Here is a 57671-nt window from a genome sequence, read left to right on the forward strand (position 1 = left end):
TTTTCTGAGATGCACAATTTTGCAATCCTGGCGTGTTGATGAATATTGTTAATTTAAAATCAGTTCTTTGACGATGCGAGCACCAAAATAGGCTAATGACAATAAAGTGGCTCCTGACAAAGTATAAATAACAGCTGTCCTTATCTTACAACCGACCCAATATTGTTGAGCTAACATGGATATATAGGTAAACCAAGCAAGAATAGACAGTATTGCTTTATGGCCTTTTCCATCTTCAAACATATCATCGAGAAAAATGAAACCTGTAGCCAGTGATAAACTGAGTAAGATAACGCCAACAATCACTAAATGATAAAGCTGCTTTTCAACGGTCATTAAAGGTGGCATTACAGTGCTCATGATTAACTTTTTACTTTTCAACTTGTTTTGAATAATCGCAAGTTGGATGGCATATAGAGCAGCAATCATGAGCGCACTGTAGGCCATCAGTGATAAAACCACATGAACCAAAATATCAGGGTGAATGTCAAAGTGAGTAATGTATTCAGGTGGTACTAACCAAAGTAATGCGACGGATATGATAGAGCATGCATACACAACAGGGATGACGACAATCATTTTGAGTCTAAATAATAATACCGTAAAGCTAAAGGCGATGATCCAGTTAACTAAAGAGATCACATTGGTAAGACTGAAATTTTGTCCATTATCGGTGAACATGGCTTGCGATAGGGCACCAGCATGTAATATGACAGCAATTGCTGCCAAACTTGCGACGATACGGCGATTTGGACCGTTCACATGAAACAGGCGACTTACCACTAGCACTAAGGCGATGCAGTAAAAAAACATGGCTGAAGCGGAAAATATAACCATTAAGTATTAACCTATCGTTTTTGTTTACAATGCTAGCACTTTGTTTGTCAACAGAGCTCAATGGGCTTGTTATGTTATTGACAAGCAAAGACAGTATAAAAAGCTACAGATAGAATAACACGAGCAGCGGCTAATTGTGCACTAGCTTTAAGTACAAAAATAGGCTTTGTTAGCGTGAGTCATAATTCTTGAATGTTTGTCATCCAATTTAACGTTACTCAGAGGCAAAAGAGTCAGTTTGTAAGGGGGTGTTCTTTACTTATTTACCTAAAGGATCCTGAACTAGCTTCTTGGCTTGGCTTGGGTATATAATGTCGATTAATTAATATAAATTCTAAATGATAAGAACTCGATAATGTTTGAGAACCTAACGGACAGACTGTCACGTTCACTAAAAAATATTAGTGGTCGTGGCCGCTTAACAGAAGATAATGTTAAGGAAACCTTACGAGAAGTGCGCATGGCATTACTCGAAGCTGATGTGGCCTTACCTGTTGTACGTGATTTCGTTAACAGCGTAAAAGAGCGTGCTGTAGGGCAGGAAGTTTCTAAGAGTCTAAGTCCAGGCCAAGCATTTATTAAAATTGTCCAAAGCGAATTAGAAAACGCGATGGGTGAAGCCAATGAAGCGTTAGACCTTTCAGCTCAACCTCCAGCTGTGATTATGATGGCAGGTCTTCAAGGTGCGGGTAAAACGACCAGTGTTGCCAAGCTTGCTAAGTTTTTACGTGAGCGTGAGAAGAAATCTGTTTTGGTTGTGAGTGCTGACGTATATCGTCCAGCCGCCATTAAACAGTTAGAAACATTGGCAACAGAGGTTGAAGTTGAATTCTTCCCATCTGATGTTAGCCAAAAGCCTATCGATATCGTTAATGCGGCGATGGCGCATGCCAAGCTCAAATTTATTGATGTTGTGATTGTTGATACCGCTGGCCGTTTGCATGTCGATGAGGGCATGATGGATGAGATCAAAGCACTTCATGCTGCGGTCAATCCTGTTGAAACATTGTTTGTTGTTGATGCGATGACTGGTCAAGATGCGGCTAATATCGCCAAAGCATTCAATGAAGCTTTACCTTTAACGGGTGTGGTACTGACGAAGGTTGATGGTGATGCGCGCGGTGGTGCTGCTTTATCTATTCGTCATATTACCGGTAAACCAATAAAATTCTTAGGTGTTGGCGAGAAGACCGATGCACTTGAGGCATTTTATCCAGATCGTGTTGCATCACGTATTTTAGGCATGGGCGATGTACTGTCACTTATCGAAGAAGTTGAACGCGGTGTCGATAAAGACAAAGCGATGAAGCTTGCTGCTAAAGTGAAGAAAGGAGGCCGTTTTGACCTTGAGGATTTTCGCGAACAACTTCAACAGATGAAGAATATGGGCGGAATGATGAATATGATTGAAAAATTACCCGGTGTGGGGCAACTGCCACCAGAAGCTCTGGCTCAAGTTCAAAATGGTAAGATGACCAATCAGATGGAAGCGATTATTAATTCCATGACTAAAGGTGAGCGTTCGAACCCAGATATGATTAAAGGTTCACGTAAGCGCCGTATTGCTCAAGGCTCAGGTACTCAAATTCAAGATGTAAACCGCTTATTAAAGCAGTTTAGTCAGATGCAGAAAATGATGAAAAAAATGTCGGCTAAGGGCGGCATGAAAAAAATGATGCGTGGCATGAGCGGTATGTTGCCACCAGGCATGAAGATGCCAGGACGTTAATATTATTTTAAATTTGAGATTCGATTGGGGCTAGCCCTAACTTGGACCTGTAAACCACAATTCCACTCAATATCGCGATACTAGGGATGAGTGGTAGTGGTCAAAAAACATTGCATTTGCCGGTAAGTAAGGTACACTCGTCCGGCTTTCTACACTGGGACACTTCGCGAACACGGAGTCCCAGTTTTTATTTTGCTTCGAAGAAGCAAACCATTAGAGGATTGAAGACGCATGGTTACCATTCGTTTAGCTCGTGGCGGCGCAAAAAAGCGTCCATTTTATAACATCGTTGTTGCTGATAGCCGTAATGCCCGTGATGGTCGTTTCATTGAGCGTGTTGGTTTTTTTAACCCAATGGCTCGTGGTCAGGAAGAAACGTTACGTTTAGACCTAGATCGTGTTGAGCACTGGGTGACTAACGGTGCTGGAACATCAGATCGTGTAGCAAAGTTGATCAAAGACGCACGTAAAGCTGTTGCTTAATAGCGTTAAGGTATAGTTTGATGAGTAGTAAACAAGAACCTGTCGTACTGGGAAAAATAGGCTCCAGTCATGGCATTAAGGGTTGGTTGAAGATCACTACCTATACCGATTCTGTTGAAGGCATTTTTGACTATTCACCTTGGTTGATTAAAGAACAAGGTGAGTGGCGCGAAGTAAAAGTGACCCAGTGGCGTTTTCAGGGGAAAGCTGTAGTGGCTTCTCTTGAAGGTGTAGAAACACGGGATCAAGCTCAGATGCTCACAAATTGTGAGATTGCTGTGCTTGCAGAACAGATAGAAGCACTGCCTGAAGATGAATTCTACTGGCGTGATCTTATCGGTTGTGAAGTGACAAATACTAAAGGCTATAACATGGGTAAGGTTCAGGAGATCGTGGAAACAGGATCGAATGACGTACTTCTTGTTAAAGCTAACGCAAAAGATGGCTTTGGCAAAGTGGAACGTATGATCCCCTTTGTCACCGAGCAGTTCGTCCTAGAGGTGAACTTAACGGACAAACAGATCTTAGTGGATTGGGATCCGGACTTTTAAGTCGAGGTAGGACATATGTGGTTAGGGGTAGTAACCCTGTTTCCAGAGATGTTTCGTGCCGTAACAGACTTTGGAGTAACGGGTCGGGCCGTTAACAAAGGCCTGCTTAAGTTGCACACGTGGAATCCAAGAGATTTCACCCATGATAAACATAATACTGTGGACGATCGCCCTTATGGTGGTGGGCCTGGTATGTTAATGATGGTGCAGCCTTTACGCGACGCTATTCATGCTGCAAAAACTGCAGCTGGCGACAGTACGAAGGTGATTTATCTGTCTCCTCAAGGACGTAAGCTTACACAGCAAGGCGTTGAAGAGTTAGCTAAATCAGACAGTTTGATTTTAGTATGCGGTCGATACGAAGGTGTTGATGAACGTATTATTCAAACTGAAGTGGATGAAGAGTGGTCAATTGGTGATTACGTGCTTTCGGGCGGTGAACTTCCTGCGATGACTTTGATTGATTCAGTATCTAGGCTGGTTCCGGGTGTTCTCGGAAAACAAGCGTCGGCAGAGCAAGATTCTTTCTCTGACGGTTTACTGGATTGCCCCCACTACACTCGTCCTGAAACTTTGGATGGTTTAGATGTTCCGGCAGTTTTGTTAAGTGGTAACCACGAACATATTAGACGCTGGCGTCTACAGCAGAGTCTCGGTAGAACTTTGTTAAGACGACCAGAATTATTAGAAAATCTAGCTCTGACTGACGAACAAACGAAGCTTTTAAATCAGTTTGTTGATTCAACAAATGAGTGTGGATAGTGACGATCAGTTATTACTAGTATGGAGTTTATTTCATGAATAATATCATTAAAATGCTCAACGAAGAGCAAATGAAAACAGATGTACCAGAATTTGGTGCAGGCGACACAGTCGTTGTTAAAGTACGTGTTGTAGAAGGTGGTAAAGAACGTTTACAGGCGTTCGAAGGTATTGTTATCGCTAAGCGTAACCGCGGTGTACATTCTGCATTCACAGTACGTAAAATCTCTAATGGTGAAGGTGTTGAGCGTGCATTCCAAACGCATAGCCCAATCATCTCTGGTATCGAAGTTAAGCGTCGTGGCCGTGTTCGTCGTGCTAAGCTTTACTATCTACGTGAACGTTCAGGTAAATCTGCACGTATTCGTGAGAAGTTAGCGACTAAATAATAATAGTTGTTGCTTTAAAGTAAGAAAAAGACGCAGTGTTCGCACAATAGCCCGCTTATAGCGGGTTTTTGTGATCTTGGAACTGAGAAAAATATTATAATCAGAATAAATGGACTAATTTTTAAAAATCTTCTTTTGTGTGCATAACTCGCTTGATCTTAAGGGCAAGTAAAGGCATTATTAACATATTAATGTAATGGTGTAGCAATACACTATTACGGGGGGTTAGTGAAATAATAGATGTATAGTGTTAATTTAACGCAATGTAGACAATTTAAGAAAACTATCAGGTGGTTAGTATGCAGCAAGATACGATAAATAATGTTCATATCAGTTCAGAAACCGTATTAGTGACTCCTCAAGAGTTAAAGTTTGAGTTACCTTTATCTGAGCATGCATACCGTTACGTGCTTAATGCGCGTAAAACTGTCGCCGATATTGTACATAAACGAGATAACAGAGTGCTTATCATAACAGGGCCTTGCTCTATTCATGATATTGATTCAGCAAAGGAGTACGCATTAAAACTTAAGAAATTGCATGATGAATTGAATGATGATTTTTTCATATTGATGCGAGTTTATTTTGAGAAGCCAAGAACGACGGTTGGTTGGAAGGGGATGATTAATGATCCTGATATGGACGAGTCGTTCGATGTGGAGAAAGGACTTCGCAAAGCCAGAGAATTAATGATTTGGTTGGCAGAGTTGGGATTACCCGTTGCAACTGAAGCTCTCGATCCCATCAGCCCACAGTATATGTCTGAGTTGATCACATGGTCTGCTATTGGAGCACGAACCACAGAGTCACAAACTCATAGGGAAATGGCATCAGGTTTATCTATGCCTGTTGGGTTTAAAAATGGCACAGATGGTAAGCTTGGGGTGGCGATAAATGCACTTGAATCAGCAGCCAGTAGTCATCGATTTATGGGGATAAATCAAAAGGGGCAGGTTGCACTGCTTCAAACAGCGGGTAATCCTGATGGGCATGTCATTTTACGTGGTGGAAAAACGCCAAATTATGATGCTGAAAGCGTTGAGGATTGTGAACAACAACTCCATAGTGCTAATTTGAATGCACGCTTAATCGTCGATTGTAGCCATGGAAACTCTGCGAAAGATCACCGCAAGCAAAAAGGGGTTTGTGAAGACGTTTTTAAGCAGATTTTATCGGGTAATCAATCTATTATTGGTGTGATGCTTGAAAGTCACCTTAATGAGGGCAAACAAAGTAGTAATAAACCAATGTGTGAACTCGCCTACGGTGTGTCAGTGACTGATGCTTGTATCGATTGGGCAACCACAGAACATTTATTACGCGAAGGTGCGGCATCGCTTTCAGCTGTGTTGCCTAATCGTTTTGCTCAGCTTAAAGTTTCTAATGGTTAATATTGAACGTTTTGTGAGTAATACAATTTTTATATGCCTCTGGCGGGAAGACAACGAATGAATGAGAGAACAACAGCTGAACTTGAGAACTTAAGAGGCTTGATAGATGGTGTTGATCAACAACTGATCCACCTTCTTAGAAAACGTTTGGATTTGGTTGCTCAGGTTGGTGCGGTAAAACATGGGGCAGGTTTACCTATATATGCACCTCAGCGCGAAGCTGCTATGTTGTCGAAGCGTCGTGATGAAGCTCAAAAGATGAACGTGTCACCGCAACTTATTGAGGATATTTTAAGACGCTTGATGCGTGAGTCTTACCTTAATGAGAAGGATATCGGTTTTAAGCAGGTAAACCCTAATTTAGGTCGTGTTGTTATTGTAGGGGGAAGCGGGAAATTAGGAGGGTTGTTTTCCCAGATGCTGACTTTATCAGGTTATCAGGTTAACATTATCGACAAGGATGATTGGGCTAAAGCGGATGATATTTTTGATGAAGCCGGTTTAGTGCTTGTGACAGTCCCTATTGGTATCACGTGTGACTTAATAAAAGATAAACTGACTACTTTGCCTGCTCGTTGTATTTTGGCGGATTTAACATCGATTAAAGGTAAGCCACTAGCAGCGATGTTAGCAGCCCATAAAGGGCCTGTAGTAGGTTTTCACCCAATGTTTGGTCCTGATGTTGGTAGTTTAGCGAAACAAGTCGTGGTTGTTTGTCATGGACGTCAAAGTGAGGAGTACCAATGGTTGTTGGAGCAAATCCAAATATGGGGTGCCAGAATTGTAGAAGCAGAAGCTGAGAGACATGATAAAGCGATGCAGCTAGTGCAAGCAATGCGACATTTTTCTTCTTTTGTTTATGGTTTAAACCTCTATAAAGAAGGGGCTGATATCGAAAGTTTACTGCAATTTAGTTCACCTATTTATCGCCTCGAACTCGCAATGGTTGGTCGTTTGTTTGCCCAAAGCCCTGATCTCTATGCTGATATCATTTTTGCCCAAAAAGAGAGCATGCAGGCTATTGGTGATTACTTAGATAATTACTCACAGGCATTATCCTTGTTACAAACAGGTGATAGAGAAGCATTTGTGCTTCAGTTTAAAGAAGTGGCACAGTGGTTTGGTGATTTTGCTCCTCAGTTTCAGCGTGAAAGCCGTGTTATGCTGCAGTCTGTCAATGATATGAGAACTGATTAATCGATCATTCAATGGGCTTATTTCCGTAAGACAGGGTGAAATTTGAACCTTCTTACTTTGTAAATTTGAGCGCTGATATGGATTATTGACGGCGAGTTTGGTGGTAAGCTAAAGAAAGTTGGATTTGCGTAATAGCGATTGAGAAAGTATTGTTAAGGGATGTGTTATCTCTATTTGTCATTATTGGAGCTTATCTATGATATCAATGACCTCAGAGAAAGTATCCATAAACGATCCCAGTTTAGTGCATTTTTTGTATGGTTTGATGATCGCTTTCCCTCTATTTTTTCTTCCGACCTTATTAGGGTTAGTGATTAATCTTTATCATAAACCTGTGTGTGTCAGTTTACTTATTAAGTCACATCTACGCTGGCAACGTCATTCAATTATTGGCTTTGCTATTTTAAGTGGGGTTGGATTTTTACTCTCACCCCTTTGGCTTAGTGTGAGTGTTTATTTACTTGCAACCCTTTGGTTTTGTCACCGCATCCTTAAAGGCTGGTTAAATTTGACCGAAGGTCTTACTGTCTAATATCTTATCTATCTTGAATAAAAAAAGAGGACTAAAGTCCTCATTTTTTTATCGTTTATCTAATGGTATAGGCTTCTAAGCAATTCACTGTGATGAGCTAGCTCAGCGTCAAATTCATTTTGCTGTGATGAAAAGCAGAGTATTAAGCCGTCGGCATTGAGTTTTTTCCCAGCCTTAGCATGAGGTGAAAGTGTGTGTTGATTAGATGCATAGCTGGGATTAATTAAAATAGGAAGGTGACTCATTGCCTTAATATCGACGAGTGCAGCCAAATCGAGTGAAGGCATAATAGAATTATTGAATGTCCTTACTCCTGACTCGCAAAGTATCAATTGTTGATTACCCTGAGTTAATATGGTCTCTGCGGCATTGAGTAACTCTTCAATACTTGCCATGGTATTACGTTCTAATATCACAGGCATATGCAGCGAACCTACATGCCTTAGCAGGGTTTTATTGTACATTTGTTTACCAGCGATAAGCAGCATATTGGCATGCTCAGTAGCAAATTTCAATTCAGATTCATGTTCGACAGAAATAATGCATTCTAGGTTAAATTGGTGCAGTGATTTTTTTAATTTAATGATATCAGCGTTCATATCTAACTGTCGGGATAGTCCTTCTAAAACCACTGCCTGAAAACCTGCTTCTTTTAGTGATTTTGCCTTGTGACTATAGAGATCGCTGTCTTGTGGCAAAGAGATAAGCGCCATCGCACCGAAATGTCCATCACCGACTTGTAGCTGTCCTATAGTGACTTCAGTAGCATCTTCTTTGCTGGTTTTACTGTATCTGAGCTTGTCAGTGCTGATAAGCTCACTTGGTGTTAATGTCTTTGTTGAACGTTCAGCACGGCTGGTATCGGGTTCTATCATTAACTGGCTGTTAGACAGTTGAGTTGGGTTAACTGTCTCACATGGATAGCAGCCTAATACTTTAATAAACCGGGTAATACGCTCAAGTTCCTTGAGTGCCGACTGCATCGCCTCGCTGTTCAGATTAGCATCGAGGTCAAGATAAAACATTTCTTCCCAAGGAGTACCCGGTATCGGGCGGGATTCAAGTTTACTCATATTTAAATTGTGGGCTTTTAACACTAAAAGTGCTTCAACTAGCGCTCCAGGCTTTTGCCCTGTCGCCATAATTAACGTTGATTTAGCTGGGATTTGTTCAGGTACAGCAATGGCTTTTCTAGCGACAACGATAAAGCGACTCTGGTTAATTTTCTGATTAGCCAGATCTTGATCGATCGCTTCTAATTGATAAAGTGCGCCACCTTCAGTGCTGCCAATGGCTGCTACGGTAGGATCGTCACTATTAATCACTTTCTCCATTGCTTCAGCACTGCTAGAACAATACTCCAATTTATAGTCGGAATGAAGGGTTAAATATCGACTGCATTGACTGATAGGCTGAGGGTGAGCATAAACGGTTTTAATTTGGGTTAATTTACTGCCATTTTTAGCGAGTAGGCAGTGATCGACTTCGATAGTTGTTTCACCAACAATAGCTAGACTTGTATGTTGAAGGACATCATAGACTTCATTAATCGAACCTGATGAGGTGTTTTCTATGGGGAGGAACCCATAATCTGCATGTCCTGACTCTACAGCTTGAACTATGTCATCGAAACTTTTGCAACCTAAGTCCAGCATATCAACCTGTCGTCGCTCGCAGTAACGATTAGCCGCCAAGTAGGAGTATGAACCTCGTGCACCAAGGTAGGCTACATTATATTGCTGTTGTTGAGTTTCGGGATTGGCACGGTTTTGCAGATAGGCTTGTTGGTTAAGTACCGAATCTTCTATGATATTTTGATAAAGGGAGATAACATAATGAGCATCTAGACCTTGTTCACGACCTTGTTTAACTAATCGAGAAAGCAATTCTTTTTCTCTTTGAGTATCACGTATTGGGCGTATGTCGACTTCTTTACTGCGGGCTACGTTCAAACTGAGCTCACGTCTCTTAGCCAACAACGCCAGTAGATCTTTATCTAGTGCAGTGATCTGTTCACGGGTATGATTTAATGGCTGTGGTTTGCTCATGCTGTCCTCTATATTTTAATCAAATGCAGATATAAAAAAACCTCCCACTAGGGAGGCTTTGGAATTTTCACTTTCGTTTTCACACCGAAATTCCGCCTCCCTACTTGGGGGGAATAAAAAAGAAAGTAAAAAAGTTAGCATTAGGTCGTTTCATTCTTACAAAAGTAAAGCGCGAAGCCATGCGTGTCAATTAAAACTTTTTTATATTTCAGTGTACATCGACAGTACACTGTTTTTTTAATGAGATACAACATTTATGTTGTGACATAAAAAAGCACACCTTATAGGTACGCTTTTGATAAATTGTTTGTGAAAATCAAACCAATAATACTCTTTTTTAACAGAGTAATAAGTCATGTACCCATGTTACTTTTAAGCGGCAACATTATGGTTTTCTTCATTTTCAATATCGGTGTCTACCACCTCTCCTTGCCTCTTTAAAGTGTCATATCGTTGGGCTTCAGATTTATGAGTTAGGCGATTGAGTTGCTTTTCAAGTTTTTGCCCCATCGCATTCATCGCGGAGTAAAAGTCTTCATGTTTTGCTTGAGCAAAAAGCGTGTGGTTGGGGATCCCGACAGTGGCTTCAATTTTAAATAATAGTTTCTCTTGGGTAATGATGACATGTGGGTTGAGCAGTTGAATATCATGCCTAGCAAGCTTATTTAAGCGAGTTTGAACACGTTCACGAATAAGAGGGGTTACTTCAAGATTTTTGCTAGTGATCTTTATCATATAGTTAGCCTTTTATTGTTACATTAAGTGCAGACTACCAATGTTGACAGTTAAAGTTGTGATCAATGTCACGTTTTAGTGGCTGCTATGTATCGGTAGGCTTTTATTTGATCGCTTAAACAATTTTTGAAAATATTTGTTAAAAATCGCTTGTAAAAAAGAGAGGAGAAAGTCATATTTGAATGGATAAGTTGTAGTGTTTTTTTTATAATACTCGCCTAATTCGCAGCACATTCTTTCGCATACTCCATTCAACACTTTATGTATCTGGTAAAAAATGAACAATAAAATTAAAGTTTGGGATCTTCCTACTCGGTTTTTTCACTGGGGCATGATCTTGTTATTAGGGTCTCTGTGGTGGACAGCTGATATTGGAGAGATGGATTGGCATCAGATATTGGCATACTCCTTGATGATTCTGATTATCTTTAGGCTTATTTGGGGGGTAATAGGGAGTGATACTGCACGTTTCAGTCATTTTATTAAGCATCCTAAAACCGTATTAGGTTATATGAAGTTGACTAAGGAGCAAGGCGTGTCTTCTAGTGTAGGGCATAATCCTTTGGGGGGATATATGGTGATTGCCTTAATTACATTCATCTCTGCACAATTAATAAGTGGCTTATTTGCTTCAGATGAGATTTTTACAGAAGGGCCATTATATTCACTTGTTTCTAATGAAGTGGGCTCTTTGATGACTTGGCTGCATAAAAAAGTGTTTTATGTCATGTTAGGCTTGGCAGGTATTCATGTGTTAGCTGTGATTTATCATGGAATAAAGGGTGATAAGTTAATTATTCCCATGATCACAGGTTATAAACAAGTACCCGAAAAAACAGAGTTGAAACTAAGGTTTCGTTCGGTATTAATAGCCTTGCTACTTTTGGCTATGATTGCGGGAATGGTTGGATACTATTTGATTTTTCCTGTGTTAGAGATGATGTAGATAACATGGTGCAGAGTCAATTATAAACCTGATATCTCACAGAGAGATCAGGTTTTAACTGCTATTTAGTCTTTTTTATATACATCGTGACAACCTTTACAATTTTTTGCAGTGGCTTGGAATGCTTGCTTTAACATCTTTTTATCATCAGTCTTTGCTAAGATAGCAAGTGCAGCAGCATCTTTTTGAAGCTGAAGCATTTTTGTGTCGAAATCAGACTTTTCCTCCCAGATTTTAGCGAGTGCCTCTGTGTTGCCTTTATCTGAACCCGGTGTAAAACCCTCTAAAGGAAGTTTTGACAATGCTGCGACATTATCTGCACGCATAGCAAAAATCTGGGCATCAAACGCTTTTTTCTCTTTTAACATGGCGCCCATATCACCGAAGTTGTAAGCAAGTAAACTGAATGCTGACTGACGGTATTCGATCGCATCATCTGTATTTTTGAAATTATGTGCTTGTACATTCGCAACTAAAGTTGTGCTAGTTACGAGTGACAATATGGCCATTTTGGCTTTATTGTTCATTATATTGCTCTCACGTTTTGTGTCATTACTTTATTATTGTATTCCTTTTTTATCTGCTGATACTATGAAAATATTCAATAGTTTACATGTAAAGATGATTTTTTTGGTAACAGTGTTTGTATTCCTGTTACGGTGTGGACAAATGAGCTTGGATAAGATGATAGCTTGGGATTTGGTTGGCATTTTGATAGACTTTTACTGAAGTAATACAGTTACATTAAATCGTGACTCATTCAGCTAGAGGCACTCAAATATTACACTGTAGCTAGTATTGATTCATAAAAAATAAGATTAAGCTTATGTTCGACATAAATGAAAGGGAAGATAAATGAGAGCTGATTGGGATTCTGTGTTAGAAAAAGTGGTGAGTCACCAAGATCATAATGCCCTGCTTAACTTATTTGAACTCTTATTAACAGAAGAGGAACGTAGTGCGATTGCTGGCAGACTCAAGGTTTTTCAAGCCTTGCTTTTCGGTGAAATGAGTCAGCGTCAGATAGCTTCCGAGTGTCAGATCAGTATTGCTACTATCACTCGTTGTTCAAATTATCTAAAGCATATGAAGCAAGAGCAAAGAGATAAAATAAAACAACTCATTTTGTGAACGAGTACCAAACACAAGTGTGTATAAGCGAGTGGGTTAATGAACGTCTCATTAACCCTTTTTCCATGTCGTAACTAGAATAGCTGACTCGTATTCTATATCCAAATCACTCCTAAATTTCCGAGTCGAGAATAACGAGTTCATCAATTTATTGCCTTGAACTCGTTACTTTTCGACATACTGAATCTTGAAGTCACTTGGGGATATGATCTCAATGGTTTGCTAATGATTGTGTTCTGAGGCACAACGACTACCGTCATCATGAATGTGCCCATGTGCTATTTCTTCTGCAGTCGCTTCACGAACGTCGATCACTTCAACAATAAAGTTCAATGATTGGCCTGCTAATGGATGATTGCCGTCGACAACAATAACATCATCTTTTATTTCTATAACTTGAACAGGACGTTGACCCATTTCGGTCTCAGCAATAAAGCGCATACCTGGTGAGATATCTTGAGTATCACCAAATGCAGTGACAGGAACCTCTTGACGTAAACCATCATGATATGGACCATAACCATGTTCTTGGTCAACGGTAACATTTAATTTATCACCCGAAACTTTACCTTCTAGTTCATTTTCTAGGCCTGGGATCATGTTTTCAGTTCCGTGGAGATAAAGCATTGGCTCACCTTCGAAAGAGTCTTCGATGACAAGGCCTTTCTCATCAGATAAACGATAATGAATGCTTACTGCACAGTGTTTGGTGATTTTCATATTGGCTCCAATTCAGAATGTGTGCACATTTTAACTTGGTTTTTACACATTGAAAATCAATTTTCAATGAATAAAATAGAAGTGATATGGAAATAATGATGACGTTTAGATTATTAGAGTCATTTTTTATTATCGAAAAGCTTTACTGGTTTGATGTTTACATTTTTGTGAAGTTAAAAGCCATTTAATTTCAAATGTATAACTATTATTTTACCATGGTTGATAAGCATGGTTTAGTTCTTTTACTGTTGTTCTCTTAGTCTGAGTAGAGGTTAATCTTTTTATGATTAGAGGTGAAAATAGAGCATTAATGGCATTATTTTCGTTAAATTATGCTTAGGGGTTGACATGGGCATAGGAAAAAGCAATTCTGTTCTCATTGATATTTACGTTTATTTGGATTAATTAATTTCTAATGCATTGCCTCAATAGCGTTGTAACCAGCATTATTACAACCACTACCACGATTATTTTCGTGGGAGCAGGCTAAACGTACTTAAGATTTTGAATAAGACAAGCCCGCTCCCATACCAAGGAGCGGGCTTTTTTGTTTCTTGAGTGGCGCGGTACAAGGAGAAAGTAATGAAAGTAATGAAGTTTGGTGGTACCTCGTTAGCTAACTGGCAACGATTTAGTGCAGCAGCGGCCATTATTGCCGATACTGCAAAAATTGAATCAGTCGCTGTCGTGTTGTCGGCACCAGCAACCGTCACAAATGGGTTATTAGAAGTCGTCGACCTTGCGATTAAGGGGGATGACTTTACCGCTGTGTTAGCGGATATTGAGCTTGTATTTACTCATTTATACCAAAGCGCAAGTTCTGCATTAACTCAGTTGCAACTATCTCAATTGATGAAGACGCTAGCTGAACAAATGAGCTTTTGGGAAAAGAAGTTACTCGGCATTAGTTTGCTTAATGAGTGTCCAGATTTTGTGAGAGCTGAAGTATTAGTTGCTGGTGAAAAACTGTCATCTCAACTGATGGTGCAGTTGATGATAGCTAACGATCTTAGTTCAGACTTATTTGAGCCTCAAGTCTTGTTGGTCGCTACTGGTGATCCATTGGAATCTATGGTTGATATCGAGTTGAGTAAAGCTAATTTTGCACAACTGCCGTTAACAAGTCAACGTGTCTGGGTGATGCCTGGATTTACAGCAGGAGATAAACAAGGACGAACTGTCATTCTTGGGCGCAATGGCTCCGACTATTCAGCAGCCGTGTTATCTGCTTGCTTAGAGGCCACATGTTGTGAGATCTGGACTGATGTCGATGGTGTGTATAATACTGATCCTCGTGTTGTGACTGATGCAAAATTGCTTTCTCAGCTTAGTTATCAAGAGGCCATGGAACTCTCCTACTTTGGTGCTAAGGTGTTGCATCCTAAAACGATATTGCCTATTGCTCGTTACCATATTCCTTGTTATATCCGTAATAGTTTTAATCCATCAGCTATCGGCACATTAGTGTCCAATGATGCTGATAAGAGTGGTTTGAATGTTAAAGCTATTTCTAATTTAGATAACCAAACCATGTTTGATATTTCAGGTCCCGGCATGAAAGGTATGGTGGGGATGGCAAGCCGTACGCTAGGAGCGATATCTCGTTCTGGGATCTCTGTTTCACTCATTACACAGAGCTCGTCTGAATACAGTATCAGTTTTTGTATCGCCACCGAAGATGCACTTAAAGCCAAAGAGTCATTGGAATTGGAGTTCGAATTAGAGCTTAAAAATGACATGTTAGAACCTATTGAGATGCGAGATAATTTATCCATTGTGTCATTGATAGGCGATGGTATGCGCACTCACAAAGGGGTTGCGGGTAAGTTTTTCCAAGCGCTAGCGCAAGCGTCAGTGAATATTATTGCTATTTCACAAGGGTCTTCAGAGCGCTCAATCTCAACAGTCATTGAACAGCGTAAAACAAAGCATGCTATTTCAGCTTGCCACCAACGTTTTTTTGATGTGCAGCATTATCTAGATGTATTCTTGGTGGGCTGTGGTAATGTTGGATCTGGGTTGCTTGAGCAAATAAAAATGCAAAGTCCAATGCTGAAAAAAGAGCACATTACTGTCAGAGTGTGCGGTATTGCTAATTCTCGTCATATGTTACTCGATGCAGAGGGAGTGGACCTCAATGGTTGGGGTAGCTTACTCAGTGATAGCCAAACAGCATATGATCTTGATTATATGTTGAAGTGGGCAAAAGAGCAGCAATTACTCAATCCTGTGTTAGTCGATTGTACGTCGAGTGAGCATGTATCTAATCAATATTTAGATGTGATGAATGCTGGTTTACATGTCGTAACACCAAACAAGAAGTCCAATACCCGAGATATCCAATATTATCGCGACTTGCGCCAAACAGCGCTGAAACAACGTAGACAATTTTTGTATGAGACAACTGTCGGTGCTGGATTACCAGTCATTGATAATCTTAAAAAACTACTTTTTGCCGGCGATAAGCTTCTGAAGTTCAATGGGATACTATCAGGTTCACTGTCTTACATTTTTGGTATGTTAGACGAAGGAATGACACTTTCTGAAGCAACTGGAATTGCACGTGATAAATGTTTCACTGAGCCAGATCCTAGAGATGACCTCAGTGGTATGGACGTGGCTCGTAAAGTGCTTATTTTAGCGCGTGAGGTGGGATTAGATCTCGAATTAAGCGATATTACTATCGAGTCGGTACTGCCAGATGGGTTTGATGCTAGTGGTGATGTCGAAACGTTTATGAGTCATTTACCTAAACTTGATCAGTATATAGCCCAATGGGTCGAGAAAGCTCGTGTTGAAGGGAAAGTGCTGCGTTATTTAGGTCAAATTGACGATAATGGTTGCCGAGTCAAAATAGCAGAAGTCGATGCTGCAGATCCTCTTTACAGTGTTAAAGGTGGTGAAAACGCTTTAGCCTTCTATAGTCGCTATTATCAACCTATCCCATTTGTGCTTCGTGGTTATGGTGCGGGCACAGATGTCACCGCCGCTGGTGTGTTTGCTGATTTACTGAGAACCTTAAATTGGACTCGGGAGATGAGCGCATGAGCATAACCGTTTACGCTCCAGCTTCTATGGGTAATGTTGGTGTCGGTTACGATTTACTCGGTGCTGCATTGGCACCGATTGATGGTTCTTTATTCGGAGACAGAGTGTCTATTACATCTTCGACATCAGGTATTGCATTAAGTGTTGAAGGCTTGTGGGCAGATAAATTACCTCCAGCTCCTGAAGATAATATTGTTTACCAATGTGCGTTATTTTTTATGCAGCAGTTGAATAAACAACAAGGAATAGCACTGACGTTGGAGAAAAATTTGCCCGTAGGGAGTGGACTAGGCTCTAGTGCTAGCTCTGTGGTGGCTGCACTGTATGCTCTCAATGAGTATTTTAACCATCCTTATGATGAGCAGGCTTTACTGATACTGATGGGAGAATTTGAGGGCAAGATCAGTGGCTCTGTTCATTATGATAATGTCGCGCCCAGCTATTTAGGGGGGATGCAGTTGATGCTCAATACTCAGCTTAAAGTCTGTGATAGCATTCCATCATTTGAAGCTTGGTATTGGGTTGTGGCTTATCCGGGGATATCGCTTTCGACGGCCAAGATGCGTGAGCTTTTACCTGCCCAATATAGCCAGTCTGTCACCATCGACTTTGGACGTAATTTAAGTGCTTTTGTTCATGCTTCTTATCAACAAGATGCTGAGCTGGCGATGTGTGTATTAAAAGATGTATTGGCCGAGCCTTACCGCGCATCAGCCATACCAGGGTATGAGTCTGCAAGGGAAGCGTTAGATAAACTAGGGATGTTATCGACAGGGATCTCTGGCAGCGGACCGACCCTTTTTTCTATCACTGACAGTTTGGCAACGGCTCAAGCAGCGCAAGCTTGGTTAGAGACAAACTACGTAGAGCAAGGGCTAGGTTTTTCTCATATTTGTAAGTTAGATGCCTTAGGCGCCCGTAGAATAGATAAATAAGTATTGATAAAAGGTAGTTGAAATCATGGAACTGTATAATTTAAAACATCCCTCTCAAGTGGTCAGTTTTACTGAGGCTTTAACGTTAGGACTTGGTAAAGATAGAGGTTTATTTTTTCCAAGTGAAATCCCAGTATTGGAGGACATGGATGCCTTATTAGCACTGCCTTTTGTTGAACGCAGCCAAAAGGTATTAGGCGCCTGGTTAGCCTCAGAAATAGGACAAGATGCTGTAGACTCTCTGGTCGAAAAAGCTTTCAATTTTGATGTTAAGTTGGTTAAGGCTGATGACAGTAAATACTGCCTTGAGCTATTTCATGGACCGACGTTAGCGTTTAAAGATTTTGGTGCCCGTTTTATGGCACAATGCTTAAATGAATTAGCCGGTGATAAAAAAATCAATATATTAACGGCAACCTCTGGTGATACAGGCGCTGCAGTCGCGGATGCCTTTTTTGGACTGGACAACATTCAGGTAGTGGTGCTTTATCCCAAAGGCAAGATCAGTATCTTGCAGGAAAAGATGTTCACAACTTTGGGTGGGAATATTCATACTGTGTCGGTTGAGTCTGATTTTGATGCATGCCAAGCACTGGTGAAGCATGCGTTTGAAGACAGCGATGTTCGTGATGGTTTGCACCTTAATTCTGCCAATTCGATTAACATTAGTCGCTTATTGGCGCAAACTTGTTATTACTTTGAGGCGGTAGCTCAATTTAAACGTCAACATAATCAAGATCCTGTGATTGCAGTTCCTAGCGGTAACTTTGGTAATTTGACCGCAGGTTTGTTTGCGAAAGCCATGGGGTTGCCCATCGCGGGTTTTGTTGCTGCAACCAACAGTAACGACACTGTCCCTCGTTATTTAGAACAAGGTGATTGGCTTCCGCAAGCGACGGTTGCGACGATGTCAAATGCCATGGATGTGGCTGAGCCGAGTAATTGGCCAAGGGTCGAAGCGATTGTTGAGAAAATGGGTTGGTCTTTGTCTGATATAAAAGGGGTAGCCTTGTCTGAAGAAGATACCTCTGATTCGCTAAAGGCACTGATCTGCCAAGGTTACCTGTCTGAACCACATGCCGCCATTGCTGCTAAAGCATTAGAGCTAACCTTGTCTACCGAGGAAAAAGGGATATTTTTAGGCACTGCACACCCTGCGAAATTTAAAGATGTCGTTGATAAAGAACTTGATATTGAACTTGCTTTGCCTATAGAGCTTGCTGCGGTAGAAAATAAGGATATCTTGTCTGTGACGCTTGCTGCAAACTTTAATCAATTAAAAAGCTACTTGTTTAACGTACTGTAGTTTTGAATCTGAAAGAGAGCTAAGGCTCTCTTTTTTAGTCCGTATTCACCAATAGACAATAGGGTGAATTATTTATGGTTATTTTTACATAAGTATCTTGCATCTCTTTTAGCTTATAAATCAACATGTATTCTCATCTACAGCCCTAATTTTTTGTAACACCACTCTGTAAATTCAATATCTTTTTTCCCTATGTTAGCTGGGTCTGCTATCAGCTTTATATAGAATAAAGTCGCGAAATAGCAGGGCTAAACTATGCTATTAACAATAGACTAATAAAGTTAATAATGAGTATGGACTAGATAATAAGGGTTGTAAGAATGGACTCTAGGATGTTTAAAGAATTATCTCAAACAGATATTAATCCTTTTTGGCCCAAATTGCTGGCTGAGTTAGGGAAGCTGCAGGCGGATCTGATTAATGGCAAAGATGTTCTGCTACCTCTTTGCCGGATCCTAGCTGAGCTTAGTCAATCTCAAGCGGTATTAATATTTCCCAAAGACACATTCAATTCAGAAGAGATGCCTGCTTGTACTACTTGTTGGTGTCGCGATCCCGTGCGCTATCTCACCTTATGGAAAGAAGCTAAAGATTGGCCATTTATGAGCCAGGAGCCAATTGTTCATCGCTGGAAGTCATTTATTATCTGGCCAACTAAAAGAGCGAATATGCAAATATTTTTTGACTCAGGAAGTGAAGATTGGTTGTCATTTCTTTTAGGGTCTAATGAGATGTTGTCAGATATTATTATGGGTATGTTGGTACAGGGATCTGGCAATCGGCAAGGTCATACTAAAGGTGTCGTGGCTCCCATTGTTGATAGAGAGATGTTTCAATCAATCGTAAGCAATAGTGAAGATCTCATTTTAGTGGCAAGTCGTTCTCCTTTTGGTGTGCCTAGTATCATGTATGCTAATGCAGCTGCGACGAGTGTTAGCCATTACCCTCGAAGTCAGTTAATCGGCAAACCTATTACTATGTTGTTTGAGTTGGGTCAAACAGAGTATGAGGGAGGTGGCCTTTTACAAGCAATCAATCAGCGTACAGATTTTGACGGTGAACTCATCTGTACCACTGCAGATAATGAAGAAGCATTACTGCACATGCATTTAGTGGCACTGGAGGAAACCAGTGGCCATGGTAGTTTATTCGCTTTGGTTGGCAGAGATATTACCGAGCAGAGGCAGCTACAATACATTATGGCTAGAACCCAAAAAATGCAAGCTATGGGGCAATTGGTGGGTGGGATAGCCCATGACTTTAATAATATTTTGGGTGTTTTAAAGGGAAATTTGGAATTGCTGGAATTGAAAAATACTGAGCAAAAGTTATTGCGCTACCTCAGTAATGCCTATAAAGCTTGCCACAGAGGGACCGATTTGACTCGGAGATTACTGCAATTTTCCAGGCAAGAGCAGTTTAGGGCCCAGGCTTGTCAGGTGGATGATGTTATTACTGAGATGGAGGAATTATTAAGAAAGTCACTCACGACACAAATAAAACTAAACGTTGAAATTAAAGCAGAGACAACGGATATATATGTTGATCGTGGCGATTTGGAGGATGCATTATTAAATTTGGTGTTAAATGCTAAAGATGCGATGAATGGAAAGGGAGATATTTCGATAAAAACGGATATCAGCCATTTGAGTGGCCAGCTTCCAGGGATCACCGGAAGCCTAAAAGTAGAAGATGGTGAGTATGTCACTATTTCGGTAATTGACTCAGGTTGTGGTATTCCAGCGCATCTTTTGGAAAAAATATTTGAACCATTTTTTACCACCAAAGATAAAAGTAAGGGAACAGGTTTGGGTTTATCGATGGTGTATGGTTTTGTTAAACGATCTAAAGGTTACATGAGCGTGATTAAGTCTGACGAGCAAGGTACTGAATTTCGTCTTTGGTTTCCAGTGATCAAAAAAGTGATAGATGTCGAGGTCGAAAGTAATCAGCGTATAACAATGCCAGTAGTAGCAAATAAGTTAAAGGTGTTGATAGTTGATGATGAAGTGGAACTATTGATTGTACTTTCTGATTATTGTGAACTGCTAGGAATGGAAGTTGAAGCTTATGTCGATCCCTTAGAGGTGAGAAGAAAATATGAGGATGGATTAGGAGATATCAAATTATTGATCACCGATGTTCTTATGCCTGGTGGTATTAATGGTTATGAATTAGCGAAAGAGCTCTCGGCAAAGGCTGATATTTCAGTGTTACTTATTTCTGGCTTTATTGGTGATATAGGGATTAATAAAAATGAAGATATGCCATATAGAGTGTTACACAAACCCTTTGATTTAAATGGGTTGGTTAATTCATTGGAATTGATTGGGATACAATTTTCTTCAGATGAGGAATGATCATATGATCGATAGAATAATCCTCATGGTGTGATTAAACTGAGTCAGTCTGCTATTGAGTTAAAAATAAGTAAGGTATGTGTCGTTAGCATTGATATAAGGAGATAGAAGATTATGGATCAAATATTGGTTTGGGTTGTAGATGACGATATCGATTACTGTGAGTTGATCTCTGAGGTGCTTCAGGATGACTACCGGATCTCGCTCTTTAATGACGCGAGTTCATACCGGGCGGCATTAGAGCTAGAAACACCCAATTTGATCTTAATGGACATTAATCTACCTGATGTCAGTGGCATTGAATTATGTCGTGAACTGATGGGTTTAGGCAAAGATGTCGCAGTCATATTTGTGTCTGGGATGAACACACTTGAAGAGAGGTTAAGGGCCTATGAGGTCAGTGCGGTTGATTTTATTGCTAAGCCTTTTGAATTAAAGGAATTGCAGGCAAAGGTTCAAACAGTAGCTTTATATCAAGAAAAAAAACAATCTTTGCTTCAAGCTGAATCAATGTCGCGAAATATGGCGTTTCAATCCATGACCGAATCATCGCAATATGGTGCGGTATTGCAGTTTTTCAGGCAATGCTTCTTATGTGGTGATTACCAGAGTTTAGCGGATGCTTTTTTTGAATTGATGCAACAGCTAAACCTCAATGCTTGTTTAGAGATCCGTGATAGTAAAATACACTATTTTGCACCTAAACATGCAGACATAAGCCCTATAGAAGCTAATATTTTGGAACTTTTGGATAAATATGGTCGACTATATGACTTTGGCTGTCGCACGATATGCAATGATAAGCATGTTTCGTTTCTAATAAAAAATATGCCGGTCGATGATGAAGTGTTATATGGGCGTGTCAGGGATATTATTGCTGTAATTGTCGAAGGGTTAGAAGCCAGAGTTTTAGATATTTGCCGTCAAAATACGCTAAATCATGTTTTTATAGAGATCCAAGGTCTTCTGGGTCATATTACAGGTGCAATTGTAGAGCATGATGAAAAGTTCAGTGCAGCATTGACTGGGGTGACTCGTGAGATCCGTAGTAGTTTTCATGTGCTTGATATGACTGAGGAGCAAGAAGATTATTTTGCCTCGATGGTAGAAAGAAACCTCAAGAAGGCAAGTTCAGCAGGCGATGCTTTTTATCGTTTACAGGGATCACTTAAAACAGTGAAGAGTGTGGTTGAGTCGAGTGTGTCCTAAATTCAAAAAAGAGTGCGTTAAGCACTCTTTTTTGTGGGATTGGTTTAATTTATAGGTTATCTATTTCATATTTAAAACTTTCATCTATATCTCTAAGCTCATTAAGTAAGCGATACTTTTCTTTAATGGCTTCTATTTCACGCCATCGACGCTTTTTGTTGGTGCTTTTTGAGGGACTGGGTCTTTCGACGACCACATCTAGCGAACTATCATCATCTAGTGCACTACCATAATCGAGTCGATTCATAGCAACCTCCTGTTATTATTCAGTTCAATAAATAAATACCACACTTTTAAAATAGTATGCAACACAAATGTTTCAATATTGTTAATTTAATGTTTTTGTGAGGTTGAAGTAGGCATCAAAACGAGGTGTGATAGATTTAAAGCCAGTGAAACTGGCTTTTTTTATGAAGTAAAGGTTAAATTTTTCCTTGTCTAAATAAGTTTATTAGACCATTGCTTGAACAATCTAATGCCGTTGCGTCGATATCTGATTTGAGCCTATTTAATACGTCATTACCTAAGTTTTTTCCAAGCTCAACGCCCCATTGATCGAAGGAGTTTATATTCCAAATTGCGCCCTGTACGAAAGTTCTATGTTCATAAAGAGCGATCAGTGAGCCTAAGGTGGATGGGGTTAATTTATCCATTAGAATCGTATTACTGGGTTTATTGCCTAGCATCACCTTATGTTTGGCAATTAATGCTTTTTCATCAGTCGATAGTTGATTGCCGGAAAGTTCATCGAGTGCTTCATCATAGTTCCTCCCTTGCATTAACGCCTGAGTTTGACCAAAGCAGTTAGAAGCGAGTTGAACATGATGTTCACCAAGAGGATTATGACTATTAAGAGGCATAATAAAATCTGCTGGGATTAAGGCTGTCCCTTGATGAAGCAGCTGGTGATAAGCATGTTGTCCGTTTGTTCCTTCTCCGCCCCAAATAACAGGACCTGTGCTAAAGTCAACTTTATTGCCATCTAAGGTTACTGATTTACCATTACTTTCCATGTCAAGTTGTTGAAAATAAGCAGGTAAGCCACGTAAATAATGATCATAAGTTAGTACTACATGTGACTGAGCATCATGGAAGTTTCCATAAAGTAGTGAAAAAAGTCCCATAATCACAGGCATATTTTTATTGAGTGGCGCATTCAAAAAATGCTGATCCATCTCATTAGCACCTTGTAATAAGGCCTGAAAATTCTTCATACCAATTAACAATGCGACAGGTAATCCAATTGCCGACCACAGAGAGTATCTGCCTCCTACCCAGTCCCACATAGGAAAGATGTTATCAGCATCGATGCCGAACTCAGTGGCTTTAACGATATTTGATGTGACAGCTACAAAATGCTTAGCGACATCTTTGTGCTCACCACCTTGCTTTAAGAACCAATCTTTAGCACTAATAGTATTGGTTAATGTTTCTTGTGTGCTGAAAGATTTTGAAGATATAACAAATATCGTTGTTTCAGCATTTAACAGTTTAAGTTTTTCTGTAATAGAACTTGCGTCAACATTAGCAACAAAATGGCAATTTAATTTACTCGTCCAATACGGCTTCAGTGCTTGAGAGACAATCTTAGGTCCTAAGAATGACCCACCTATTCCTATGCTAACGACATCAGTGATTGTTTTACCCGTATAGCCTTTCCAAATTCCTGTACTAACAGCGTCAACGAATGTCGTCATTTTTAGCTGTGTTTCTTGTACTTCCTGAACAATATTGAGCCCATCGAGTAATATCTTTTGTTCAGGTTTCGCTCGAAGAGCTGTATGCAGCACGGCTCTATTTTCGGTTGTGTTGATTGCTTTACCATTAAACATGGCAGTAATTTTTGACTCTAGCTTGGCCTCATCAGCAAGTGTAAACAAGAAGGAGAGCGTTTCTTGTGTGGCTCTATTTTTAGAGTAATCTAAAAATAGGCCACATGCTGAAGTCGACATTTGGTTAAAGCGCTGCGCATTATCTTCGAATAAGTGTCTCATATGAGGTAATGCTTGTGTATGAGCTTTAAGCGCTTTCCAAGTTTGACTCTGAGTTAGTTTAGTCATCTCTGTCATTCCTTTTTAAGAGGTTATTTGCTCTTTAAGCATGACTTCAAGTTTTCCTTGGTCAATTGCAAAGTTTCGAATACCCTCGGCAAGCTTTTCAACGGCCATGGGGTCTTCATTGAAGTCCCAACGGAATTGAGCTTCAGTGAGTGGTTCTGCAGCTTCTACTGTTGTTGTAGCTGGTATCAGTTTACGTATAACGTGTGTTTGTGAGTTGGCCATCTCTTCGAGTAGGGCGGGTCCAATGGTTAGCCTGTCACAGCCTGCAAGTTCTATTATCTCGCCAGTATTACGGAAACTCGCGCCCATAACGACAGTATTAAAGCCATGATGCTTGTAATAGTTATAGATTTCTGTGACAGACACGACACCAGGATCTTCTGTTGCTGAGTAATCAAGTCCAGTGTCTTTTTTGTACCAGTCAAGAATTCTACCGACGAATGGAGAGATAAGGAAAACACCAGCTTCAGCACATGCTCGTGCTTGGGCAAAACTAAAAAGTAAGGTTAGGTTACAATTGATACCTTCATTTTCAAGTTGTTTTGCAGCACATATACCTTCCCAGGTGGAAGCTAATTTTATCAGAATTCGAGATTTATCTACGCCTGCGTCTTTATAAAGTTGAATGAGTTTGTGTGCTTTATTGATTGATCCGGCTTTATCGAAGGAAAGTCGAGCATCGACTTCTGTCGAGATGCGGCCAGGAATTATTTTTAAAATTTCCACACCGATATTGACGGCGAGTTTGTCACCAGCATCTTCAATTTGCTGTTCAATCAAATCACTTTGTGATTTTGCCCATTTAACAGCATTTTCAATAAGATGGCTGTAATCTGGGATGTGAGCTGCTTTTAAAATTAACGATGGATTTGTTGTGGCGTCTTCCGGTTGATAACGTTTGATGGCCTCAATGTCCCCAGTATCAGCGACAATGGTAGTGATTGATTTAAATTGCTCTAGTGTATTAGCCATAAAATTACATCCTGCTTAAAGAAGCTGCTTAAAGTGGGTGATTTACTGTTGGTATTAGAAGCTATCTTGATAATAAATCCAACCATAAATGAAAAAAAATTACAGAAAAGTTGTAAATTACCAATAAAAAAGCATAAATGATAAGGTTACTAGAAAATACAGACTTAACCTTAACTCGAAATAATGAGTGCCAAAGCAGCTTAATACTTCATTTAAAGTCAGTAACTTAAAAGAAATTAAGTTGTTTTTTATTTTTATATTTGGCTTAATGCCAACATTTTTGTCGATATTAAGGTCAGATTTCGTATTTTTAGCATTCCGTCAGATCCTGAGTCGAAGTCACATGTTATTTAAGGTATATAGCTTCAGTTTAACGATGTATGTTGTTTTCACTGGAAATATATTTTAAATCGATTTAAAAAAATTATTGACTTTATTTATTATTATCTTTTCATGTTTTTAGTGTGGCTAATATGGGTGTATTTTTAATAATGACGCAGCGACACGTGCTTTAAATATGGCTTCTCACATGTGATTAGTTGTTGTTAATACCAAACTTACTCCCTTTATCATTAGGCTTTATGGCATAAATGAGGGGAGGGTAGTGCTTGAGTATTACGCCGTTGTTGATGTGACATCGATACCGTCATTGAGTGATCTTAAGTTCACTAAGCCTGATAATAAAGACAGCATCATAATTTTTTACGAAATAAGTTGAGCCTCTTTATTTACATAAAGCCATAAAATCTACTTAAATCCGCAGTTTCATCTGTATGTATTTTGTTAATTATGGGTGTTATGTGTTAGTATTGATGATTCTATGTTTGCCTTGTGATCCTAAGGTGTTTAAGTGTGATCTTGATCACACTATGGTTTTTTAATGGTATGCTATTTTGCTGCATCGAATTTTGTGAGCGTAGCGTTTAATGCGCTTGTGGAAGGGAAGTTCTTATAGACATTCTTTGAGATAAATGTGGAATGAAATTTAAATCAGTCAAACACGATCGAATAAAAATAATGAGTTCGTGTTCGTCATGGGGATAAAGATTAGCTTATGTTTGAAAATTTAATAACTTCGATAGAGTCAGTGATAAATGCCATTAATGGACTGCTTTGGGGCAGTGTTCTTATTTATGTGCTAGTTGCAGCTGGTCTCTTATTTACCCTACGTTTAGGTTTTATCCAGTTTCGTTTATTCGGACATGGTGTAAAGCTTGTTTTTCAAGGGCGTGAAAAAACCGATGGCATTTCATCCTTTCAAGTTTTTTGTACTTCGATGGCTGCACGAGTTGGTACAGGAAACATGGCGGGTGTTGCCGTTGCAATTACTGTGGGTGGTGCTGGTGCCATTTTCTGGATGTGGCTTATTGCCATGCTAGGCATGGCGACGGCGTTTATTGAGTCAACGTTAGCGCAAGTTTATAAGGTTAAAGACAGCGAAGGTCAATATCGAGGCGGTCCTGCATATTATATGGAGCTTGGATTAGGCAAACGTTGGATGGGCAGCGTTTTCTCAGTATTACTTATCATCGCGTTTGGTTTTGCTTTTAATGCTGCGCAAGCTAATACCATGACAGATGCGTTAAATAATGCGTTTGGTTTTGATAAAACGATTGTCGGTATCATCATTGTACTTGCTTCTGCTTATATTATCTGTGGCGGCTTAAAGAAAGTCGCTCGTGCATCTGAACTTATTGTTCCTGTGATGGCAATAGCATATTTAGGTATTGCTATGGTTGTTTTAGTGATGAATATAGAGCAAGTACCGGCCGCGTTATCATTAATCGTTAAAAGCGCGATGGGTTGGGAAGAAGCTGCTGGTGGCGCGATGGGTGCGATGATGGCAGGTATTGCTCGTGGTTTATTCTCAAATGAAGCGGGTATGGGAAGTGCTGCCAATATTGCAGCGTCAGCTACGCCAAACCCAAATCACCCAGCTTCTCAAGGCTTTGTGCAGATGATTGGTGTATTTGTTGATACCATTGTTATCTGTACCGCTTCAGCTGCTATCATTTTGCTTTCAGGTGTGCTTAATAATCCAGATGGACAGCAAGGTATTGGTTTATTACAACTTGCATTAACCAATGAACTGGGTGGTTGGGCTGCTTATTTCTTAGCGTTTGCGATTATTCTATTTTGCTTCTCTTCTATCATAGCTAATTACAGTTATGCTGAGAGTAATATAATGTTTCTTACTAAGTGTAAGAAAGTATTATTTATTTTCCGTGGCTTGGTACTTGCGATGGTAATGGCAGGCTCTGTTGCATCGCTTAAGCTTGTATGGAATTTTGCTGATGTCTCTATGGGCTTGATGGCACTCGTTAATATCGCAGCGATTGTGATGTTATCTAAAGTGGCTTACGCAGTGATCAATGATTATGAACGTCAGATAAAAGCGGGTGTGACCCCGACATTTGATAGTAGCAAGTTCCCAGAAATTGATAATTTAGAAGGCGGGATCTGGGCTAATGATAAGTCAGAATCTACCAAAAGCTCTGCTAAAACAAACTGATTTTGATTGAGCTGAGTTGTTGTTTAGTTAATTGAATAAACACAATCTAAAAAACCACGCATAATAGCGTGGTTTTTTTTAGATTTGAAAAGTATGATGTTCACAAACACCTGACCCTTAAGGATGAAGAATGTTAGTTTTAGTTTCACCAGCAAAAACCTTAGATTATGAAAATGAAGCCGCGACAACTGAATTTACTCTCCCTAAGTTATCGAAATATAGCGAACAGCTGATTCAAGAGTGTCGAAAACTCACCCCACAAGATATTGCCTCATTAATGAAAGTGAGCGATAAAATAGCTGGACTCAATGCGGCTCGTTTTGAAAGCTGGAGTCCTGTATTTACCGCACACAATGCCAAGCAGGCTGTTTATGCTTTTCGTGGTGATGTCTATACGGGTCTTGATGCCGATAGTTTATCAACTGAAAGCTTAGGCCGAGCTCAGGCTCAGTTGCGCATCTTGTCTGGTTTATACGGCTTGTTAAAACCGTTAGATCTAATGCAGCCATATCGCCTTGAAATGGGAACACGATTAGAAAATGCAAAAGGCACTAACTTGTACCAATTTTGGGGTGACGTGATCACCGATGAAGTTAATGTAGCCTTGTTAGAACAAGGAGATGATATTGTCATAAACTTGGCCTCAAACGAGTACTTTAAAGCGGTAAAGCCTAAATTAATCAAAGGGTCATTGATCACACCAGTCTTTAAAGATTGCAAAAAGGGTCAATATAAGGTGATTAGTTTCTTTGCTAAACGTGCTCGAGGTATGATGGTGAGATATATTCTCGATAATAACATTAAGACATTCTCAGGTTTAACCAAGTTTGATGTTGCGGGTTATTATTACTGTGAAGCTGAATCGACGGCAGCTGCACCCGTATTTAAACGCGAAGAACAGTAATTTGTGCTTTTTTGCTCAGGACCTGCGAGATGCAGGTTCTTAATTAAAAAAGAGTGGCCCTTACAATCAAAATGAGTAATGTCTCTATTAAACTGTGAGTTCGGCGTTGAGCTTCTCGCTCGAAGAGTGTCATAATGTGAAATTTTATCCTGTTTTGAATATTTCCAGCTGCATTACTACTGGATAATTCGATTTGATGCTAGGTAGCAGGCTGTTTTGATGCTTTTTTTGAGTACAAATGACTGTAACTTCAGCCTGATTGTTATCTGTTCTTTGAACGTCCTTAAGCGGCCTGGCTGACCATTGGGGGATACAGCATAATATCTTCTTCCACTATCGCTGTGAGCTTAATCAGTAACTTATCTTCATGGTTGTTTTTATTCCCCTTTAACGCATATTTACGATGGGTTTTTCAAAGCTTTGGTGTGGTGTGTCCATGGGGTCTTTTTTGTTTTGTCATCTAAGGTTTGTGAGGTGCATAATAACACCTATATTTAGGTGGCCAAATCAACCATGCCATTTTAATTTGGGTAAAGCCTCTTAAAGATAAATGATGTATTAATTAGTTGTCGGATATATTGTACAATTTGTATATCTACTCATTATTTCAAAGGGATCACAATGGAAACTTCTGATATCATATATGGGTTCTACTTCAATAAAAGCAACCATCCCCATAAAATTGAATTAATCTCTGATTTAGATGTTTGTAAACCGCATTGGCTGCATTTTGATTACACACGTCCATCCACTATTCAATGGTTGCAAAACCATAGTGAGCTTAATCCTATCGTTATTGATGCTCTTTTAAATGAAGAGAGCCGTCCAAGAGTGACAGCGTTAGATGATGGATTATTGATTTCTTTAAGAGGTATAAATTTAGCCCCTGACAGTGATCCTGAAGATATGGTTTCAATTCGTTTGTGGGTAACAAAAGATAAAGTTATTAGTACTAGGCACCGAAAGCTACTTTCAACACAAGATATTGCGAATGATTTTAATATAGGAAAAGGACCAAGTTCGCCATCACAGTTTGTTATAGAACTAACCGATCGGTTAATTTCAAGAATGAGTCATACAATCAATGAAATTGAAGATAAAGTCGCCAATATTGAAGAGAAAATCCTGATTGCAACTAACTATAATCAACGTAATGAACTGTCTGTATTGCGCCGACAAATTATCTCTCTTAGACGCTATCTTTCTCCGCAGAAAGAGGCTATGACTCAGTTATTGAGTGAAAAGGTTACACAATTTTCTGTGGAGGAAAAAATTCAACTGCGTGAAACCCTCGATCACTTGGTTCGTTATATAGAAGATTTAGACTCTCTTAAAGATCGTGCGGCTGTTTTCCAAGAAGAACTGAGCAACCATCTTAGTGAGCAAATGAACAACCGGATGTATGTTCTATCTATTGTTGCTGCCATCTTTTTACCATTAGGCTTTCTTACTGGGTTGTTGGGGATCAATGTTGGGGGAATTCCTGGAGCAGAAAATAGTTACTCTTTTGTCATATTTGTTCTTTTACTTATTATTGTTGTTGCACTTCAAGTTTGGATTTTCAAAAAGAAAAAATGGTTTTAGTTCATTTGCATGGCTATTTTTATTCAATGATATCAGGACGTAGTGAAACAAAAAATCGGTTTTTTAAGTGCAATGTCCGATAAACTCATATTGATAGTGTTCATTTTAACAGCGCTCAATGTACCTGTTATTTAAAATAAGTATAGAAATATTATCTATTCCTAATAAACCGTAGCTTGGATGAAGTGTAAAAGTGATGGATATTAATACGGAAGTTGAACAATGACACTTTTTATAAAGTTAAAATATGAATCTATTATCTTTATATATTAATTCGAAATATAATTATTTTTTACAGTATTAAATATGCATTATGAAAAAAATGGCTCTTTCAACATCATCACACTCAATTTTATCCATTAATGATATTCAAAAAATAAACAGTGAAAATAATCATGTTACGCTGGGAATTACAATGATTTCTAACGATATTGGTAAAAAACATACAGTATCTGTCAGTAATGATGGAGATGTTTTTTTTAAATATCAATCAAAAATCGATCAGTCAATAAAACGAAATGAAATACTAGGTGCAATTGAAAAATCATTGTCGAAGAAGAAATGGATAAGCAAAGTAGCTGTGACAACGTTAAATATAACCAATGAAAAGTTGAATGAATATTATATTAATAAACTAATTTCTCAATTAGATAATAAGGATTTTGTAACGATGGATACACAGAGATTAATAGACTCTCAGTCAAACAATGAAACATTAGTAAGCCGTATAGCTAAACGCCTTGATATCGATGCGATAAAGCCTTGTTCAGTAGGAGTTCGTTTTAATTCAAATGATGACATGAAGGATGGTGGAGAATTGGACACATTGTTGAGAATACTATTCTGTGTTCCGAAAAGTACCCATAGCGGTGCGCCATACACATTGGGAAATAACGCGGTACAGAGATCTAAGATAAGCCAACCAATACCAATATGCGTTTCCGGCAGACCCTACATACGACCAGGTGGTCAGAAATATATATACATCCCCTTTATAGATGATGAAAGGGTTATAAAAAGATTGATCCCTCTCAATATCACGCGGGTACAGCAAGGGAAGTCCATGTTCTTGCCGGTATTCAAGGATCAACAGCAAATCACTCATTTTCGAAGGATCCTTGCCAATATTCATCTTGATCCTTTACTGCAATACTTATCGAGTTCGAGTCAAACCGACTTATCAACATTGGATAGTACTAACACCTTATATATTTCAGCGCATGGCGCTCCCGGTGATAATTATGCTTATGACGTCACACAAAAAAGGATCAGTGCTCGGGCTCTTGCATTTGATATAAATAACATGGGCTTAAAACCTGAGGTCTCTGTTAAAATGGCCACTTGTCATAGCGGAGAAGGCGATCAACAAGGTATCCAAATTCCTGCCAATTTAAATGATGAACAGGCTTTCGATTACGTTGTTAACCACATGGGGGCTTTTGAGCATTCTTTAGCTGGTGCTTTTGAAAAAGAGTTGATTAATCTTCAACCTTCAAGAACTGCTGGGATTGTTTATGGGACCATTGGGGCACATGTGTTAACGCCGAGTGTGTCAGCAAAAACAGAAAAAATAAGCTCTGGAAAGCTACGACTAAATACTGGTCGTGCAGGTGCATTTTTTGATGTAGTCGGCACTCGTCCTCAAAGCTACCAATTTAAAGTGAGAAAGAGTGACATGAAGCGTGGTGTAGGGCTTGAGCCAAGTCGACAATAATAAGTACTAAGGGCTAGATACATGTGATGTAAAATTAATTCTATACACACAATCGATGATAAATAGCGGCAAGACTGAGCGTAAAAGAGGTGCTAAGCTGTCTTTGATGGCTTAGGGTCAATATATTAATGAATATTTTTAGCAAAAAAGTGGTACGCAATGACAGTTATAAACTCAAGTCTGGAAAGGATCTGGCAGGTATTACACCCACGTCACATTATAGGAGCACTAGTCAATATAGATCAAGAAGCGGCGGCAGACCGTAAGCTGGTTAATCCTAAGCAAGAAACAGGGCGAGTATGGATTGTGTTAATGCTTGCCTGTGTTTGTTTATTAATGGCCCATTATTTAAAATACTCGAGTGTATTGTATGAATTAATTCGCATACTTGAGGGCTGGTTTTCGATTGAAAATAGTCAATGGTCACGTGATTTGAAAGCACATCCTTATCAAGAATTATGGAGTTATATATGGTGGGGGGGAATACACCTTATATGTTTCTTGATTATTCCAATGTTGTGCATTAAATATATTTTAAAACAGAATTTAAGCCAGTACGGTTGGCAGTGGGGCAGTGTTCATCAACATTGGCTTGGCTATATTTTATTGATGTCGCCTATTTTACTGTTTGCATTTTTAGCTAGTTTTCGTGATGACTTTGCCAATCATTACCCTTTTTATAACATGGCAAGCCGTTCATGGTTTGACTTTATTGCCTGGGAAATTATTTACATTAGCCAGTTTATCGCCGTTGAATTTTTCTTTCGAGGCTTTATTGTTAATGGGCTACGTATTCCATTTGGTAGTTTGTCTATTGCGGTGATGTGCCTGCCTTATTTAATGTTGCACTTTCCTAAGCTATGGTTAGAAAGCACAGGTGCTATTTCTTTTGGGTTATTATTAGGTATTTTAGCGCTGCGATCTAAATCTATTTGGGGTGGGGTGTTCGTCCATGTGGGTATCGCTTTAATGATGGATGTGACTGCTATGTTGCAGGGGCGTGGATTACCGGATACTTGGTTTAGGTAGTTTGCTTTTAGGTCAACCAACATTATCACTAATGCTGTTGTGAGGTTGCATTAGTGATAGTGAGATAAGTGAATAATCTTCTCGTTAACTCTGGTTTGAATCCCGTTATTGTGCAGCCACTCTGGTAGAGTATTTTCATTCGAATTATTGTATCAAAAATCTTTTTCTCCTTTGATCACTTTAGGGTGTCCGCTAATGGCTTTTGAGGTATACATACCTGCCATGGTTGCAGCTTCAATACAGCCTGCGTTGAGTGCTGTTTTAATCCAATCACCAGTGATGAATAAATTATCTATTCCTGTTCCATCCGTATCGATTCTGTATTGACTGCTGCCTTTGACTGAGAGTACATAACGCTCTGAAGGATCGATATTAGCACGCCAGTATTGGCTATCGAATCTGGCTTCGCCTTGTTTTTTTTCTTGATCGTGTAGCCATTCCCATGGAAAGGTATCACCGACATTGCCCCAGAGCTTGTAGATTTGAGTATTAAGTTGATGAATTGCCGAAGCTTTAGTTTCTTCATTTTTGAATTGAGGGAATAAAATATCACTGCGTGCTGGGTAGTGCTCGACTGGGAGTGCCGAGCAAAAGTAACTGACATTTTTTGGCGGAGTATCATCCCAATTTTCTTTATCGAGCAGTTGATCCATTGATGCCCAAGTATCAAAAGGCTCGGTAAAACCAGATAATATAGCTTGTTCTTTATCTGTAGTTTTTAGTGGCCAGCCCATTTCTTCAAGATCACGATTAAGCCAGATTTGGTAGGCTTGAGTTGCGACTGTTTTAATATTATTTACGGCTTGAGAGAGTGGTTTGCTTTGTGACATGACCTCACTTGCCACATGGGGGACTGAGCCTATTGATAGGCCGAAAATCACTTTATCAAAATCTATTCCTTTTTCAAGTCGTTTAGTGGGTAATGGAGTATTAAATTTCGTTTGGTAGATTTGCTCCCAATTGCTCCAGAAATGTTCTAAATTGATATTGTTATCTTTAAGCATGGCGACTTGTAGTGGGTCAAGTTGTTCATAATTAGGGGCACTTGGCCAACAATGTAAACCGTTTACATTCACCAGAGGATCATATTCATTGATGCCTTCTTTTAATTTAGTTTGTTCTGTGATCTCAATTGCTTGAATACTATTATCTTCACATACGAGATTATCGACTCGATTAAAGAAGTGAAACTTGACACCTCGCCGTTTAAGTATTTCATAATATGGGGTGAATACCACATCACCCATGCCAGCTTGCATTTTCCACATCACGCTACCTTGATAGCAAAATGCGATACGTAGCATAGACCGTATAATTGTGCCTGCTTCCAAGTTCGGTTTATTAAAGTTGCCTTTTTCGTAGGCGAACACTAGGTCGTAGAAGCCTCTAACGGGAGCAGAGTTAACAGTGAAGGTAAGATTTGCACCGTGTTTGGTTAGCCATTCACGATAATCATCGTTGTTAATAGCATTAAAGCCTTGCTTAAATACATCATCGACAAACATACCTTTGAGTATAGTCAGTCCAAGATCGGTGGCAATATAGAGACGACGTAGTTCATCATTGGTTTCCAATTTGTCGACGAAACGTTCTTCTAATCTTAATCTAAGGTTATCGACAGCACTTTCAATGAGTCCTTCGTCATTGTGAATATGCTCTTCACATTCACGGCCAATAAGTAGGTTGAAGTGGCATTGTAATTTGTCACCTAAGGTGGTGATATTTTCTCTGGCATCTTCGAGTGAGTCTTCAATGTTATCGTTAAGACGTTCGAACCATTGTTCACTAAACCAATGAATGGGTTTGGCTGATTCAGCGTTCGTTTCATCTAATATTTTATCTAAACTAGCAAGCCACTGATGGATCCAGCTAAAGGCTGCTTTGACGACTTTCCACAATGTGAGCGTTTCAGTTCCGTCACCGGGTATACCACTTCGCTCAGGAAACACAATAGGCCAGCTATCTGAGTCACCGCCAACATCTTCTTGTAGTACAATAAAATTATGTGGCTGAAAGGCATCCAAGAAGGTAGCAAGTGGGCTGCCTACTGGGCGATCGAGTTCTTCATAAGCTTGACGCATTAACTTAAAGGCATTTTGATAAAAACCAAACCAGATATGCAATCCATGTTCTTCTATGCGTTGGCCGTATTTAGCGTTTCGGCCGCTAGCGGCCTTTCCCCCTATTCGCCACCCCATTTGATAGATGTCTATTTCGTAACGGTTCTGCCACCCAGGTTGCTCAGTTAAGCAAGTTGCTGCGGTTATGGCTGCAACACCGCCACCTAATATGGCTATTTTTTCTTTTTTTATTGTAGAGTTATCGACTATAACTTCAGCTTGTGGTACCTCGAAATCAAAATTAACATGATAAGGCAGTAAGACATTTTGCTCACCCAGCTCTAAGCCTAAAGATTCCTTTAATGGAAAGCTGGCATTGTCGAAGACAGTAGCCAGTAGATTGTTTTCGAGCAGTGAAAGAGAATGCACTTTAGTTATTTTAGCTGGTGAAGCTGTTATCGCTTGATAAACCGCTTTATCACCTGCTGAGTCTGGTAACTGTTTTAAGAAAATTTGATCTATGGCTGGTTTAAATAATAAGCTAAATAATTGTTCTTCACCTAACTTATTGAGCTCAGGAATAAAGTCTGTTTGTTCTTTAAATAGTTGCCAGATTTGAGTGATGGCTTCAATGGTCGAAAGTGTATGTTCTTCTTTAGCCTCGCAGTTAACCTCAAGTAAGGGGTGCATAGTGAGTTCAGTGTCGGCTGAGAACGTTTTAAAGCTCTTGACTGCCAGACTCAATTTAGTCAGAGGTTGATTTGGCATTGGCATTTCATAGTCACACATGTACTTAGGATAACCAAATAGTTCACGACCATTGATTAAGGCCATCGCATCATTAACGAAAGTATGTAAAGGATGAAAATAGACATGGCTAATCTCGTCGCTGCTAGCATTTTTGTATCTACCAACCATGATCCAAGTGATAATATCTGTTTCTTGGAGCCAGCCTTTATGCCTGTCTTGGGGATAGTGAGAATAAGCTTTATTGATCCGAGTAAAACTGGTTAGTACATAGGGGGAGAGAACGTTAAAATACATGTGATTTCCCGCGACTTGGTTGAGGCTAGTGTCAATCGATTTTTGTAAGTTATGTTGTTTACCTTTGATAAAAAAACCATACATATCTGCTTTATGTAGGATAAGGGGGGAGTGCATTAACATAGAGCCTGGGGAATAGATAAAATCAGGGCGTATTTGTTCCATAGCCTTATTCCTTTCAAGGTGAATATTAATTTATTTGATACGCAAATTATTATGAATAAAACTTTAGCAAATGCTGGAGTATTTCTTTATGTATTAATCATTTAGGATAGATGTTATTTGAGGCTTAGCAAATTTTGGTAACAGATACCCTCTTGTTTTCAATGGTGAAGGACGCTAAATAATAGGACAAGAGTGATGCTTATATTGGTTATAAAAAGGCGACTGATAAGTCGCCTTAGTGGGGGAGTTAGCGTTTTACCATACGCGCTACAAACATGCCATCGGTATCAGCCTGATAAGGTTGTATTGTGTGCATTGTTGCTTGCATATTAGTAAATGGGTGAGTGGTAACCTCTAGGCTAAATTCATCGTGTTGTGCTAGGAAAGCATTAACCACAGCTTCATTTTCCAAAGGAGAGAGAGAACAAGTCGCGTAAACTAAAGTGCCGTGTTCTTTCACCCCTAGGCTAGCGCGTTGTAAAATATCTAATTGCAGAGCTGATTTATCTAGTACTGAGTTGATTGTATCTGTCCAGCGCATATCCGGGTTACGTCGCCAGGTGCCAGTACAGCTGCAGGGTACATCGACAAGAACACCATCAAAGTGTGCATAGGGCACCGGCAGTTCATCTGATGCCCAAGGTGATATAGCTATCTGCTTAAAACCAGCGCGTTCGGCACGTTTTGTCAGTTCTTTAAGTGGCTTTTTACGTATATCGGAAGCAATGATATTACCTTTTGCCTGTTTATTTTTTTGTAACATAAGTGATGTCAATTGTAGACTTTTTCCACCGGCACCGCTGCAGGCATCCCACCACTTGTCGTTAGCTTGAGGATCACATATTTGGCCGACGACTTGAGATCCTAAATCTTGTATTTCAAGCTCCCCCTCTTTATAAAGTGTTAAGCCGTTAAGGTTAATATTCTTGTGACCAAGATTGATGCTGTCACTGAAAAACTCGCTGCCAGTGGCCGAGATATCTAATGTAAGAAGTTTTTGAATCGCACTCTTAACGTTAATATTCTGTACTCGGCCCCAGATAGGAGGTCGAGAAGAAAGCGATTCTATTAAGCATAAACCTTGCTCTGTGTTATGACTTGGGCATATTTCCCAAAACCAAGCTGGAACAAGTTCGTCTGTAGTAAAGGTAAGTGTGGTGAATTGGCTGTTTATCCAAGCGCATTTTTCAGCGACGCTGCTTAACATAGGGACTGTTTCGAGTTCGAGTGTGTCAATGTGGCAGAATATGCACCAAGCTGAGATTAAGTCACTCCAATTATGGGATTCTAAGCGCGCGTTGGTCGCCAAAACGAGCAACCAAATTTGGCTATTTTGTTCTTGTTTCAAGTGAATATTGAATTTACGTAACCACCCCCACCAACGAAACAAAGCAAATAGGCTTTCACGGATAACTCGTCGGTCTTTAGAACCATGTTTCTTATTAACTCTAAAGTATTCACCTACTACGCGATCTGCTGGCAGCTTAGTGTCCATGACTTGATGAAACAAGAAGTATAAAGTATTGGCATAACTTAAAGCGCGTTTTTGAGCTGGGGTCTGAGCGTGTAGATCATCGAAAGAGAGTGGTTGTCTCTCTGGTGATGATTTGATAGTGGTTATTTGGCCTGTTGAATTTGTTCGGCTAGTGTTCAAAGTTCGACCCATGGTTAGTTTTAGTGGGATTTATCTTGCTTGATTATAACAGATAGGGGTCTAGCTTAAAATGTCGCTTTTTTATTTGAAGGTTGGTGAATTTTAAGGTCATTTACAGCCAACATCAGCTATCGTAATACTATGGCTGATGTTGACTTTTGAAGCATGTTTAGCGTTCTCTACTTAAGATTGTAAAGTGTGGTGAGCTATAATTGTTAATTATCGATAGGGACTTTTTTGAGGGCTGCCGCAGCACAAGCGGTATCGAGATCACCACCAGGTGCTCCACTAACGCCAATACCACCAATGACTTTACCTTTGTATTTAATAGGTAAGCCGCCAGGAAGCAAAGACAGTTCATCATGTAAGCTGTGCAGTCCTTGTAGTTCAGGTTCTTGCTTGATCAGTTTGAAAAAAAACTCAGTACTTTCTCCCATCGAAGCTGCACTAAAAGCCTTTCTTCTGGCGCCTTCTGCGGCATGGGGCCCAGAAGGATCATGGCGGGCAAAGGCTTTCAAAATACCATTATGATCAACAACAGCAACACTGACATTATAATTATCTTTAGCACAGTTAGCTAACCCTTCTTGCACTAGTTCTAATGCTGTTCCTACACTTAATGCATGGCTAGTGATGACTTTAGCAGTACTGGGTAGACTGCTTAATGATAATAGCCCTATGAGCAAGGTTAATGACTTTTTTGACTTTAAAAATTTGTTTTTAAAGTTTTTTTTATCTTCTTTAATCACTTTCGTTTCCTTTTCTATGAGTTAAATATAATAAAAACTATAGTCGAAGATCCAATCAATCAACTTAGGATTTAAATCTATTTAAGATAAGAACGACAAACTCATATAAAATATTCACTTACCAGTAAGTTTTTGAAATAATTGTCCGTCGTACTGCTAATTTGCACATTTCATGGATGCTCGATGTGTCATCAAGCCATTTGCATCAAATAGCCAGTGTTTTAAGCGATAAACTCTAAAGGTCCTAAAGAACGGGCTCAACCTGTAATACCTGCTTTTCTCAATTGATGTTCAATTGATTTAAGAAAGTGAAGAGAAGGTAATAAGGCATTTATTTACAGGTAACTTATCTCTAAGCCCTTGTTTCTATGATTGAGAGAATGCTGCTCTCTTGCTAATGTGCAGATATCTATGGTAAGTGAGTATTTTAAGATAGTGTCGAGGGGGAGGCCATCTTACTCATTTGCTCGGCTCGCACGTTGTCGCTTAGATTTGAAGGTGGGGGTGTGATGATGCCTATTTGACAAGCTTGACGTTCGGCAAGTTTGTTAACCCAGTTTTTTAAGTGTTCTAGATCAGTGATATCAACACCGCTCCACTCATAACTACGTACCCAAGGCCAGGCTGACATATCTGCGATGGTATATTGATCACCAGCCAAATATTGGTTGCCTGATAGCTGATGATTAATCACTTCAAATAATCGTCGGCTCTCATTTTGGTAACGTAAAATAACGGCAGGGATTTTTTCCGGAAAGTAGCGATAAAATACGTTTGCTTGACCCATCATGGGGCCAATCCCCCCCATTTGAAACATTAACCATTGTATGGTTTGAGATCGTTTATTGGGATTAGCTGGTAGAAATTTCCCCGTTTTCTCTGCTAAGTAAAGTAAAATAGCCCCTGATTCGAATACTGCGAAATTATCGTTGTCTCGATCAATAATGGCAGGGATACGGCCATTAGGATTGATTGCTAGAAACTCTTTTTTTTCTGCTCGCCTTCTATCAAATTTAGGTGATGAATTTTATATTCCAGTTTCATCTCTTCTAACGCAATCGATATTTTATGTCCATTAGGGGTTGCTGCAGTGTAGAGTTCTATCATAATGACTCCAAAAATTATGGGTTAATGGCTATTATTCATCGTGTAGGAGTAAAAATTTGAGTTTGGTTATGCTTATTATTTAAGTTGATAGTCAGAAAGTTTAGCAATAATTCCCCATTTTGATAGAAACAAAAACCATTATTGCCATTCACGTCTAATATGAATGGCTTTTTGTCGCCTCTTAGTTACATCATTAATGATATACCTATCGTTTCGATCCTGTTGAAGGTTCAGCTATGGGGTGAATTGATCCTTGTTAATAATCTAGATCTAATGCGAAACACAGATAGCCCATTAGTTTTTGGGTGTGTTCAAATTCTTTCGCGCACCAAGAGACAAAGTCTTTATCTTCGAACTGTTGCGATGAGATAGGCTTAATGGCGATAAAGTCTTTACGTTTAAGCTCATCTATCATGGGATGAGCCTTATCGTAACCTTTTGGTGGCCTAATTAAGCTATTTCCCTGCATTTCAAATCCAGCATGGTTTAGTTGAATGAGTGCTTTTTTATAAGCATTTGGATTTTCATCGATACAAGTGCGCAGCTTATTGAGTGCTGTTGAGTCAGGATGCCAAATACCAGCGCCAAGAAAGCAACCTTCATTAGCAAGATGGACATAGAGCCCTGGTGCATGGACATCTTTACCTTGAAAATGCCTAAATTGAATGCCAACGTTCGTTTTGTAAGGCGTTTTATCTTTGCTGAATCTAGCGTCTCTTTGTGGGCGCATCAAGCTCCCGCCTACTTTTTTGGGTAGGGCAACTAACCTTGGAGAGAGTGCAAGCACATGGGGTTGCATAGCTTGGATAAATTGAAGGGCTGGGGTACGAACGTCGTTCTCGTATTGAACTTGATTGGCCTTGAACCATTCTCGCTCATTATTATTGGTGAGCTGGGATAAAAAAGATAAGCTCTTGGGGCTAAACATAAAATATTAGTGCCTGATGAAATTGATATTGCGAAAATAACATAGTCCTCTATCAATATGTACCATAATTTTGTTTGATTTATTTTGTATTTAGAGATATCAGATGTGAGTAAGGATCCATCTATCGATTGAAAAGAATCGTTAATCTCGTGTGATGCATAAAAGTCATATTCGACGGGAATAATTTTGTGGTAGGTAGCATTGAAAGCTGCTTTAATTGGTTTACTTTTTGATATCTAGAAGGTTGTTATGTCTTATTCTCTGTTGGATCTTGTGGCACTTGTTTGTTTTCTTGTTTGCTGGATAGGTTATACCTCATTTTCTCGACGCAAGGCAAAAAATACGGATTGTATTGCACGTTGTTTACATCAACATCGTATTCATTGGATGAATGAATTAATCACCCGAGAAATTCGAGTGGGTGAAGCGGCATTACTGGCAAATCTTGAACGCAATATAACGTTCTTTGCATCGACGACGATGCTGATCCTTGCAGGTGTATTAACTTTATTTTCTCAGGTAGCACAGCTCGAATCTGTCATTGCCTCTATCCCCTATACTGCAGTGCCTAATGATGCCATTATTCAACTTAAATTAAGTTTATTGACTTTTATTTTTGTAATGGCTTTTTTTCAGTTTACTTGGTCAATGCGTCAATATGGTTTTCTTAATGTGATGGTAGGTGCAGCACCTATTGATAAAACTGGAAAAAATGAAAGTTTGAAACGTTATGCAAAACAAATGGCGGTTGTTCAAGATCAGGCTGCTCATTCTTATAATTATGGACTTCGTACTTACTATTTTTCAATGGCTGTATTGAGCTGGTTTTTTCATCCACTTCTTTTTATTGGTGTAAGTTTGTTTGTGGTGTATACCCTTTATCAAAGGGAATTCAATTCCAAAGCAGTTGTGGCCATTACAGCTGGAATGCACATACTCGATAGTGAAAAGGATGTGTCTTGTATTGACCAAGTGAAAAAATAAGCTTTAAATTGTGTTAAAAGCTAATTATGTATAACGTTGTGATTACTATTTAGCTTTAAGTATGGTCAAAATGTTTTTTTTGTTTGTGATTGAGTGTTATTTTTTAATTTCATATGATTTTTTGTTTCCATTTTTGTGCTAATTACACTATTATCCACCGCGCTAGGAGAGCAGGGTATTTGAGTGAATTGAATACTCGGAGTACAATGGATTGAACACAAAAAATGTCATATCTAATGTTCCTCTAAACACTTTTATTCTCCTAGCTACATAATTATAAAGGGAATAAAATGATGAAAAAAACAACCTCAGCGCTAGCAATTTTACTGGGTTTAACAAGCATGAGTGCCATCGCTGCACAAGATAATGCTTTCCAACATGAAGCCAGCTTAAATTACGACACAAATTCTGAGGAAGTAAGTGACGGCAATTTGAATGCTCATTATCGTTACTATGTTGCTCCAGTTGATCAAAGCAAAAGCCCTTATGCGCTTAATGGCTTTATTGCGCAAACAACCAATTTAGGTGCTAATTACAACGTTAATGACAGTGCTCGTGATGCATATGGTGTTGATGGCACCTATGTTTTTGCTTCAAAATGGTTTGTTTCTGCTAACTACCAGCAAGTAGGTTTTGAACACACTAACAATCTTTATGGTGCAAAAGCGGGTTACTACTTCAATGAGTCATCAGCGGTATCTGCATTTTATAACGATGGTGATAAAAATGTTAAAGAAACATATGGTTTAAATTTGCGCAGCTATATTGCACTTGAATCTATCGCGGGTGTTGATCTAACAGCTAATTGGTTACATTCTGGCTCTGACGATGATTTAAATCTAGGTGCTGATTGGTATGTGAACAACTCTTGGTCGGTTGGGGCAGGTTACACTAGTTCGGATAACGAAGCTCTTGATGGATTTGATGTCCGAACTGCTTATTGGTTACGTATTTCTGATAATTTTTCTGCTAATTTCAACTTATCTAAAATGCTAGATTCAGATGTTGATGGTGTTGATATGGGTGTAGGTGTTATTGGTCGTTTTTAATACGTCTTTTAACACATAAATTGTAACTGCAAAGCAATGGCTTTGCAGTTACTGATCGCAGGATATATATTTATATTGCTGTGTAAACTCCTAGTGAAGTCAGCACAAATCCAGGAATATATTTTACCACTTCAAATTTTATATTGAGCTTTACTTTACTTATGTAACAGTAGAAAAAATTAAAGAATGTTGCACCAATGCAGAATATCAATCCTAATACAATTGTTAACATTGAATCAGTATCACTACTGTCTATGAATTGAGGAATAAAAGATAGAAAAAATAAGCTTACCTTTGGATTTAGTGCACTGATAAGAAATCCTTTTGCAATATACGAGTGCTTGTTATTGGTAATATGAATTGTTCCAGTATCTTTTTTTCCACTATCGCCCTTTATTGTTTTTTTAGATTTGTACGTTTCATGTATCATTTTTATACCAAGATAGATTAGATATCCTGAGCCAAGGTATTTTATACCATTAAATAGTATTTCATTAGAGGCTATGACTTTTGATATGCCAATATATGTGATTAACACATGAAATAAATACCCCAGAAATAGCCCTATAATACATAAGTTTGCTGCTTTTATTCCGCTGTGTTTATATGTGGAGACCACATATACCACATCAGCGCCAGGCACTGCATTGATTGCTAACGATGCCGTTAAGAAAACCAATAAATTAACACTATCCATAGATCTTAATACCTCTTCCATTATTGATGTCAGTTTTTTGTTGAATTTAGCTTTGCAGGTGATGTAATTTCAAACGTTTTTTATCGACGACTTTTTAATTTATTTTCCTATCATCATTAAACATTTTTCAAGGTGATGGACACTGCTTGATTGGATTTTGAACACTCGTTGAGTGTTCATTTGTTTATTTTGTTAATACTTATACTCTACTTCTCTTTTTGTTGCTACTTTAAATCCATTGTTTCTTATGATTTATCCTGGTGTTGCTTGAGAAACACTCAACTCTTACTCAGTGAGTAAATCTTTAATAGTGATTGGTATTATTGCGGGTAACACTCTGTAAAATAGTGTTATATTGCACTTATAGTGTTTAGCTTTCTCATACTAGGATTAAGAAGAAATACATGCAAAAAAAAATACTAAAAGGGACATTAGTTCGCTGGAGAGATGATAAAGGCTTTGGTTTTATCGAGCCTGAATTGATTGCGGACCAGCCTAAGCTAAAAGATGTTTTTATTCATGCATCTAGGTTAACTCATATGAGTCGACGCCCTTTAGAGGGAGACATCATCTTCTTTCAACTTGAGCATAAACCTGGTGGTAAATTAAATGCCATTGAAGCTCGTATTGATGGTGTTGAAGTTAAATCAGACGTAAAGCTTAAGCAGGGGCTTCGCAGCCAAGAAAGAGAATATCGTGGGAGAGAAAGGCAGGTTATAGGCTCTATTCATGCCCCTACCAAAGGTCTTTTATTTCGTGTTGGGATTATGATGCTGCTTTTGGCTGGTGCAAGCTTTGCTTATAACAAGCTTATGAATTCACCCGCTAAAGCGGCTAGCGTATCAAATCCAGACATTAAGGTGGCTCACGACTCTCTTGCTTTGACATCTGTTGGTACAGCGCATATCGCGAAAGCTTATCAACAGAAATTAAATGGTGTGCAGGTCAATGCAATAGGGACAGTGATTAAATTATTAGCGGACGATGATGAAGGAAGTCGACATCAGCGGTTTATTTTACGCTTACCCAATCAGCAAACATTATTAGTGGCGCATAATATTGATCTTGCACCTCGAATCAAGGACATTGGCTTAGGTGATTCAGTTGAGTTTAATGGTCAATATGAGTTTAATGATAAAGGTGGAATTATTCATTGGACTCATCATGATCCTCAAGCTCATCATCTAGATGGCTGGCTTAAGCATAATGGCCAAATTTATCAGTAAGTACCGCTAATAAAAAGATCATAAAAAATTATGATCTTTTTCATCTGCTTTAGCATTGCTTTTGAAGGCGAGATAAAGAGTGCCCACATGCTTAATTAGGGTGAGTGTTTAGTGTTTTTATATACAGTGAATGTGAAGTGAGCTAAATAATGAGGTATTCTTGTTTGTTTTTTATACCGTCCCACTCTTGTGCATCAAGTGGTGCATCTTTTATTTCAGTGATAACTGGCCAAATTTCAGCAAGCTCGGCATTTAATGTTAAATAATGCTGCATATCGTCTGGGAGTGCATCTTCTTGGTAGATGGCCAAAGCCGGACATTCAGGTACACACAGTTCACAATCAATACACACATCTGGGTTGATGGCTAAAAAGTTAGGCCCTTCATGGAAGGCATCGACGGGGCAAACCGCCACACAGTCTGTATATTTACACTTTATGCAGTTATCGGTGACAACAAAAGCCATACTATCTTCGCAACTTTGATTTGATTTCTGTTAAACTTCGCAAGGAAAGTTTAACTGCCAATATCGGGATCATACGGATCCAAACACGAATTTCAATGTTTTTCGATATTGTTAAGTATCACCAATTGATGTGATAAACAGAATAAAATCGTCTGCTCATTATACCGCACTGCTTTGACGTTTATTTTTTACTATAACTAAGTAACATAAATCTGGAAAAATCATGATACGCCTCGCTAATATTAAACTCGATCTTGATCACTCAGCACAAGAGCTGACCCAAGCCACATTAACTATGCTTAATATTTCGGCTGATGAGCTGATTGATACTGTCGTGTTTCGTCGTGGTATTGATGCTCGTACTAAAAACCGCATTTTTTTGCTTTATACACTGGATGTTACCACATCGAAAGACGCGGCTTTACTCGAAGAGTTTTCAAATCATCAATCAATTAAAGCAACTCCTGATATGAGTTATAAATTTGTGGCTAAGGCCCCTGAAGATTTAGGTGACCGTCCCGTGGTCGTCGGCTTTGGTCCATGCGGTCTTTTTGCTGGTTTGGTCTTGGCACAGATGGGTTATAACCCTATTGTCCTTGAGCGCGGTAAAGAAGTGCGTGAGCGTACTAAAGACACGTTTGGTTTTTGGAGAACAAAGACGTTAAATACAGAATCGAATGTGCAGTTTGGTGAAGGCGGTGCAGGCACTTTTTCTGACGGGAAACTGTGGACTCAAATTAAAGATAAAAAACATTATGGCCGTAAAGTACTGAATGAATTTGTTGAAGCTGGAGCTCCTGAAGAGATTTTATATGTAAGTAAACCACATATCGGTACGTTTAAACTGGTTAGCATGGTCGAGAAGATGCGCGCTAAGATTATCGAACTGGGCGGGGAGATTCGTTTTAGCGCCCGGGTTGATGATTTTCATGTTGATGATGGACAAATACACGGTTTAACCTTGGCTGATGGGTCTGAAATTAAATCTCAGCATATTGCCTTGGCGATAGGACACAGCGCTCGCGATACGTTTAAAATGATCCATGAAAAAGGCATTTACATCGAAGCTAAACCTTTCTCCGTTGGTTTTAGAATTGAGCATAACCAATCAGTTATCGATGAAGCTCTATTTGGTCAATTTGCTGGCCATCCAATTTTAGGTGCTGCGGATTATAAGCTCGTTCATCATTGTCAATCGGGTCGTTCAGTGTATAGCTTTTGCATGTGCCCTGGCGGAACTGTGGTTGCTGCAACATCTGAAGAGCATGCGGTCGTCACTAACGGTATGAGTCAATATTCACGTAATGAACGTAATGCTAACAGTGCTATTGTGGTGGGCATTGATCCAAGTGATTATCCGGCTCATCCTTTGGCAGGAATAGATTTGCAGCGTCAACTTGAGAAAGCAGCGTATTTACTTGGAGGTGAAAACTATGATGCGCCGGCTCAACTCGTGGGGGATTTTATGAAAGGTATCTCTTCAGATGTACTTGGTGCTGTAGAGCCGTCATATAAGCCTGGTATTAAATTGACCGATATGACTCATTTATTACCGCAATATTGTGTCGATGCTATTCGTGAGGCGATTCCGGCCTTTAATAAAAAAATTCGTGGGTTTGCCATGGAAGACGCAACGTTGACCGGTGTTGAGACTCGTACATCATCTCCTATTAGCATTAAACGAGGCGACGATTTTCAAAGCATCAATACCAAAGGCTTCTATCCATCAGGAGAAGGAGCAGGTTACGCTGGAGGTATTATGTCATCAGCCATTGACGGTATCAAAGTGGCTGAAGCGATAGCATTAAGCATCAATGCTAAAAATGATAAGAGATAGCTTAATTAATGCGGTGTCGTTGAATGTGTCTACAACCATATGATCGTTTAGCGTCGGTGTTATTGTTAAGTTAAGGTCATTAATATCCCCTTTATTAATGGCCTTTGGTATGATTTATGACGCAATTACCGAACAATAAATAATGTGCAACAGGGCTAATAGATACCGTTTAACTTCACTACTGAGTCTATATTTACTGTTATCTAAGGATAAGTATCATTAGATATTAAATTCTGCTTTGATCTTATATCCCCCATCACAACAACTCGTATATCCAGTAATAAATTAAATCTAGCATGCAGATTATAAGTGGTGCTTTTTTTAATTTTTATCTGGTTCAGTATGCTTTCGTAAAGATGTAGACATAAATGAATGTGGTCTGATGAGAGACGTTATAGGGTGATATTTATCCTTCGTTCAGCTTTTGTTCAGGTTTGCTCGGTATTCTTACTCGGTTAACAAACACAATGATGCGCCATTAAACGTATTGTTACATATTGATACTAAAGTATTAAAAAATGCGCGATTCAATTGTTAGCTAATGAAGATACACAGGATATTTAGGTTAAGATATTTAGGATAAAAATAATGAAAAAAATAATAAAAAAAACGACATTCGCTTGCACTATCCCTGCCATTTTTATCTCGGGTTCAGTAATAGCAGATTCTTCTTATGTAACGGGTAACGTACAATTTCATGATGGCGATATCCACGGTTCAGAGATAACCTCAACGTTAGAAGCTGGGCATACTTTTGATAATTCTTTAGGTGGACTCACTTTACTGACTGAGTTTGATGATATTCAATTAGGTGAGCTGACTGGAGAGACGAATTCTGCTCCCTATGTCACATTAGGAATGGAGCAATCAATCAATGTGAATAGTCATTTCTGGGTGGCTGTAGGTTATCATCATTTAGTGGCAAACGGTGACACTGTTCAATATCGGCCATTGGTCAAAGTTGGTTATAATTTTGATAATGGATGGTCTATCTCTAACCGCACTCGTGTACACATTGATGCCACATCTGTAGAAAATGATGCGGATGTACGTATGGATAATCGTATTAGTTACGCCGTAGCAGATACGCAGCTAACACTAAGCTATAATAACGTGTATCTCATTGCTGGGGATACAAAAGATGGCTCTTCGCGTGACAATACTATGGATCATGAGTTACGTGCAACATGGACTCGAAAAGGGGTTCAACCCTATTTTGAATTCCGTAATCAGGCTGATAATCAGAATAATGCTTTAGTATTTGGTGCGTCATACGGCTTTTGATGTTGGTGAAGTTAAGAAGGTTATCCATTTTTAATACGATAAAAATAATTAAGAGGTTTAATTGTGAATATATTGGGGTATATGCAAAAACTCGGTAAGGCATTAATGCTGCCGATAGCGGTTCTACCAGTAGCAGCCTTGCTACTGCGTTTAGGTCAACCAGATCTATTAGGGATCCCTTTTATTGCTGAAGCGGGTAATGCGATTTTCAGCAACCTTCCTTTACTTTTTGCTATGGGTATTGCGGTAGGAATCGCTGTCGATGGTGCAGGTGCTGCGGCGTTAGCGGGAGCTGTGGGTTTCTTTATCCTTAAGGGAACGACAGTAACGTTAGATCCAAGTATCGATATGTCATTTTTTGGTGGCATTATTAGTGGTATTGTGGCTGGCCATACTTATAACCGCTTCCATGCTGTCTCTTTGCCTGCTGTGCTTGGCTTTTTCAATGGTAAGCGATTAGTGCCTATTATGACCGGCTTGTTTATGCTGGGTATTGGTTGGGTTTGTGGGTACATTTGGCCTGGTATTCAAAATGGCATTGATCTATTTGGTCACGCTATTGCCGATTCAGGGTCTATTGGCCAATTTGTTTATGGCACGTTAAACCGAGCCTTGATTCCTTTTGGGTTACACCATGTATTGAATTCTTATTTTTGGTTTGGTTTAGGTGATTTTACTAATGCTGCTGGAGAGGTGGTTAGGGGAGACTTGCACCGCTTCTTTGCTGGTGATCCTAATGCAGGTGTTTTCATGACTGGCTTCTTTCCTGTGATGATGTTTGGGTTACCTGCTGCGGCTCTAGCAATGTATTTAACTTCTAATATAGAGCGACGAGTTCAAATTGGTGGCATGTTATTTTCAGTGGCCGTGACGGCTTTTTTAACCGGTATTACAGAGCCTCTTGAGTTCATGTTTATGTTCTTAGCGCCTGGCTTATATGCTGTACATGCGTTGTTAACTGGTGTGTCGTTGGCGTTGACGACATCGATGGGGGCATTAATAGGCTTTGGGTTTTCTGCAGGTTTGTTTGATCTGATACTTAACTGGGGACTTGCCACTAATCCATGGACTGTTGTGATTATAGGCTTGGCGTACTCAGTGATTTATTTCTGCGTATTCTATTTTAGTATCAAGATGTTTAACTTGAAAACACCCGGTCGAGAGCCGCTTGATGACAGCGCTGTCAGTTGCGTGGTAGAGGGCAAAGATAAGCATGATTTAACCGATATTGAATATAAGGCTCGCCAGTATACTAAAGCCATTGGTGGCTTTGATAATATGGTGGTTATTGATGCTTGTATTACCCGCCTTCGTTTAACACTCATTGATAGCAGTATTGTCAATGAGAGTGTGATTAAAGCCTTAGGGGCAAGCGGTATGATCCGTATTGGTGGTGATAATATTCAAATAATCATTGGAACTGAGGCTGAAATCATTGCTGGTGAAATGAGGAAAATCGGATCTAATGAAAACCTAAGTAGAATAAATATTCCCGCAGTCACTCAGAGCTAATTGCTTCTTTGAATTGATCAGTATCCTGGGGATTAAGGCAGGATACTGATAAGGGACACTGGTAGGTGGATTAAGTATGAATAAACAGTGAAATATAGTGAAAATAAAGATGAGTTATTTTATATTGTTCAGCCAGTGAAATATTGATGAAATTGAGTATTAACCATGCGCCTCGATAAATTTTTATGTAAGAGTACCGAGCTCACTCGGAGTGAGGCGACTGTTGTGATTTTAGCAGGTGAAGTGTTAGTCAATGGTGAAGTTGTGACTTCAGCTTCTTCTCAGATCCATGAGAATAATCACATCACTTTAGATGGGGAAAAGCTTACGGCTAGAGCTTCGCGCTATATTATGTTGCATAAACCTGCAGGTACATTGAGTTCTAATGTGGATGGTGATCACCCAAGTGTATTTAATTTTATACCATTGGATAATACTTGTGAACTTCATATCGCTGGGCGTTTAGATGCCGATACCACAGGTTTATTACTCATTACCGACGATGGCCGATGGTCTTTTAATGTGTTCAATCCTAAATACCGTTGTGAAAAGGTTTATCGAGTCTATCTGCGTGATCCTGTCGAAGGAGAGATCTGTGGTGAGATAGCGTTGGAGATCCAAAATAAATTCGAGCATGGACTCAAGCTACAAGGTGAGGATACACTCACTCTTCCAGCTAAACTAGAGTTTGTGTCTGCTAAAGAAGTATTACTTACCATTACTGAAGGACGGTACCATCAAGTGAAACGTATGTTTGCTTGTATAGGCAATAGAGTCAACAGATTACACCGAGAACAAGTCGGCAAGATCCGTCTTGATGTCGATGTGGGTCAATGGCGTTATTTGACAGTAGATGAAATTACTTCAATTCCTCATCATTAACGGTGACTTATTTTGATGCTTAATCGTTAATCCTTCAATTTTTTGACGACTATAATATTGAGTGTTTATTATCCTAATTTAAATGAAACTTGTGGAGTGATTAATGCGCTAAATATCTCTCCTAAATTAGGTAGAGTAAGTTTTTGTCATTATTATTTTTTGGTTATTACTTGGATTTCTGCGGCACTGATTTAGCTTTTAGCCATGGCATTCCAAAATAGATGAAAACTAGCTGCTTTATGTTTAGGATCTTGCCACTTTTCAGGATGATCTAAGAAGTAACGGGTGGCAGCGAGGTATTGCCCATGACAGTTGTCTAGCATTAAATTTAATGGGTACTCAGCCAGTAAACCGAGGGTGTGTCCTTTTTTCATTAGCGCTCCCATGAAACTAAGTATGGAGTTCATTGCTTGCTCACGGATCTCTATAGAGATGGATTGAGACATAGAGTATTGTTGAAAAAAATCCTGTTTGAGTGGATTTTCTATCGACCATTGAATCGCACTAAACCAGAGGTGTTTAGCATCTTCTTTTAAGTTGCCACTGTCGGTAATTGAAGCGAGAATAGCATCTGCAAATTCTTGTTTAATAGATAGAAAAAGGTATTCCATCAACTTATCTTTAGAAGGGAAGTGATGAAAAAGAGTGCCTGTTGCAACCCCTGATTTTTTAGCGATAGAGGCGGTCGAGGTTGCATAGAAACCTTGGCTAACAAATAATGTTAGTGCGGTATCTAAAATCGTTTGTTTTTTATCAATTTTTTTCATTTGCCGACTTAATTTTACATGTCACTTAAAAGAAGATTTACCCTGTGCTAACAAATAGTATCAGCGTAAAAATAGTTTGTATAACATAGCTTGAATCCATGTCCCATAAGGGGGGTGCACAAATCTACCGGCATTGATTTTACCTCGGCTTAAGATTGTTTTTGCATGACTGAAGGTTAAGAAGCCTTCTTTAGCGTGATAATGTCCCATGCCTGAAGGACCTATTCCTCCAAATGGAGCATCGTCAGCAGCAACATGAAAGACGGTTTCATTAATGCATACTCCACCAGAATGGGTATTATTTACTATCAATTGCTGCGTACTAGTATTAAAACTCATGATGTAAAGCGCCAGTGGTCGTGGTCTATCATTAATATAGTCAATTGCTTCATCTAAGGTGTTGTAGCCTAATATTGGGAGCAGAGGCCCAAATATTTCGTCTTGCATTAAGCGCATGTCATCGCTGACATCGGTAATGAGCTGAGTCGGTATTTTACGTTGTTCAGCATTAATAGTCTCACTATTGGCACTAACAATGGTAGCTCCTTTTACTCTTGCATCTTCAAGTACAGCGGTTAAACGGTCGAATTGGCGTTGATTAATGATGGCACCATAATCATCATTGTTGCTTACCTTGCCATACATGGTGGTAAACTTTTTTTGATAGGCTGCAATAAATTCAGCTTGTTTTTCTTTTGGCACCAAGATGTAATCTGGTGCGACGCAGATCTGTCCTGAATTTAAACATTTACCATAGATCATACGTTCGACAGCAATGGATACGGGCATATCTGGGGCGATAAGTACGGGAGACTTTCCACCTAATTCGAGCGTAACAGGAGTTAAGTTGGCTGCAGCTGCACGCATGACATGACGCCCAACAGTGGTGGAACCGGTAAAAAGTAAGTGATCAAATGGAAGTGAAGAAAACTGTGCAGCCACATCGGCTTCTCCTTCGACAACAGCGACGATGGTTTGATCAAAAATGCTGGTTAGCATTTCAGTGAGCACTTTATTTGTTTGTGGTGTAAATTCAGAAAGTTTTAACATGGCGCGATTACCTGCACTGAGTGCAGTGATCAATGGGCCGAGTGAAAGAAAGACTGGAAAGTTCCAGGGAACAATGATGCCGACAACGCCTACAGGTTGGTAATGAACATAAACCTTAGCGGGAGCAAGTAGTAAACCTGCGTGACGACGACTGGGCTTCATCCATTTTTTTAGATTGTTAAGGCAGTAGTTAATGTTGTTGATGCTAGGCATGATTTCTGAGATAAAAGTATCATTGGTCGATCGGTTACCATAATCTTGATTGAGTGCTTCGGCTAAAGGGTGTTTACATTTCAATAGCGCGGTTTTAAGAGTATTAAGTTGCGAGATCCTGAGCTCGTAGGTCGGCGCTGGTTGTGAGCGGTAGCTTTTTTGCTGGCAGTGAAGTAAATCTGCTAAGTTTATGTCCTTAGCTGTTACATTGTCTGTTTGTTGAATGGGGATGTTCATATTCACTCTCCAGCTGAGATATTTTAATCAAATTTATGTTATTTTCAGTAGACTGATTGGTCGGTCTATTTGTGATAGCATAATTGAATGAGTGAAAAACATCCAGTTTATTCTTGATACGATGAAAAGAGGCTGCGCTGGTGAGAATTTAGGGTTATGAATAGCAGCCTTATCCTATATTTAAGATAGGTTAAGCATGCACTTAAGCGATAGCGCGGATTAGTCCCATCTCGAACCAAGAACGTATAGCTTGTAGTACTTTTACCGGGGCTTGTTCTTCATTAAAGTAATTGAGCATTAACTCACATTGTTGTGCGAGAGTCTGTCCTTTGAGAAATCCCTCTAGCAAGACTCGTTGGTATTCGGCGAGAGAGATAAATTCAGTGAGCCTCTCTTTGCCTCGCCAGAGCAACCAGCTGCTGGCTAAGGTGTAATCTGGCTGAGGGGGTGTGTGTTGATTCTTCAATGCTTGCCAACTTTCGACTGCATTGCTTTGGCATTGATAAATTTGCATACTTGGATGGAATCTTAACCGGCTTTCAGGCCAATATTCAGGAGCAAGTTGTTCAAATTCAGAAAAGTTGATTCTGGATTGCTCTTCGGCATCAAAAGCATTGAGAAGGTGACGTTCGAAAGCGGCAATATGAGATAAAATAGGATACTGGCTGAAAAACGTGTCGTCATTTAAAAATTGTGGCAAAGGATCACAAAAATATCGCAGTGATCGATAAGATGACGGATGAGTGTCGATATACTTTTGTGCCATTTTGTCAAAAAGTTCATCCCCGAGGTAACAGCAAAGTATTTCGTGATCTGTTTCTATTGTTTCAATTAGCCTTAGTCGGTATGCACTGGCATAAATCCCTATCCTGTTTTGGCAATCTTCATGACTGTTAGCTGTAATAATGGCTGACAAAGCTGAATATTTATCAGCTTGAGCGCTGTCACAGAGCTTATCTGCAAGAATATAATCCATCAGGAGTACTTGGGTTTGTTTAAGAGATGCCATTAGGGAACGTCCTGCTTTTATCCTTAAGTCTGATCATTAGTAGCATTGGTAACTCTTTTAATTTCATAGTGTACATCCTGATGTGTAATGTTTGTGCTGTGCTGAGCTGAACTTAATGACAAATTAGGCAAAGTTTTATTTGCGATATCTCGAGCAATCTGTAATTCCTGCTCCAGTGCAGAAAACTCAGGAATATGACCGTCTCTCTCTATCATAGTGCTGACCGCTCCAAAGCGTGTTAAGGCGGCACGGTAAAGTTCCCAAACGCTGTTTGGAACATCATGATCATGGGTATCGATAACATAATCGCCATAGTCGGAATGTCCAGCCAGATGGAATTGTTGTACTCGATGAGGAGATATTTTGTTAAGGTAAGTGATGGGATCGAAATGATGGTTTCTAGCACTAACGTAAATATTGTTAATATCCAGTAGCACAAGGCAATCAGCTTGCTCTGAAACCGCGTTAAGGAAAGTCCATTCATCCATGGTTGAGTCTTTATAAGAGAGGTAGCTTGAGACATTTTCTAACAAAATGCGCCTTCCTAGAAAGTCCTGTACGATACGGACACGCTCAGCGACATGGTTAATTGTCTCCTCTGTATAAGGTAAAGGGAGTAGATCATGGCTGTTTACACCGTGAATTGAGGTCCAACAAATATGATCTGAGATCCATTTTGGTTGCACTTCATTGGCTAATTTTTTTAATGCGGTTAGATATGTCATATCGATAGGATCGGTACTGCCAATTGACATTGACACACCGTGCATAACAACAGGGTATTGTTCAGCTATCGCCTCAAGATAATATCTTGGTTTACCTCCTGCAACCATATAATTTTCAGATAATATTTCAAACCAATCTATGTTAGGACGATGTTGAAGGACATGATCAAAGTGCTGGGTTCTTAATCCTAATCCGAAGCCGAGAAAATCGTGTGTTAGTGCCGTTTTTGTCACTCTGTGCTTACCTCGGTAATGATATAAAATATAGACATCTATAAAAATGCCTATATTCAAGTCTTTATCCAATATTGAATGGGAATAACGATTCTATTTAATTAACATCATCATGATCTTAATTGTGTTATACATTTTAAAAGCATTACCTATACTCTTAATTGATAAGATAATGTTTTAAAATCAGTTGCTTATCGGTATGCTGAATCCTGTACAGGAGGTTTATGGAGGGTTAAACTCCTATTTTGCCACCAATATCATCACAAGCTTTCGCTGGCGTTGTTACAAATCCAGTGCCTTTACAGCTTGAATGTCCGTTACAGGCATTGTTCGCTGTTTTACAATCGTTATGACCCTTACAGGCATTGACGTTATAACAGTGTACTAGTTCTGTTTTTGAGATACTGCCAACCCAATCATCTTGTACATTTCCACCAACATTACCACAGGTTTTAGCTGACATAGCAACAAAACCAGTGCCTTTACAGCTGGCATGCCCACCACAGGCGTTGTTCGCTGTTTTACAATCGTTATGGCCTTTGCAAGTATTAACGCCATAGCAGTGTACAAGATCACTACTACCTTTAGACATTGCAGTTTGGGCAGTTTCTGATGTTCCAGTATTTGCACAGCCCGCTAATGCTGCCATAGTCAGGGCTAATGCTGCCCCTGTCATAGAGTGTTGAACTTTAGTTGTCATACTATTCCCTTTTTGATTAATGATGAAACTCAGGTATAAGATTAGTGATAATTTTCAAATACGACATAAAAAATTATTTAGGTTTTAACGTATTTATTTATCTGACTTTTAATGGTTATCACAATGTGCTTAAAGAAAGACCGCAAAAATAAAATTAAAATTTCAAGTGTTCGTAGATAAAAATGCATTTTTATCATTTAATTTGCAGTCAGCTTGCTTGGAGGGAAAATGTGTGTGTTAGCGTTCGATGGAAAATGTAGATAAGATTACGGTTTTAATGACACTTTGACATTATTGATAACGTTTAACGCTATCATTATATTATTGATAAGGAGAGACTGATGAGAACTCGGCAAATACTCTGCCCAACCGATTTTTCAGAAACGGCATCCCACGCATTAAAATACGCGCTTGAAATGGCTAATTTTTATCAAGTGAGTTTAAGATTGTTACATGTTGTGGATCAGCCCCTTGGTAATGAAAACTATCAAATATTAGCGATCGATCCTGAGTCTCTGGCTCAACAAATGGAGGATGCTGCAGCAGAAAAAATGCAGGAGCTTCTCTGTGATCTTAAAAGCGATCTATCAATTGAAACAGCCATTAGACGAGGCTTTCCTATTGAGCAGATCTTAGCTGATGCGGCTGAATTCGATGCTGGAATGATAGTAATGGCTAGCCATGGTCGGAGTGGTTTGTCCCATTTTTTACATACTAATGTTGCTGAAGTTATTGCTAATGGTGCTACATGTCCTGTTTTGGTTGTCAAATAATGTATTGTGAAATTTGTTATTTTAGCTCAATAATGAGCAAATTAGCCGGAGGTTACTATGCGTACTCGTCAGGTATTATGCCCAACCGATTTCTCTGAAACAGCCTCTCATGCACTAAAATATGCAATAGAAATGGCTAATTTATATCATGTGAATATTCGGCTGTTACATGTCATGAGTGAAGGTAATAGGTTACATCATTATGGCACAGTGTTGGAAAAATCATCAGATCTTGAGCATAAACATGTGATCCCATTACGTCAGAAAACCACCCAATTAGCAGGAGAAATAGCGGAATATTTAGATGAGGGATTAAAGGTTATTCCAGTGATAAGGAGAGGAGATGTGGTGGCACAAATCATAGAAGAGAGTGTTGAGCAACAGGTCGGCATGATAGTCATTGGAAGTCATGGCTATAAAGGTATATCACACCTACTAAATCCCAATGTCTCAGAGGTCATCAGTAATAAAGCTCATTGTCCTGTGCTCGTGGTAAAATAGAAGAATAAGAACTGTCATTAGCGCAAGGTCGGTGATGTTTTCATTGGCAAGCTCTAGCTTAAAGCTTACCTCGACAGACTGATAGTATTGCGGTCATCATCGGCTCACTGACTCTACTTGTATTGTAAGCTAATCCTATTAATTTGATCAGTTTTTCTCCTGCTATAGGTCGTAGTACTAAATCGCGATTATGTTTTATTTCTTGCCATTCAGGAAGCAGTGCTGCGCCTATACCGGCGCAGACTAAAGGCCAAGTGTATTCAATGGTACGTATGTTGGCTCTAGGTTGAAATCGTACTCCTGCTATAGCCATGGTTTGTTTAAGTCTATCAAGAGCATCACAAGGTGTACGATTGATGAAAGGAAGTCCATCTAGATCTGCAATTTCTATTAATGGTTTTGCTGCTAAGGGCCAATTTATTGGAATGGCAATTTGGTATTTATCTTCCCAGATAGGAATAAAAGCTTCACTGCTTAATGTTGACTGAGATAGTATGACTCTAGCATCACATGGCTCATCAGGGTCAACAAGAGTTAACTCTATATTATCAATTCTTTGTGTTAGTTCGGTCAGCAGTTCACTCATGCGTTGTGCACCGAGCGAGCGCATTAAGCCTAAACGAAGTGGAATAGGGGCCGGGGAGTCGTTAAATAAGTTCAGTATATTTTGTTTGTTTTCACTCATTTCCTTTGCCAGAGGGTAGAGCTTATCAGCAGCTGATGTGGGTCGTACC

At 39.3% G+C, this 57671-nt stretch carries 48 protein-coding genes, 2 pseudogenes and 1 other annotated feature (1 of these 51 cut by a window edge); of the genes and pseudogenes, 29 read left to right on the plus strand and 21 right to left on the minus strand.

Annotated elements, in window-relative coordinates; genetic code table 11:
- Positions 1–48: 48 nt before the first annotated feature.
- Positions 49–837 (minus strand): inner membrane protein YpjD, encoded by a 789-nt coding sequence (locus HQQ94_RS07535; protein WP_173293836.1) that lies wholly within the window; start codon positions 835–837, stop codon positions 49–51.
- Positions 838–1192: 355 nt separating this feature from the next.
- Between HQQ94_RS07535 and ffh the strand changes: the two genes are divergently transcribed.
- The 8 genes from ffh (at position 1193) to HQQ94_RS07575 (ending at position 7871) form a co-directional block, all read left to right on the plus strand.
- Positions 1193–2566, plus strand: a complete 1374-nt coding sequence (ffh, locus tag HQQ94_RS07540) for a signal recognition particle protein (RefSeq protein ID WP_173293837.1) — start codon at positions 1193–1195, stop codon at positions 2564–2566.
- A gap of 231 nt (positions 2567–2797) precedes the next feature.
- Positions 2798–3049 carry a 30S ribosomal protein S16 gene (gene rpsP / locus HQQ94_RS07545; RefSeq protein ID WP_173293838.1) on the plus strand — a complete coding sequence of 84 codons (252 nt, stop codon included), beginning with the start codon at positions 2798–2800 and terminating at the stop codon, positions 3047–3049.
- Positions 3050–3069: 20 nt separating this feature from the next.
- Entirely contained in the window at positions 3070–3600 is a 531-nt protein-coding gene (rimM, locus tag HQQ94_RS07550; protein ID WP_173293839.1) for a ribosome maturation factor RimM, read from the plus strand.
- Positions 3601–3615: 15 nt separating this feature from the next.
- Positions 3616–4362 carry a tRNA (guanosine(37)-N1)-methyltransferase TrmD gene (gene trmD / locus HQQ94_RS07555; RefSeq protein WP_173293840.1) on the plus strand — a complete coding sequence of 249 codons (747 nt, stop codon included), beginning with the start codon at positions 3616–3618 and terminating at the stop codon, positions 4360–4362.
- A gap of 35 nt (positions 4363–4397) precedes the next feature.
- Positions 4398–4751, plus strand: coding sequence for a 50S ribosomal protein L19 (rplS, locus tag HQQ94_RS07560; RefSeq protein WP_173293841.1), 354 nt, complete (start codon positions 4398–4400; stop codon positions 4749–4751).
- Between the two features lie 299 nt (positions 4752–5050).
- Complete coding sequence (locus tag HQQ94_RS07565) at positions 5051–6142, plus strand: 3-deoxy-7-phosphoheptulonate synthase (RefSeq protein ID WP_173293842.1); 1092 nt, start codon at positions 5051–5053, stop codon at positions 6140–6142.
- A 57-nt stretch (positions 6143–6199) separates the two neighbouring features.
- Entirely contained in the window at positions 6200–7339 is a 1140-nt protein-coding gene (tyrA, locus tag HQQ94_RS07570; protein ID WP_173293843.1) for a bifunctional chorismate mutase/prephenate dehydrogenase, read from the plus strand.
- A gap of 196 nt (positions 7340–7535) precedes the next feature.
- Positions 7536–7871: a hypothetical protein gene (locus HQQ94_RS07575; protein ID WP_173293844.1), complete on the plus strand. Its 336-nt coding sequence runs from the start codon at positions 7536–7538 to the stop codon at positions 7869–7871.
- A 59-nt stretch (positions 7872–7930) separates the two neighbouring features.
- Here HQQ94_RS07575 and HQQ94_RS07580 read toward each other — a convergent pair whose 3' ends face one another.
- The gene (locus HQQ94_RS07580; RefSeq protein ID WP_173293845.1) at positions 7931–9919 is read right to left on the minus strand and encodes a chorismate mutase; all 1989 of its coding nucleotides are present in this window, start codon (positions 9917–9919) and stop codon (positions 7931–7933) included.
- Between the two features lie 30 nt (positions 9920–9949).
- Positions 9950–10071, minus strand: a sequence feature (Phe leader region).
- Positions 10072–10291: 220 nt separating this feature from the next.
- A complete protein-coding gene (gene hpf, locus HQQ94_RS07585) occupies positions 10292–10654 on the minus strand; it encodes a ribosome hibernation-promoting factor, HPF/YfiA family (RefSeq protein WP_173293846.1) in 363 nt (120 codons plus the stop codon).
- 277 nt (positions 10655–10931) lie between these two features.
- Between hpf and HQQ94_RS07590 the strand changes: the two genes are divergently transcribed.
- Entirely contained in the window at positions 10932–11600 is a 669-nt protein-coding gene (locus tag HQQ94_RS07590; protein WP_173293847.1) for a cytochrome b/b6 domain-containing protein, read from the plus strand.
- Between the two features lie 65 nt (positions 11601–11665).
- On the opposite strand, the gene HQQ94_RS07595 is transcribed toward HQQ94_RS07590, so the two are convergent.
- On the minus strand, positions 11666–12127 hold the full coding sequence (locus HQQ94_RS07595; RefSeq protein ID WP_173293848.1) for a cytochrome c: 462 nt from the start codon (positions 12125–12127) through the stop codon (positions 11666–11668).
- Positions 12128–12455: 328 nt separating this feature from the next.
- Here HQQ94_RS07595 and trpR point away from each other — a divergent pair, with 328 nt between their 5' ends.
- Positions 12456–12731 carry a trp operon repressor gene (gene trpR, locus HQQ94_RS07600; RefSeq protein WP_173293849.1) on the plus strand — a complete coding sequence of 92 codons (276 nt, stop codon included), beginning with the start codon at positions 12456–12458 and terminating at the stop codon, positions 12729–12731.
- Between the two features lie 225 nt (positions 12732–12956).
- Here the strand turns inward: trpR and HQQ94_RS07605 are convergent.
- Positions 12957–13451 (minus strand): annotated as a pseudogene (locus HQQ94_RS07605) (peptidylprolyl isomerase); the annotation flags it as partial.
- Positions 13452–14033: 582 nt separating this feature from the next.
- Between HQQ94_RS07605 and thrA the strand changes: the two are divergent.
- The 5 genes from thrA to HQQ94_RS07630 all read left to right on the plus strand — a co-directional run bounded on the left by thrA (position 14034) and on the right by HQQ94_RS07630 (position 22309).
- Positions 14034–16499, plus strand: coding sequence for a bifunctional aspartate kinase/homoserine dehydrogenase I (thrA, locus tag HQQ94_RS07610; protein WP_173293851.1), 2466 nt, complete (start codon positions 14034–14036; stop codon positions 16497–16499).
- A complete protein-coding gene (thrB, locus tag HQQ94_RS07615; RefSeq protein WP_173293852.1) occupies positions 16496–17434 on the plus strand; it encodes a homoserine kinase in 939 nt (312 codons plus the stop codon). The genes thrA and thrB overlap by 4 nt, the downstream gene beginning before the upstream one ends.
- A 25-nt stretch (positions 17435–17459) precedes the next feature.
- Complete coding sequence (gene thrC, locus HQQ94_RS07620; RefSeq protein WP_173293853.1) at positions 17460–18740, plus strand: threonine synthase; 1281 nt, start codon at positions 17460–17462, stop codon at positions 18738–18740.
- 332 nt (positions 18741–19072) lie between these two features.
- Positions 19073–21100 carry a PAS domain-containing hybrid sensor histidine kinase/response regulator gene (locus HQQ94_RS07625; RefSeq protein ID WP_254304019.1) on the plus strand — a complete coding sequence of 676 codons (2028 nt, stop codon included), beginning with the start codon at positions 19073–19075 and terminating at the stop codon, positions 21098–21100.
- Between the two features lie 114 nt (positions 21101–21214).
- Positions 21215–22309, plus strand: coding sequence for a response regulator transcription factor (locus HQQ94_RS07630; protein ID WP_173293855.1), 1095 nt, complete (start codon positions 21215–21217; stop codon positions 22307–22309).
- A gap of 49 nt (positions 22310–22358) precedes the next feature.
- Here the strand turns inward: HQQ94_RS07630 and HQQ94_RS07635 are convergent, their stop codons facing one another.
- The 3 genes from HQQ94_RS07635 to tal all read right to left on the minus strand — a co-directional run bounded on the left by HQQ94_RS07635 (position 22359) and on the right by tal (position 25341).
- A complete protein-coding gene (locus HQQ94_RS07635) occupies positions 22359–22556 on the minus strand; it encodes a DUF3545 family protein (protein ID WP_173293856.1) in 198 nt (65 codons plus the stop codon).
- Between the two features lie 175 nt (positions 22557–22731).
- Complete coding sequence (pgi, locus tag HQQ94_RS07640) at positions 22732–24369, minus strand: glucose-6-phosphate isomerase (protein WP_173293857.1); 1638 nt, start codon at positions 24367–24369, stop codon at positions 22732–22734.
- Positions 24370–24384: 15 nt separating this feature from the next.
- On the minus strand, positions 24385–25341 hold the full coding sequence (gene tal, locus HQQ94_RS07645; RefSeq protein WP_173293858.1) for a transaldolase: 957 nt from the start codon (positions 25339–25341) through the stop codon (positions 24385–24387).
- A 1054-nt stretch (positions 25342–26395) separates the two neighbouring features.
- On the opposite strand from tal, the gene HQQ94_RS07650 reads away from it, so the two are divergent.
- The 5 genes from HQQ94_RS07650 to HQQ94_RS07670 all read left to right on the plus strand — a co-directional run bounded on the left by HQQ94_RS07650 (position 26396) and on the right by HQQ94_RS07670 (position 33084).
- A complete protein-coding gene (locus HQQ94_RS07650; protein WP_173293859.1) occupies positions 26396–27853 on the plus strand; it encodes a sodium:alanine symporter family protein in 1458 nt (485 codons plus the stop codon).
- A 130-nt stretch (positions 27854–27983) separates the two neighbouring features.
- Positions 27984–28757, plus strand: coding sequence for a peroxide stress protein YaaA (gene yaaA / locus HQQ94_RS07655; protein ID WP_173293860.1), 774 nt, complete (start codon positions 27984–27986; stop codon positions 28755–28757).
- A 615-nt stretch (positions 28758–29372) separates the two neighbouring features.
- Entirely contained in the window at positions 29373–30341 is a 969-nt protein-coding gene (gene zntB, locus HQQ94_RS07660) for a zinc transporter ZntB (RefSeq protein WP_309247277.1), read from the plus strand.
- A gap of 313 nt (positions 30342–30654) precedes the next feature.
- Entirely contained in the window at positions 30655–32055 is a 1401-nt protein-coding gene (locus tag HQQ94_RS07665) for a hypothetical protein (protein WP_173293862.1), read from the plus strand.
- A 159-nt stretch (positions 32056–32214) separates the two neighbouring features.
- Positions 32215–33084 carry a CPBP family intramembrane glutamic endopeptidase gene (locus HQQ94_RS07670; protein WP_217274010.1) on the plus strand — a complete coding sequence of 290 codons (870 nt, stop codon included), beginning with the start codon at positions 32215–32217 and terminating at the stop codon, positions 33082–33084.
- Between the two features lie 152 nt (positions 33085–33236).
- Here the strand turns inward: HQQ94_RS07670 and HQQ94_RS07675 are convergent, their stop codons facing one another.
- The 5 genes and pseudogenes from HQQ94_RS07675 to HQQ94_RS07695 all read right to left on the minus strand — a co-directional run bounded on the left by HQQ94_RS07675 (position 33237) and on the right by HQQ94_RS07695 (position 40791).
- On the minus strand, positions 33237–36353 hold the full coding sequence (locus tag HQQ94_RS07675; RefSeq protein ID WP_173293863.1) for an NAD(P)-binding protein: 3117 nt from the start codon (positions 36351–36353) through the stop codon (positions 33237–33239).
- A 247-nt stretch (positions 36354–36600) separates the two neighbouring features.
- Positions 36601–38007, minus strand: coding sequence for an RsmB/NOP family class I SAM-dependent RNA methyltransferase (locus tag HQQ94_RS07680; protein WP_254304020.1), 1407 nt, complete (start codon positions 38005–38007; stop codon positions 36601–36603).
- Between the two features lie 215 nt (positions 38008–38222).
- On the minus strand, positions 38223–38756 hold the full coding sequence (locus tag HQQ94_RS07685) for a heme-binding protein (RefSeq protein ID WP_173293865.1): 534 nt from the start codon (positions 38754–38756) through the stop codon (positions 38223–38225).
- 427 nt (positions 38757–39183) lie between these two features.
- A pseudogene (locus tag HQQ94_RS07690) lies at positions 39184–39863 on the minus strand (glutathione S-transferase family protein).
- 256 nt (positions 39864–40119) lie between these two features.
- Positions 40120–40791, minus strand: a complete 672-nt coding sequence (locus HQQ94_RS07695; RefSeq protein WP_173293866.1) for a DUF2461 domain-containing protein — start codon at positions 40789–40791, stop codon at positions 40120–40122.
- Positions 40792–41040: 249 nt separating this feature from the next.
- Here HQQ94_RS07695 and HQQ94_RS07700 point away from each other — a divergent pair, with 249 nt between their 5' ends.
- Positions 41041–41775: a DUF599 domain-containing protein gene (locus HQQ94_RS07700; RefSeq protein ID WP_173293867.1), complete on the plus strand. Its 735-nt coding sequence runs from the start codon at positions 41041–41043 to the stop codon at positions 41773–41775.
- 290 nt (positions 41776–42065) lie between these two features.
- Entirely contained in the window at positions 42066–42824 is a 759-nt protein-coding gene (locus HQQ94_RS07705; RefSeq protein ID WP_254304021.1) for a putative porin, read from the plus strand.
- A gap of 70 nt (positions 42825–42894) precedes the next feature.
- On the opposite strand, the gene HQQ94_RS07710 is transcribed toward HQQ94_RS07705, so the two are convergent.
- Positions 42895–43521, minus strand: coding sequence for a LysE family translocator (locus HQQ94_RS07710; protein WP_173293868.1), 627 nt, complete (start codon positions 43519–43521; stop codon positions 42895–42897).
- Between the two features lie 404 nt (positions 43522–43925).
- Here HQQ94_RS07710 and HQQ94_RS07715 point away from each other — a divergent pair, with 404 nt between their 5' ends.
- A complete protein-coding gene (locus tag HQQ94_RS07715; protein WP_173293869.1) occupies positions 43926–44747 on the plus strand; it encodes a DUF3465 domain-containing protein in 822 nt (273 codons plus the stop codon).
- Positions 44748–44889: 142 nt separating this feature from the next.
- Here the strand turns inward: HQQ94_RS07715 and fdxA are convergent, their stop codons facing one another.
- The gene (gene fdxA / locus HQQ94_RS07720) at positions 44890–45213 is read right to left on the minus strand and encodes a ferredoxin FdxA (RefSeq protein WP_173293870.1); all 324 of its coding nucleotides are present in this window, start codon (positions 45211–45213) and stop codon (positions 44890–44892) included.
- 223 nt (positions 45214–45436) lie between these two features.
- Here fdxA and HQQ94_RS07725 point away from each other — a divergent pair, with 223 nt between their 5' ends.
- The 4 genes from HQQ94_RS07725 to HQQ94_RS07740 all read left to right on the plus strand — a co-directional run bounded on the left by HQQ94_RS07725 (position 45437) and on the right by HQQ94_RS07740 (position 50728).
- Positions 45437–47050: an NAD(P)/FAD-dependent oxidoreductase gene (locus tag HQQ94_RS07725; protein WP_173293871.1), complete on the plus strand. Its 1614-nt coding sequence runs from the start codon at positions 45437–45439 to the stop codon at positions 47048–47050.
- Positions 47051–47638: 588 nt separating this feature from the next.
- Positions 47639–48334 carry an oligogalacturonate-specific porin KdgM family protein gene (locus HQQ94_RS07730; protein WP_173293872.1) on the plus strand — a complete coding sequence of 232 codons (696 nt, stop codon included), beginning with the start codon at positions 47639–47641 and terminating at the stop codon, positions 48332–48334.
- A 63-nt stretch (positions 48335–48397) separates the two neighbouring features.
- Positions 48398–49846 carry an N-acetylglucosamine-specific PTS transporter subunit IIBC gene (gene nagE / locus HQQ94_RS07735; protein ID WP_173293873.1) on the plus strand — a complete coding sequence of 483 codons (1449 nt, stop codon included), beginning with the start codon at positions 48398–48400 and terminating at the stop codon, positions 49844–49846.
- Between the two features lie 165 nt (positions 49847–50011).
- Positions 50012–50728, plus strand: a complete 717-nt coding sequence (locus tag HQQ94_RS07740) for a pseudouridine synthase (protein ID WP_173293874.1) — start codon at positions 50012–50014, stop codon at positions 50726–50728.
- A 191-nt stretch (positions 50729–50919) separates the two neighbouring features.
- Here the strand turns inward: HQQ94_RS07740 and HQQ94_RS07745 are convergent, their stop codons facing one another.
- From HQQ94_RS07745 to HQQ94_RS07765, 5 genes are all read right to left on the minus strand, one after another.
- Positions 50920–51495, minus strand: coding sequence for a TetR/AcrR family transcriptional regulator (locus HQQ94_RS07745; RefSeq protein ID WP_173293875.1), 576 nt, complete (start codon positions 51493–51495; stop codon positions 50920–50922).
- Between the two features lie 60 nt (positions 51496–51555).
- Positions 51556–52995, minus strand: a complete 1440-nt coding sequence (locus HQQ94_RS07750; protein WP_173293876.1) for a coniferyl aldehyde dehydrogenase — start codon at positions 52993–52995, stop codon at positions 51556–51558.
- Positions 52996–53197: 202 nt separating this feature from the next.
- On the minus strand, positions 53198–54004 hold the full coding sequence (locus HQQ94_RS07755; protein WP_173293877.1) for a DNA-binding domain-containing protein: 807 nt from the start codon (positions 54002–54004) through the stop codon (positions 53198–53200).
- 23 nt (positions 54005–54027) lie between these two features.
- Positions 54028–54963, minus strand: coding sequence for a DUF692 domain-containing protein (locus HQQ94_RS07760; RefSeq protein ID WP_173296561.1), 936 nt, complete (start codon positions 54961–54963; stop codon positions 54028–54030).
- A gap of 232 nt (positions 54964–55195) precedes the next feature.
- Entirely contained in the window at positions 55196–55663 is a 468-nt protein-coding gene (locus tag HQQ94_RS07765; protein WP_173293878.1) for a hypothetical protein, read from the minus strand.
- Between the two features lie 341 nt (positions 55664–56004).
- On the opposite strand from HQQ94_RS07765, the gene HQQ94_RS07770 reads away from it, so the two are divergent.
- Together HQQ94_RS07770 and HQQ94_RS07775 are read left to right on the plus strand one after the other, a co-directional pair.
- Complete coding sequence (locus HQQ94_RS07770) at positions 56005–56436, plus strand: universal stress protein (RefSeq protein WP_173293879.1); 432 nt, start codon at positions 56005–56007, stop codon at positions 56434–56436.
- Between the two features lie 57 nt (positions 56437–56493).
- Positions 56494–56937 (plus strand): universal stress protein, encoded by a 444-nt coding sequence (locus HQQ94_RS07775; protein WP_173293880.1) that lies wholly within the window; start codon positions 56494–56496, stop codon positions 56935–56937.
- Between the two features lie 58 nt (positions 56938–56995).
- Here HQQ94_RS07775 and HQQ94_RS07780 read toward each other — a convergent pair whose 3' ends face one another.
- Positions 56996–57671 carry the 3' portion of a LysR family transcriptional regulator gene (locus HQQ94_RS07780; RefSeq protein WP_173293881.1) on the minus strand. Its footprint extends 161 nt past the window's final position, so only the last 676 of its 837 coding nucleotides appear in the window; the start codon falls outside the window, past its right edge; the stop codon is at positions 56996–56998.

The sequence above is a fragment of the Shewanella sp. VB17 genome, assembly GCF_013248905.1.
Classification (GTDB): domain Bacteria; phylum Pseudomonadota; class Gammaproteobacteria; order Enterobacterales; family Shewanellaceae; genus Shewanella.

What these genes read in the sequence shown, in the direction of transcription:
- HQQ94_RS07775 (WP_173293880.1), top strand. Translation starts at nt 56,494, where the DNA reads ATGCGTACTCGTCAGGTATTATGCCCAACCGATTTCTCTGAAACAGCC.
- hpf (WP_173293846.1), bottom strand. Translation starts at nt 10,654, where the DNA reads ATGATAAAGATCACTAGCAAAAATCTTGAAGTAACCCCTCTTATTCGT.
- trpR (WP_173293849.1), top strand. Translation starts at nt 12,456, where the DNA reads ATGAGAGCTGATTGGGATTCTGTGTTAGAAAAAGTGGTGAGTCACCAA.
- HQQ94_RS07740 (WP_173293874.1), top strand. Translation starts at nt 50,012, where the DNA reads ATGCGCCTCGATAAATTTTTATGTAAGAGTACCGAGCTCACTCGGAGT.
- HQQ94_RS07635 (WP_173293856.1), bottom strand. Translation starts at nt 22,556, where the DNA reads ATGAATCGACTCGATTATGGTAGTGCACTAGATGATGATAGTTCGCTA.
- HQQ94_RS07770 (WP_173293879.1), top strand. Translation starts at nt 56,005, where the DNA reads ATGAGAACTCGGCAAATACTCTGCCCAACCGATTTTTCAGAAACGGCA.
- HQQ94_RS07565 (WP_173293842.1), top strand. Translation starts at nt 5,051, where the DNA reads ATGCAGCAAGATACGATAAATAATGTTCATATCAGTTCAGAAACCGTA.
- HQQ94_RS07535 (WP_173293836.1), bottom strand. Translation starts at nt 837, where the DNA reads ATGGTTATATTTTCCGCTTCAGCCATGTTTTTTTACTGCATCGCCTTA.
- HQQ94_RS07750 (WP_173293876.1), bottom strand. Translation starts at nt 52,995, where the DNA reads ATGAACATCCCCATTCAACAAACAGACAATGTAACAGCTAAGGACATA.
- HQQ94_RS07700 (WP_173293867.1), top strand. Translation starts at nt 41,041, where the DNA reads ATGTCTTATTCTCTGTTGGATCTTGTGGCACTTGTTTGTTTTCTTGTT.
- pgi (WP_173293857.1), bottom strand. Translation starts at nt 24,369, where the DNA reads ATGACTAAACTAACTCAGAGTCAAACTTGGAAAGCGCTTAAAGCTCAT.
- thrC (WP_173293853.1), top strand. Translation starts at nt 17,460, where the DNA reads ATGGAACTGTATAATTTAAAACATCCCTCTCAAGTGGTCAGTTTTACT.
- HQQ94_RS07650 (WP_173293859.1), top strand. Translation starts at nt 26,396, where the DNA reads ATGTTTGAAAATTTAATAACTTCGATAGAGTCAGTGATAAATGCCATT.
- fdxA (WP_173293870.1), bottom strand. Translation starts at nt 45,213, where the DNA reads ATGGCTTTTGTTGTCACCGATAACTGCATAAAGTGTAAATATACAGAC.
- ffh (WP_173293837.1), top strand. Translation starts at nt 1,193, where the DNA reads ATGTTTGAGAACCTAACGGACAGACTGTCACGTTCACTAAAAAATATT.
- HQQ94_RS07765 (WP_173293878.1), bottom strand. Translation starts at nt 55,663, where the DNA reads ATGACAACTAAAGTTCAACACTCTATGACAGGGGCAGCATTAGCCCTG.
- HQQ94_RS07675 (WP_173293863.1), bottom strand. Translation starts at nt 36,353, where the DNA reads ATGGAACAAATACGCCCTGATTTTATCTATTCCCCAGGCTCTATGTTA.
- rpsP (WP_173293838.1), top strand. Translation starts at nt 2,798, where the DNA reads ATGGTTACCATTCGTTTAGCTCGTGGCGGCGCAAAAAAGCGTCCATTT.
- HQQ94_RS07695 (WP_173293866.1), bottom strand. Translation starts at nt 40,791, where the DNA reads ATGTTTAGCCCCAAGAGCTTATCTTTTTTATCCCAGCTCACCAATAAT.
- tyrA (WP_173293843.1), top strand. Translation starts at nt 6,200, where the DNA reads ATGAATGAGAGAACAACAGCTGAACTTGAGAACTTAAGAGGCTTGATA.
- tal (WP_173293858.1), bottom strand. Translation starts at nt 25,341, where the DNA reads ATGGCTAATACACTAGAGCAATTTAAATCAATCACTACCATTGTCGCT.
- HQQ94_RS07705 (WP_254304021.1), top strand. Translation starts at nt 42,066, where the DNA reads ATGATGAAAAAAACAACCTCAGCGCTAGCAATTTTACTGGGTTTAACA.
- HQQ94_RS07665 (WP_173293862.1), top strand. Translation starts at nt 30,655, where the DNA reads ATGAAAAAAATGGCTCTTTCAACATCATCACACTCAATTTTATCCATT.
- HQQ94_RS07745 (WP_173293875.1), bottom strand. Translation starts at nt 51,495, where the DNA reads ATGAAAAAAATTGATAAAAAACAAACGATTTTAGATACCGCACTAACA.
- HQQ94_RS07595 (WP_173293848.1), bottom strand. Translation starts at nt 12,127, where the DNA reads ATGAACAATAAAGCCAAAATGGCCATATTGTCACTCGTAACTAGCACA.
- HQQ94_RS07580 (WP_173293845.1), bottom strand. Translation starts at nt 9,919, where the DNA reads ATGAGCAAACCACAGCCATTAAATCATACCCGTGAACAGATCACTGCA.
- HQQ94_RS07710 (WP_173293868.1), bottom strand. Translation starts at nt 43,521, where the DNA reads ATGGATAGTGTTAATTTATTGGTTTTCTTAACGGCATCGTTAGCAATC.
- rimM (WP_173293839.1), top strand. Translation starts at nt 3,070, where the DNA reads ATGAGTAGTAAACAAGAACCTGTCGTACTGGGAAAAATAGGCTCCAGT.
- HQQ94_RS07575 (WP_173293844.1), top strand. Translation starts at nt 7,536, where the DNA reads ATGATATCAATGACCTCAGAGAAAGTATCCATAAACGATCCCAGTTTA.
- HQQ94_RS07725 (WP_173293871.1), top strand. Translation starts at nt 45,437, where the DNA reads ATGATACGCCTCGCTAATATTAAACTCGATCTTGATCACTCAGCACAA.
- HQQ94_RS07625 (WP_254304019.1), top strand. Translation starts at nt 19,073, where the DNA reads ATGTTTAAAGAATTATCTCAAACAGATATTAATCCTTTTTGGCCCAAA.
- trmD (WP_173293840.1), top strand. Translation starts at nt 3,616, where the DNA reads ATGTGGTTAGGGGTAGTAACCCTGTTTCCAGAGATGTTTCGTGCCGTA.
- thrB (WP_173293852.1), top strand. Translation starts at nt 16,496, where the DNA reads ATGAGCATAACCGTTTACGCTCCAGCTTCTATGGGTAATGTTGGTGTC.
- HQQ94_RS07730 (WP_173293872.1), top strand. Translation starts at nt 47,639, where the DNA reads ATGAAAAAAATAATAAAAAAAACGACATTCGCTTGCACTATCCCTGCC.
- HQQ94_RS07755 (WP_173293877.1), bottom strand. Translation starts at nt 54,004, where the DNA reads ATGGCATCTCTTAAACAAACCCAAGTACTCCTGATGGATTATATTCTT.
- HQQ94_RS07715 (WP_173293869.1), top strand. Translation starts at nt 43,926, where the DNA reads ATGCAAAAAAAAATACTAAAAGGGACATTAGTTCGCTGGAGAGATGAT.
- rplS (WP_173293841.1), top strand. Translation starts at nt 4,398, where the DNA reads ATGAATAATATCATTAAAATGCTCAACGAAGAGCAAATGAAAACAGAT.
- HQQ94_RS07670 (WP_217274010.1), top strand. Translation starts at nt 32,215, where the DNA reads ATGACAGTTATAAACTCAAGTCTGGAAAGGATCTGGCAGGTATTACAC.
- HQQ94_RS07590 (WP_173293847.1), top strand. Translation starts at nt 10,932, where the DNA reads ATGAACAATAAAATTAAAGTTTGGGATCTTCCTACTCGGTTTTTTCAC.
- HQQ94_RS07630 (WP_173293855.1), top strand. Translation starts at nt 21,215, where the DNA reads ATGGATCAAATATTGGTTTGGGTTGTAGATGACGATATCGATTACTGT.
- yaaA (WP_173293860.1), top strand. Translation starts at nt 27,984, where the DNA reads ATGTTAGTTTTAGTTTCACCAGCAAAAACCTTAGATTATGAAAATGAA.
- thrA (WP_173293851.1), top strand. Translation starts at nt 14,034, where the DNA reads ATGAAAGTAATGAAGTTTGGTGGTACCTCGTTAGCTAACTGGCAACGA.